56 protein-coding genes, 6 pseudogenes and 1 riboswitch (2 of these 63 only partly in view) are annotated in these 54690 nt (G+C 59.4%); of the genes and pseudogenes, 22 read left to right on the top strand and 40 right to left on the bottom strand.

Going from position 1 to position 54690, the window contains the following annotated elements; translation table 11 throughout:
• Positions 1-1573, top strand: the 3' portion of a protein-coding gene (gene istA, locus HEQ17_RS14210) for an IS21 family transposase (protein WP_296293338.1). Its footprint begins 104 nt before the window's first position; only the last 1573 of its 1677 coding nucleotides appear in the window; its start codon lies off the left edge, out of view; its stop codon occupies positions 1571-1573.
• Positions 1570-2333: pseudogene (istB, locus tag HEQ17_RS14205) on the top strand (IS21-like element helper ATPase IstB). Before istA ends, istB begins: the two are co-directional and overlap by 4 nt.
• A 151-nt stretch (positions 2334-2484) precedes the next feature.
• Here istB and HEQ17_RS14200 read toward each other — a convergent pair.
• The 7 genes and pseudogenes from HEQ17_RS14200 to HEQ17_RS14170 all read right to left on the bottom strand — a co-directional run.
• Positions 2485-2883 (bottom strand): annotated as a pseudogene (locus HEQ17_RS14200) (RidA family protein); the annotation flags it as partial.
• A gap of 279 nt (positions 2884-3162) precedes the next feature.
• Positions 3163-3897, bottom strand: coding sequence for an amino acid ABC transporter ATP-binding protein (locus HEQ17_RS14195; protein WP_296293337.1), 735 nt, complete (start codon positions 3895-3897; stop codon positions 3163-3165).
• Between the two features lie 12 nt (positions 3898-3909).
• On the bottom strand, positions 3910-4575 hold the full coding sequence (locus tag HEQ17_RS14190; protein ID WP_296293336.1) for an amino acid ABC transporter permease: 666 nt from the start codon (positions 4573-4575) through the stop codon (positions 3910-3912).
• Positions 4572-5282, bottom strand: coding sequence for an amino acid ABC transporter permease (locus tag HEQ17_RS14185; protein ID WP_296293335.1), 711 nt, complete (start codon positions 5280-5282; stop codon positions 4572-4574). The genes HEQ17_RS14190 and HEQ17_RS14185 overlap by 4 nt, the downstream gene beginning before the upstream one ends.
• Before the next feature lie 159 nt (positions 5283-5441).
• Complete coding sequence (locus tag HEQ17_RS14180) at positions 5442-6332, bottom strand: amino acid ABC transporter substrate-binding protein (protein WP_296293334.1); 891 nt, start codon at positions 6330-6332, stop codon at positions 5442-5444.
• A 57-nt stretch (positions 6333-6389) separates the two neighbouring features.
• Positions 6390-6524: pseudogene (locus tag HEQ17_RS14175) on the bottom strand (ornithine cyclodeaminase family protein); the annotation flags it as partial.
• Between the two features lie 14 nt (positions 6525-6538).
• Positions 6539-7672 carry a DSD1 family PLP-dependent enzyme gene (locus HEQ17_RS14170; RefSeq protein ID WP_296293333.1) on the bottom strand — a complete coding sequence of 378 codons (1134 nt, stop codon included), beginning with the start codon at positions 7670-7672 and terminating at the stop codon, positions 6539-6541.
• Between the two features lie 91 nt (positions 7673-7763).
• Between HEQ17_RS14170 and HEQ17_RS14165 the strand changes: the two genes are divergently transcribed.
• The gene (locus HEQ17_RS14165; protein WP_296293332.1) at positions 7764-8672 is read left to right on the top strand and encodes a LysR family transcriptional regulator; all 909 of its coding nucleotides are present in this window, start codon (positions 7764-7766) and stop codon (positions 8670-8672) included.
• A gap of 287 nt (positions 8673-8959) precedes the next feature.
• On the opposite strand, the gene HEQ17_RS14160 is transcribed toward HEQ17_RS14165, so the two are convergent.
• Genes HEQ17_RS14160 through HEQ17_RS14150 form a run of 3 tightly spaced genes read right to left on the bottom strand, consistent with a single transcriptional unit; the run spans position 8960 to position 10447 of the window.
• On the bottom strand, positions 8960-9436 hold the full coding sequence (locus tag HEQ17_RS14160; protein ID WP_296293330.1) for an RES family NAD+ phosphorylase: 477 nt from the start codon (positions 9434-9436) through the stop codon (positions 8960-8962).
• On the bottom strand, positions 9433-9948 hold the full coding sequence (locus HEQ17_RS14155) for an antitoxin Xre/MbcA/ParS toxin-binding domain-containing protein (RefSeq protein WP_296293329.1): 516 nt from the start codon (positions 9946-9948) through the stop codon (positions 9433-9435). The genes HEQ17_RS14160 and HEQ17_RS14155 overlap by 4 nt, the downstream gene beginning before the upstream one ends.
• 58 nt (positions 9949-10006) lie before the next feature.
• Complete coding sequence (locus tag HEQ17_RS14150; RefSeq protein WP_296293328.1) at positions 10007-10447, bottom strand: type II toxin-antitoxin system VapC family toxin; 441 nt, start codon at positions 10445-10447, stop codon at positions 10007-10009.
• Between the two features lie 3 nt (positions 10448-10450).
• Here HEQ17_RS14150 and HEQ17_RS14145 point away from each other — a divergent pair, with 3 nt between their 5' ends.
• Positions 10451-11170, top strand: coding sequence for a class I SAM-dependent methyltransferase (locus HEQ17_RS14145; protein ID WP_296293327.1), 720 nt, complete (start codon positions 10451-10453; stop codon positions 11168-11170).
• Positions 11171-11230: 60 nt separating this feature from the next.
• Here HEQ17_RS14145 and HEQ17_RS14140 read toward each other — a convergent pair whose 3' ends face one another.
• From HEQ17_RS14140 to HEQ17_RS14115, 6 genes and pseudogenes are all read right to left on the bottom strand, one after another.
• Entirely contained in the window at positions 11231-11740 is a 510-nt protein-coding gene (locus tag HEQ17_RS14140; RefSeq protein ID WP_296293326.1) for a DUF3047 domain-containing protein, read from the bottom strand.
• Positions 11737-13900: pseudogene (locus tag HEQ17_RS14135) on the bottom strand (FAD-dependent oxidoreductase). The gene HEQ17_RS14140 and the pseudogene HEQ17_RS14135 overlap by 4 nt, the downstream one beginning before the upstream one ends.
• Before the next feature lie 115 nt (positions 13901-14015).
• A complete protein-coding gene (locus HEQ17_RS14130; RefSeq protein WP_296293325.1) occupies positions 14016-15455 on the bottom strand; it encodes a Fic family protein in 1440 nt (479 codons plus the stop codon).
• Positions 15456-15810: 355 nt separating this feature from the next.
• Positions 15811-16008: a DUF2283 domain-containing protein gene (locus HEQ17_RS14125; RefSeq protein ID WP_053173388.1), complete on the bottom strand. Its 198-nt coding sequence runs from the start codon at positions 16006-16008 to the stop codon at positions 15811-15813.
• A gap of 54 nt (positions 16009-16062) precedes the next feature.
• A complete protein-coding gene (locus HEQ17_RS14120; protein ID WP_296293323.1) occupies positions 16063-16269 on the bottom strand; it encodes a DUF4258 domain-containing protein in 207 nt (68 codons plus the stop codon).
• A gap of 30 nt (positions 16270-16299) precedes the next feature.
• The gene (locus HEQ17_RS14115; RefSeq protein WP_296293322.1) at positions 16300-16701 is read right to left on the bottom strand and encodes a type I restriction-modification system subunit M N-terminal domain-containing protein; all 402 of its coding nucleotides are present in this window, start codon (positions 16699-16701) and stop codon (positions 16300-16302) included.
• A 416-nt stretch (positions 16702-17117) separates the two neighbouring features.
• Here HEQ17_RS14115 and HEQ17_RS14110 point away from each other — a divergent pair, with 416 nt between their 5' ends.
• The 6 genes from HEQ17_RS14110 to HEQ17_RS14085 all read left to right on the top strand — a co-directional run bounded on the left by HEQ17_RS14110 (position 17118) and on the right by HEQ17_RS14085 (position 22517).
• On the top strand, positions 17118-17900 hold the full coding sequence (locus HEQ17_RS14110) for a DUF6602 domain-containing protein (RefSeq protein ID WP_296293321.1): 783 nt from the start codon (positions 17118-17120) through the stop codon (positions 17898-17900).
• 97 nt (positions 17901-17997) lie between these two features.
• Positions 17998-18993 carry a hypothetical protein gene (locus tag HEQ17_RS14105; protein WP_296293319.1) on the top strand — a complete coding sequence of 332 codons (996 nt, stop codon included), beginning with the start codon at positions 17998-18000 and terminating at the stop codon, positions 18991-18993.
• 1164 nt (positions 18994-20157) lie between these two features.
• Complete coding sequence (locus HEQ17_RS14100) at positions 20158-20784, top strand: nuclease-related domain-containing protein (RefSeq protein ID WP_296293318.1); 627 nt, start codon at positions 20158-20160, stop codon at positions 20782-20784.
• A 54-nt stretch (positions 20785-20838) separates the two neighbouring features.
• The gene (locus HEQ17_RS14095) at positions 20839-21258 is read left to right on the top strand and encodes a GNAT family N-acetyltransferase (RefSeq protein ID WP_366938048.1); all 420 of its coding nucleotides are present in this window, start codon (positions 20839-20841) and stop codon (positions 21256-21258) included.
• Positions 21259-21453: 195 nt separating this feature from the next.
• Complete coding sequence (locus HEQ17_RS14090) at positions 21454-21774, top strand: hypothetical protein (RefSeq protein ID WP_296293317.1); 321 nt, start codon at positions 21454-21456, stop codon at positions 21772-21774.
• A gap of 14 nt (positions 21775-21788) precedes the next feature.
• Positions 21789-22517, top strand: coding sequence for a hypothetical protein (locus HEQ17_RS14085; RefSeq protein ID WP_296293316.1), 729 nt, complete (start codon positions 21789-21791; stop codon positions 22515-22517).
• A 136-nt stretch (positions 22518-22653) separates the two neighbouring features.
• On the opposite strand, the gene HEQ17_RS14080 is transcribed toward HEQ17_RS14085, so the two are convergent.
• Positions 22654-23130, bottom strand: coding sequence for a CDP-alcohol phosphatidyltransferase family protein (locus HEQ17_RS14080; protein WP_296293315.1), 477 nt, complete (start codon positions 23128-23130; stop codon positions 22654-22656).
• Here HEQ17_RS14080 and HEQ17_RS14075 point away from each other — a divergent pair.
• Positions 23123-23536 (top strand): BrnT family toxin, encoded by a 414-nt coding sequence (locus HEQ17_RS14075; RefSeq protein ID WP_296293314.1) that lies wholly within the window; start codon positions 23123-23125, stop codon positions 23534-23536. The two genes, HEQ17_RS14080 and HEQ17_RS14075, sit on opposite strands and share 8 nt — an antisense overlap.
• Positions 23526-23795 carry a CopG family transcriptional regulator gene (locus HEQ17_RS14070; protein WP_296293313.1) on the top strand — a complete coding sequence of 90 codons (270 nt, stop codon included), beginning with the start codon at positions 23526-23528 and terminating at the stop codon, positions 23793-23795. The genes HEQ17_RS14075 and HEQ17_RS14070 overlap by 11 nt, the downstream gene beginning before the upstream one ends.
• Before the next feature lie 207 nt (positions 23796-24002).
• Here the strand turns inward: HEQ17_RS14070 and HEQ17_RS14065 are convergent, their stop codons facing one another.
• From HEQ17_RS14065 to HEQ17_RS14025, 10 genes and pseudogenes are all read right to left on the bottom strand, one after another.
• Positions 24003-24146 carry a hypothetical protein gene (locus tag HEQ17_RS14065; protein WP_296293312.1) on the bottom strand — a complete coding sequence of 48 codons (144 nt, stop codon included), beginning with the start codon at positions 24144-24146 and terminating at the stop codon, positions 24003-24005.
• Positions 24147-24692: 546 nt separating this feature from the next.
• Positions 24693-25586: a DUF6352 family protein gene (locus tag HEQ17_RS14060; protein WP_366938047.1), complete on the bottom strand. Its 894-nt coding sequence runs from the start codon at positions 25584-25586 to the stop codon at positions 24693-24695.
• Complete coding sequence (locus HEQ17_RS16080; protein WP_366938046.1) at positions 25534-25764, bottom strand: DUF6352 family protein; 231 nt, start codon at positions 25762-25764, stop codon at positions 25534-25536. The genes HEQ17_RS14060 and HEQ17_RS16080 overlap by 53 nt, the downstream gene beginning before the upstream one ends.
• 5 nt (positions 25765-25769) lie before the next feature.
• Positions 25770-28484: pseudogene (gene metH, locus HEQ17_RS14055) on the bottom strand (methionine synthase).
• 55 nt (positions 28485-28539) lie between these two features.
• Positions 28540-28640, bottom strand: a riboswitch (S-adenosyl-L-homocysteine riboswitch).
• Positions 28641-28733: 93 nt separating this feature from the next.
• On the bottom strand, positions 28734-29177 hold the full coding sequence (gene cynS / locus HEQ17_RS14050; RefSeq protein WP_108354158.1) for a cyanase: 444 nt from the start codon (positions 29175-29177) through the stop codon (positions 28734-28736).
• 36 nt (positions 29178-29213) lie between these two features.
• Positions 29214-30089 carry an ABC transporter ATP-binding protein gene (locus HEQ17_RS14045; RefSeq protein ID WP_296293311.1) on the bottom strand — a complete coding sequence of 292 codons (876 nt, stop codon included), beginning with the start codon at positions 30087-30089 and terminating at the stop codon, positions 29214-29216.
• Positions 30079-30945, bottom strand: a complete 867-nt coding sequence (gene ntrB / locus HEQ17_RS14040) for a nitrate ABC transporter permease (RefSeq protein WP_296293310.1) — start codon at positions 30943-30945, stop codon at positions 30079-30081. Before ntrB ends, HEQ17_RS14045 begins: the two co-directional genes overlap by 11 nt.
• Before the next feature lie 5 nt (positions 30946-30950).
• Positions 30951-32357, bottom strand: a complete 1407-nt coding sequence (locus HEQ17_RS14035; RefSeq protein WP_296293309.1) for a CmpA/NrtA family ABC transporter substrate-binding protein — start codon at positions 32355-32357, stop codon at positions 30951-30953.
• Positions 32358-32513: 156 nt separating this feature from the next.
• Positions 32514-33167, bottom strand: a complete 654-nt coding sequence (locus HEQ17_RS14030; protein WP_296293308.1) for a response regulator transcription factor — start codon at positions 33165-33167, stop codon at positions 32514-32516.
• Positions 33164-34411 carry a PAS domain S-box protein gene (locus tag HEQ17_RS14025; RefSeq protein ID WP_296293307.1) on the bottom strand — a complete coding sequence of 416 codons (1248 nt, stop codon included), beginning with the start codon at positions 34409-34411 and terminating at the stop codon, positions 33164-33166. The genes HEQ17_RS14030 and HEQ17_RS14025 overlap by 4 nt, the downstream gene beginning before the upstream one ends.
• 81 nt (positions 34412-34492) lie before the next feature.
• Here HEQ17_RS14025 and HEQ17_RS14020 point away from each other — a divergent pair, with 81 nt between their 5' ends.
• Entirely contained in the window at positions 34493-35257 is a 765-nt protein-coding gene (locus HEQ17_RS14020; protein WP_296293306.1) for a tyrosine-protein phosphatase, read from the top strand.
• Positions 35258-35353: 96 nt separating this feature from the next.
• A complete protein-coding gene (locus HEQ17_RS14015; RefSeq protein ID WP_296293305.1) occupies positions 35354-36013 on the top strand; it encodes an aldolase in 660 nt (219 codons plus the stop codon).
• Positions 36014-36032: 19 nt separating this feature from the next.
• Here the strand turns inward: HEQ17_RS14015 and rsmI are convergent, their stop codons facing one another.
• Positions 36033-36941, bottom strand: coding sequence for a 16S rRNA (cytidine(1402)-2'-O)-methyltransferase (rsmI, locus tag HEQ17_RS14010; protein WP_296293761.1), 909 nt, complete (start codon positions 36939-36941; stop codon positions 36033-36035).
• Between the two features lie 14 nt (positions 36942-36955).
• On the opposite strand from rsmI, the gene HEQ17_RS14005 reads away from it, so the two are divergent.
• The 3 genes from HEQ17_RS14005 to HEQ17_RS13995 all read left to right on the top strand — a co-directional run bounded on the left by HEQ17_RS14005 (position 36956) and on the right by HEQ17_RS13995 (position 38649).
• A complete protein-coding gene (locus HEQ17_RS14005) occupies positions 36956-37342 on the top strand; it encodes a YraN family protein (protein WP_296293304.1) in 387 nt (128 codons plus the stop codon).
• A gap of 95 nt (positions 37343-37437) precedes the next feature.
• Positions 37438-38022, top strand: coding sequence for an SIS domain-containing protein (locus HEQ17_RS14000; protein ID WP_296293303.1), 585 nt, complete (start codon positions 37438-37440; stop codon positions 38020-38022).
• Positions 38023-38649, top strand: a complete 627-nt coding sequence (locus tag HEQ17_RS13995) for a BON domain-containing protein (protein WP_296293302.1) — start codon at positions 38023-38025, stop codon at positions 38647-38649.
• 80 nt (positions 38650-38729) lie between these two features.
• Here the strand turns inward: HEQ17_RS13995 and HEQ17_RS13990 are convergent, their stop codons facing one another.
• Both HEQ17_RS13990 and HEQ17_RS13985 read right to left on the bottom strand, forming a co-directional pair.
• Complete coding sequence (locus HEQ17_RS13990) at positions 38730-39635, bottom strand: NAD(P)-dependent oxidoreductase (RefSeq protein ID WP_296293301.1); 906 nt, start codon at positions 39633-39635, stop codon at positions 38730-38732.
• A gap of 296 nt (positions 39636-39931) precedes the next feature.
• Positions 39932-40969, bottom strand: a complete 1038-nt coding sequence (locus tag HEQ17_RS13985) for an IS481 family transposase (protein WP_296293300.1) — start codon at positions 40967-40969, stop codon at positions 39932-39934.
• 151 nt (positions 40970-41120) lie between these two features.
• Between HEQ17_RS13985 and HEQ17_RS13980 the strand changes: the two genes are divergently transcribed.
• Positions 41121-42191 (top strand): hypothetical protein, encoded by a 1071-nt coding sequence (locus HEQ17_RS13980; RefSeq protein WP_296293299.1) that lies wholly within the window; start codon positions 41121-41123, stop codon positions 42189-42191.
• A 37-nt stretch (positions 42192-42228) separates the two neighbouring features.
• On the opposite strand, the gene HEQ17_RS13975 is transcribed toward HEQ17_RS13980, so the two are convergent.
• The 3 genes and pseudogenes from HEQ17_RS13975 to HEQ17_RS13965 form a co-directional block, all read right to left on the bottom strand.
• Complete coding sequence (locus tag HEQ17_RS13975) at positions 42229-42402, bottom strand: hypothetical protein (protein WP_296293298.1); 174 nt, start codon at positions 42400-42402, stop codon at positions 42229-42231.
• An 18-nt stretch (positions 42403-42420) separates the two neighbouring features.
• A complete protein-coding gene (locus tag HEQ17_RS13970) occupies positions 42421-43017 on the bottom strand; it encodes an ATP-binding cassette domain-containing protein (RefSeq protein ID WP_296293297.1) in 597 nt (198 codons plus the stop codon).
• A gap of 172 nt (positions 43018-43189) precedes the next feature.
• Positions 43190-43656 (bottom strand): annotated as a pseudogene (locus HEQ17_RS13965) (NAD(P)-binding domain-containing protein); the annotation flags it as partial.
• Between the two features lie 120 nt (positions 43657-43776).
• Here HEQ17_RS13965 and HEQ17_RS13960 point away from each other — a divergent pair.
• The gene (locus HEQ17_RS13960; protein WP_296293296.1) at positions 43777-44460 is read left to right on the top strand and encodes a YggS family pyridoxal phosphate-dependent enzyme; all 684 of its coding nucleotides are present in this window, start codon (positions 43777-43779) and stop codon (positions 44458-44460) included.
• Between the two features lie 29 nt (positions 44461-44489).
• Here the strand turns inward: HEQ17_RS13960 and HEQ17_RS13955 are convergent, their stop codons facing one another.
• From HEQ17_RS13955 to purU, 4 genes are all read right to left on the bottom strand, one after another.
• Entirely contained in the window at positions 44490-45506 is a 1017-nt protein-coding gene (locus HEQ17_RS13955; RefSeq protein WP_296293295.1) for an asparaginase, read from the bottom strand.
• Positions 45507-45619: 113 nt separating this feature from the next.
• Entirely contained in the window at positions 45620-47122 is a 1503-nt protein-coding gene (locus tag HEQ17_RS13950) for an FAD-linked oxidase C-terminal domain-containing protein (RefSeq protein WP_296293294.1), read from the bottom strand.
• 75 nt (positions 47123-47197) lie between these two features.
• Positions 47198-48073 (bottom strand): LysR substrate-binding domain-containing protein, encoded by an 876-nt coding sequence (locus tag HEQ17_RS13945; protein WP_296293293.1) that lies wholly within the window; start codon positions 48071-48073, stop codon positions 47198-47200.
• A 47-nt stretch (positions 48074-48120) separates the two neighbouring features.
• Positions 48121-48969, bottom strand: coding sequence for a formyltetrahydrofolate deformylase (purU, locus tag HEQ17_RS13940; RefSeq protein ID WP_296293292.1), 849 nt, complete (start codon positions 48967-48969; stop codon positions 48121-48123).
• A 205-nt stretch (positions 48970-49174) separates the two neighbouring features.
• On the opposite strand from purU, the gene HEQ17_RS13935 reads away from it, so the two are divergent.
• The gene (locus HEQ17_RS13935; protein ID WP_296293291.1) at positions 49175-50509 is read left to right on the top strand and encodes an aminotransferase class III-fold pyridoxal phosphate-dependent enzyme; all 1335 of its coding nucleotides are present in this window, start codon (positions 49175-49177) and stop codon (positions 50507-50509) included.
• The gene (locus tag HEQ17_RS13930; protein WP_296293290.1) at positions 50502-51590 is read left to right on the top strand and encodes an AbrB family transcriptional regulator; all 1089 of its coding nucleotides are present in this window, start codon (positions 50502-50504) and stop codon (positions 51588-51590) included. The genes HEQ17_RS13935 and HEQ17_RS13930 overlap by 8 nt, the downstream gene beginning before the upstream one ends.
• A gap of 15 nt (positions 51591-51605) precedes the next feature.
• Here HEQ17_RS13930 and HEQ17_RS13925 read toward each other — a convergent pair whose 3' ends face one another.
• The 3 genes from HEQ17_RS13925 to HEQ17_RS13915 form a co-directional block, all read right to left on the bottom strand.
• Positions 51606-51887: a DUF3567 domain-containing protein gene (locus tag HEQ17_RS13925; protein WP_296293289.1), complete on the bottom strand. Its 282-nt coding sequence runs from the start codon at positions 51885-51887 to the stop codon at positions 51606-51608.
• Positions 51888-51958: 71 nt separating this feature from the next.
• Positions 51959-53152, bottom strand: a complete 1194-nt coding sequence (locus HEQ17_RS13920) for a DUF3108 domain-containing protein (protein ID WP_296293288.1) — start codon at positions 53150-53152, stop codon at positions 51959-51961.
• A gap of 62 nt (positions 53153-53214) precedes the next feature.
• A complete protein-coding gene (locus tag HEQ17_RS13915; protein WP_296293287.1) occupies positions 53215-54042 on the bottom strand; it encodes an IclR family transcriptional regulator in 828 nt (275 codons plus the stop codon).
• A 113-nt stretch (positions 54043-54155) separates the two neighbouring features.
• Here HEQ17_RS13915 and HEQ17_RS13910 point away from each other — a divergent pair, with 113 nt between their 5' ends.
• On the top strand, positions 54156-54690 hold the 5' portion of the coding sequence (locus HEQ17_RS13910; RefSeq protein WP_296293286.1) for a fumarylacetoacetate hydrolase family protein. It continues 479 nt past the right edge of the window; 535 of the gene's 1014 nt are visible here — the first part of the coding sequence; the start codon lies at positions 54156-54158; its stop codon lies beyond the right edge, outside the window.

Genomic DNA, 54690 nt, shown 5'->3' with positions numbered 1-54690 from the left:
GATTGCCCGCATCACCGGCATCGACCGCAAAACCATTCGCAGCTACCACCAGCGCTGGCTTGCCGATCTTTCAAATTCCCCCGGGGTGGCCACCGGCTCTGAGGCTGTGGCCACTCAAATTCCCCCACCCTGGCCACCGGCTCTCGTTTGCACTTCCTCTAGCCTGTGCGAAGTCCACCGCGACTTCATTGAGGCCCAACTGCGCCTTCGCCGCAACGCCACCGCCATCTTCCAAGACCTGGTCGATGACCACGGCTATTCAGGGGCCTACAACTCCGTCAAACGCTTTGTGCGTGCCTTGCGCAAGAAGGCACCCGAGCAGTTTGACCGCCTGTCCTTTTTGCCCGGCGAGGAGATGCAAGTCGATTACGGCGAAGGCGCACCGACCTTGGTGCCCGGCACCGATCGCTACAAGAAGCCACGTCTGTTTGTGGCCACACTGCGCCACTCCCGGCGCAGTTTCCGCCGGGTGGTCTGGAAGTCCAGCCAGCAGGTATGGGCCCAATTGCACGAGCAAGCGTTTCGCTACTTTGGCGGCTGCCCCCAGTACGTGGTGCTCGACAACCTCAAGGAGGGCGTGCTCAAGCCCGATTTGTACGAGCCTGAACTCAACCTGGTGTATGCGGCCATGCTCGAGTACTACGGCGTGGTGGCCGACCCTGCCCGCGTGCGCGACCCCAACCGCAAGGGCACGGTGGAGCACGCCATCGGCCACACCCAGGCCACCGCCTTGAAGGGCAAACGCTTTGAGTCAATCGAGGCCCAGAACGAGCACCTGGAGCATTGGGAGACGAACTGGGCCTCCAAGCGCATCCACGGCACCGAGCGCCAACAGGTGCAGGCCATGTTCGAGGCCGAACGTGCGCACCTCAAACCCTTGCCCCTGCAGGGCATGCAGTACTTCACCCAAGGGGTGCGCACCGTGTGCGATGACAGCTGCGTGCGGGTCGACCACAGCAGCTACGCGGCCCGCCCTGCGGCCATCGGCTCCATCGTGCTCGTGCGCATCTTTGAGCGACGCATTGAGATTCGGGATCTGCAAGGCGCGTTGCTGCGCACCCACGCCAAGGCCGAGCGGCCCGGCTCGGTGGTGCTGCCCGCAGACGAGCGGGTGTTCAACCCATCGCGAGAGACGCGGTTGATCCTGCGCCAGGCCAAAGAAATCGGTCAGCACGCCAGCCGCCTGTGTGAGCTGATGTTTGCAGCCGAGGGTCGGGTGGGCCAAAGGAAGCTCTGGGGCATCGTGGGATTGACCAAACGCTATCCGGCTGTCTGCATTGACAGCGCCTGCGCCCAGGCCTTGGAGCAAGGGGTCTACAAATACAAACATGTCAAGACTTTGAGCGAGCGTTTGTTTGCCAGCGCGATGGCGAGCATGGACGAGGGGTCAAACCATGGCTCTGATGGTGATGACGGTGACTCCCTCGAAGATGGCCTGCTGGCCCAGCAGCATGAGCTCATTCGCCAGACCGACGAGTATGCGGATTTGTTCACACATGCGGCCATGATGGCCAGTGCGGCGGTGAGCCGGGCCATGGATGCGGCCCAAGGTGAACAAGGCGCTCAATCATGAACATGACCGAAATCGACAACGCTTTACGCCAGTTGCGCCTGTCGGGGATGCAGCAAACGCTGAGCACCCGGGCGATGCAGGCCCAGGCCAGCCAGGAGCCGTTTTTGGAGACCTTTGCCGCCTTGCTGCAAGACGAGATAGAACGGCGCAGCTCCGTCCTGATGGAGCGCCGCTACAAGCGCTCAGGGCTCGATGAGAAGGCCTCATTGGCGGACTTGGACTGGCGCTTTAACCCCAAGATACCCCGCGCTGCGTGCTTTGATTTGCACACCTTGAAGTTCATCACCCAAGGGGCCAATGCACTGATTGTGGGCAAACCGGGCACGGGCAAGAGCCATGTGGCCAAGGCGCTGGCGTACCAGGCCACGCTGCAAGGCTATGACGTGCGGTATTTGGAGGCGGACACCGAGTTTGCGCGGTATGCGCTGGCGAGCAGCCAAGACAGGGCGAACATGCTCAAAGAGTGGGTCAAGCCGGATTTGCTGATCGTGGACGATTTGTTTCTGGCCAGGCGGATCACGGCGGAGGCGGCAGAAGTCTTGCAGGCCATTGTTCACCAGCGCTACAAACTCAGGCGAGCCATGGTGGTGACATCGAACCGGGTGGTGCAGGACTGGGGCAAGTATCTGGGGGATGTGACGATGGCCAGCACGATCCTGGACAGGTTGATGCACCGCTGCGTGATGCTGGAGTTTGAGGGCAAGAGCTACAGGCCAAGGAGGCGGCAGCTCGACTGGCCATCAACCCTGAAGCGTCATAATTTGGCTGCGCTGCCTGGGGGAATTTGGACTGGCCACGGGTGGGGGAATTTGGACTGGCCATCAGGGAGTCCCGAGCTTTGGCTGCGCTGCCTGGGGGAATTTGGGGTGGCCACGGGTGGGGGAATTTGGACTGGCCATCAGGGAGTCCCGAGCCAACGCGACCGATTCAACTTCAACCTCAAGTCCGAAATGTAGTTCGGACACTCCCGCCACAGCTCGCGCTGGCCGATGATTTCCCAGCCATTCCGCATACATCTGATTGAATTGTGGCCAGTTCTTAATGTCAGTGAGGTAGACACGTACTTGGACTAGGCTGTTGGTATCCAGCCCAACACAGGCCAGACAGGAATCGATGTTGGTAAGTACGCGACGTACCTGCATCTCAAATGATTGACCTGTCATTGGCGTCCCATCTGGTTCGATTGGGAGCTGACCTGATATATACACAACTCCGGCTGCTGTGCATACGTGAGCGTAATGCCCGCCAGGTGGACAGATAGATTCGCTGTTGGTGCTATGGATAGCAGACCTCGTCAAGACTCCGTTCATACTAGAAACTCCTCATAAAAAAACTCTTCAGGCACGTTGAGGGAAGGTCTACGCATCACCCGCCGAAACGGGCGCTGACACGCAGCTTTTCAAATGACGGAAATTCCCGCGCTTTGCAAGGTGTTTGAAGGTAGATTTCGACCCTCTTCACATCTCTTTGGCCGTTTGCGGGCGCGTTCATCCCTGGGCCATATCCAAAAGCCGCCTGCGCGCCATCCACATATTGCTCAGCGCTGACAGCGTCACCAGGTTGGCCGTGTTCTTGGTCAGCCACCACACTCAGTGCTGGAGAATCTTCGACAGAAAGTCCTTGGCACGCGGTGTCCGCGCATCGGGATTGCCGAAGAACTCATCGCGTGTGCAGTCCTCGATGATCTTGCCGGCGTCCATGAAGACGACGCGGTGGCTGACCTTGCGCGCGAACCCCATCTCGTGGGTAACGCACATCATCGTCATGCCTTCTTGGGCGAGTTGCACCATCACGTCGAGCACTTCGCCCACCATCTCCGGGTCGAGCGCCGAGGTCGGCTCGTCGAACAACATGACGATCGGGTCCATGCTGAGCGCGCGGGCAATCGCCACGCGCTGCTGCTGGCCGCCGGACAGTTGCCCCGGGTACTTGTCCTTGTGCACCACCAGCCCGACGCGATCGAGCATCTTCAACCCACGCGTCTTGGCCTCTTCGGCGCTGCGGCCCAGCACCTTGATCTGAGCCAGCGTCAGGTTTTCGGTGACGGTGAGGTGGGGAAAGAGCTCGAAGTGCTGGAACACCATGCCCACCCGAGCCCGCAGCTTCGGTAGGTCGGTCTTAGGGTTCGAGACCGAAATGCCGTCGACGATGATATCGCCCATCTGGAACGGTTCGAGCGCGTTGACGGTCTTGATCAGCGTGGACTTGCCGGAGCCCGACGGACCGCAGACCACCACCACGTCACCCTTCTTGATCATGGTGGTGTTGTCGGTCAGCACCTGGAAGCTGCCGTACCACTTGGAAACGTTCTTGATTTCAATCATTTTGCTCTCGACTCAACGGATGATCTGGATCTTCTTCTGCAGACGACGCACCAGCATCGACAGACTGAAACAGATGATGAAGTACACGACCGCAGCCACCAGGTAGGTCTCCACCGGCCGGTTGAAGTTGCGGCCGGCAATCTCCATGCCCTTGAGCAGGTCGTAGGCGCCGATCGCATAGACCAGCGACGTGTCCTGGAACAAAATGATGCTCTGGGTCAGCAGCACCGGCAGCATGTTGCGAAACGCCTGCGGCAACACGATCAGCTGCATGCACTGCGGATAGGTCATGCCCACCGCATAACCCGCATGCACCTGCCCCTTGGGCACCGACTGGATGCCAGCTCGCATGATCTCGGAGAAGTAGGCCGCTTCGAACAGCGTGAAGGTGATTAGCGCCGACACCTCGGCTCCCATCGGGCGACCGATCAGCAACGGAATCAGCAGGAAGAACCACAAGATCACCATCAGCAGCGGAATCGACCGCATGGTGTTGACATAGGCAGCGGCCGGCAGCACCAGGAACGGCTTGCCCGAAAGCCGCATCAGGGCCAGCAAGGTGCCGAGAATGATGCCGCCAATGGTGGCCACGATCGTTAGCTGGAACGAGAACCAAAGACCCTTGAGCACAAAGCTCGAGATCGTGTCCCAGGTGAAGAACGAGAAATCAAGATTCATTTCGCGCCCCCGAGAATGCCGGGCACCTGCACGCGGTTCTCGATGAACAGCGCGAGCCGGTTGATGGTGAACGCGGAGATGAAATACAGGCCGGTGACCGCGAGATAGACCTCAATTCCGCGCGACGTTTCTTCCTGCACCTGCAGTGCGAAGAAGGTCAGCTCCATGATGCTCACGGCAAACGCCACCGATGAGTTCTTAACGATGTTCATCGACTCCGACGTCAGCGGCGGAATGACGATGCGAAACGCCATCGGCAAGAGCACGTAGCGGTAGGTCTGCGGCAAAGTCAGCCCGACGGCCAGACCAGCATAGCGCTGACCTTGGGGTAACGCCTGGATACCGGCGCGGACCTGCTCAGAAATGCGAGCGGACGTGAAGAAGCCGAGCGCGAACACCACCAGGATGAACGACGGCACGCCGCGCAGCGTCAGGAAGATCGACGGCAATACGTGGTACCAGAGAAAGATCTGTACCAGCAGCGGAATGTTGCGGAACAGCTCCGTCCACACTGTGCCGATCGCGACGAACCACCTGTTGGGCGTGGTTCGCAAGATGCCCACCAAGGAACCGAAGAATAGCGCCACGATGAGCGCGAGCGACGCCACCGACAGCGTCCAGCCCCAGGCCGACATCATCCACTGGAGGTAGGTCTGTCCTCCCCCGGTGTCTTGCAGGAACACCTGCCAATCCCACGTGCTGCTCAAGGCGGTCTCCAGTCGTTCTCACGACGCTTGTTGATTGTTGCTGGTTCGACCGTCGGCCAAGGTGCCGACAAAGAAGGAGCGCGGCCCACGCTCTTGGAGAGTGCGAACACCTGGCGGAGCGCGGGTGCGGTCACCCGATCACAATGCGTTCGCGACCGATCACTTCACGACGTACTTTTCCATCGGTTTGTCGTTCGGGCTGGCCAGGGCCTGCTTGGTCGATTCGCTCATGGCGAGGCCTACCTTGGTGTTGCCTGGTGGGATCGGCTGCATGAACCACTTGTCATAGAGCTTATTGATCTCGCCCGAAGAAATCATGCCCTTGATGCTGTCGTCCACAGCCTTCTTTAACGCGGGATCGTCCCGACGCATCATGATGGCGATTGGCTCGACCGACAGCACTTCGCCGACGATCTTGAAGTCGGCCGGCGCCTTGGAGCGAGCGATGTTGCCAGCGAGGGTAGCGCCGTCAATCACGAACGCGTCTGCACGGCCTGATTCGAGCAACAGGAAGCTATCCGAGTGGTCTTTGCCAAACACCTCGATAAAGTTGACGCCGTTGGCGCGCTGGTGTTTGCGCAGCGTCTGCACCGAAGTGGTGCCGGTGGTGGTGGCCACGCGCTTGCCTGCCAGATCACCAATGCCGTTGATGCCAGAGTCCCTGCGCACTGCAATGCGAACTTCGTCGACGAACGTGGTCACCGCGAACGCGACGTCCTTCTGACGCGTCGCATTGTTCGTGGTGGAGCCACACTCGATGTCCACCGTGCCGTTTTGCACCAGGGGAATGCGGTTTTGCGATGTCACAGGCTGGTACTTGACGTCCAGCTTGGCCATGCCGAGCTGCTTTTGGATGTCGCTCAGCGCGCGCTGGCAGATCTCGACATGGTAGCCGGCGTAGCGGTCGTTGCCCAAGGTGTAGCTCAATGCCCCGGATGACTCGCGGACGCCCATGGTCACCGAGCCGGTGTCCTTGATTTTCTTGAGGGTGTCGGCCTGGGCCGCTGTCGCTGCAAAAGCAGCGGCTAGAACAATCATCGACTTCTTCATGAGAAAAACTCCTTATTTGAGGTTGGTGGCGGGACTCGTGTGTTGTCACGTGTTCACTGGGCGATCTAACAGCTGCAGGCTCACGGCACCGGCAGCGTCAGTACGCACAGTGGTTATTGCGTTCCCGTCCATGACGCAAATCGGGCGATCGGTTGTTGGGTTAACAAACATCACGGTGGCTTGATGCGGTTCGCGCGAGATCCGCGTTACCAGCCGAAGAACCGCGACCACTCCTCCGTGCGGCCATCCGGGAGCAGCGCCTGGTAGTGCGGATACTGTGCGCCGGTCGCGCAGGCATGGTTCGGAAGAATGCGCAGCCGTGTCCCAACGGGGAAGCGCCGTGCAATGTCGGCGTCCGGCTCGCCTGATCGAGACACAATGCCGTGCTCCTGGTTCGCGCTGCCAAGGATGAAGCCGGGCAGGAGTTCGCCTTCCTGCATGCAAACCTGGCCATAGCCGAAGTCGCGGCGTTGCTTCTGCGTTCCGCGATCGCGGCTCATGGCCATCCAGCCGGCATCCACGATCGCCCACCCCTTCTCCACTTGGTGGCCGATGACCGTGGTCAGCACGCTCAACGCGAGGTCGTCGGTCGAGCAGACACCGACGTTGTGCATCACGAGATCCTGGAAGACATAGACCCCCGCGCGCACTTCGGTCACACCGTCGAGTCGCTTGGCCTCCAGCGCGGTGGGGGTGGAGCCGATGCTGACGCCCGGACAGGCCAGGCCTGCAGCACGGATACGCTCGGCCGCGCGGACGGCGCCTGCCCGTTCCTGTTCGGCGATGGCGACTAGGCTCGTTCGGTCGCTGCACTCGTAGCTCGACCCCGCATGCGTCATCACGCCCCCCAGTTTTGCGCCTCCGTCGACGAGCGCCCGCGCGATCTCGATCAGCACATCGTCCTCCGGCTTGACACCGGAACGGTGGCCATCAGAATCGATCTCGATCCAGACCTCGAAGATGGCCGCGTGCTGACGCGCGAACGTCGCGATCGTTCGTGCGCCTTCTAGGCTGTCCGTGATCAGCTTGAGTTCGCAGCCCTGTTTGCGGAGGTCATGCGCCGCGCCCAACTTCGTCGCGACGATACCAACGGCGTACAGGATGTCTGTCAACCCGGCTTCGAAGAACTGCTGCGCTTCCTTCAAGGTCGAGACGGTAATGCCCTGGGCGCCTGCGGCGATCTGCGCACGCACCACAGGCAGGCACTTTGTTGTCTTCACGTGAGGACGAAAGCGCACGCCAAGTTCGTCCATACGCCGCTGCATGCGATGAATGTTTCGCTGCATGCGTACCGTGTCGATGATGGCTGCCGGAGTTTGCAGATTGTTAAGTGCGGTCATGGTGGCTGTATGTGTAACGAAGACGTCAGTATGAGTTGTCATATCCCCGTTTTGGTTAACGGTGAGTTTTTCCAGCATTTATAATGGGTGAATGCCTGATCTTGAAGACCTACGTTTATTCCACGCCTTGGGAGGTACAGGATCGCTGGCCGCCACAGCCCGGATCTTGGGCGTGACACCGCCCGCTCTTACCAGCCGCCTGAAACGCCTGGAAGCGGATCTCGGCGTCAGCTTGGCCGTTCGTGGTTCGCGCGGCGTCCGACTTACGGAGGAGGGGGAGCGGTTGCGCGATGAGGCGAGCGCGGTCCTCTTACGCATTGAGGGGCTGGCGGAGGTGGTCGCCGGTGACAAGGGGCCGCTGGCGGGCTCACTGCGCGTGTCGGCGCCTTTCGGCTTTGGACGGGAACATCTCGCGACCATCGTCCGCGACTTCCACCGCGCCAACGGCGGAGTGACCATCAATGTTCGTTTGTCGGACAACCCCTTGCGCGAAGCGACCACAAACGATGTCGTCATTCACATTGGTGGTCTGCGGGACTCGACCTGGGTGCAACACTTGCTGGCGCCGAATCGGAGGGTCCTTTGTGCCAGCCCGGATCTCGCACGCCGTCTTGCAGGGACCTTAACTCACCCCAGCCAACTCGCGCAGTTGCCGTGCCTGCCGATAACCGAGAACGACGAGGACTTGGTGCGGTGGTCGTTTTTTAAGACCGGCCAAAGCAAGCCTGTCAGCGTGCGGATCCTTGGGCCGCTGTCATCAAACGACGGCGCGATGATCACGAGTTGGGCTCTCAACGGCCTCGGGGTCATGGTTCGATCAGAGTGGCAAGTGGGGCCACTGATTGCGAGCGGCAAGCTGGTCGAACTTCTTCCCCAATGGCGAATGCACGATGCGCCGGTGCTTGCGCTTACAAAGACGAGACTCGGCATGCCCAGGCGTGTCCGTGCTTTCCTGGATGCGTGCAGATCGGGGCTCTCGCCAGCCCCGTGGAAGCTCTGAACGCGGTTATCGAAAACTGTGTCGCTCAGAGCGATCAAGCCAACCCATCCAAAGCAGACGTTTGCGGAAAGGCAGCAAGGGGCCTAAGGTGCGATATCGGCAAAACTATCCACCCACACCCAACTCTTGGCGAAAGCCTTGGCATGGCGGCGGAAGTGGCGCATGTTAGCTGCACGGATTTGCCGCCTGGCAAGAAGTAAAACACTTTGCGCTGCAAATGAAGAAGCCTCCAAACATAGAGGGTTGGCGGCTTTGAACTTATTCTTCTTATGCTTTGGACCGCTGCGCTAAAACAAGCGGGGGTCAAACCTGAAGGGGTAGCGCTCAATTTCGAGCAATATTCTGCGGTAATCGGGGTGCGCTGGGTTGATCAACAGATTCATCTCTGACGGCTCAATAAAGGAGGGCACCCAGAGCCCCAGGCTGGCCATCGATTCAAGCCAGGCCAAGCCAAAAGCTTGTGTTGCCGCCTCATTGCTTTGCCAGTCGGCGGGCAGTCCCAAATCGCTCGCTGCCATAAGGAGGCTGTCATCTGGGATTTCCAGTTGCATCAAGGCCTGGTTTTTTGGATGGGCACCGTTGCTGTGAACGCGTTTTTCCAACTGGCAGAGCGCGCGGTTAGAAGCTGCATAAACCACTTGCTGCGCACCCTTGACATGCCATCGGCCATTGCCCAAGGTCGATCCAAAACCCAGCGTGGAGAGGACAGCAGAGGTGGGCAGTGTGGGGTTTTCGCAAAAGCCAATGCGCCAGACCGTGGTCAAACGACACCGCCGTATCGGATGGCAATCAGAATGTCTTTCACGCGCTGTGCACCGTAACTGGTTTTGGCCAACTCCAGCGGGCTGTCGCCATCCAGCATGGGGTGAGGGCGTCGCAGCCAAGCTGAGGCTTCTTCTTCCGTCTCAAAGGTGTCGGTGGCCATTTGCCCAAGTTCCAGTAAACGCAACACGCTTTCAGCCGAATGGATGGGCAGCAGTTGCCCTTTGGCAGCACGGCGGTTGGCGGTGCTGCGGTCCAGATCAAGGTACTCTGCAATCACCCCTTTGCCCAGCCCAAGGTAATCGCCCAGCGGCCCAATGGCTTGACTGGAAATGCCGCGTTTGAGGAGCTTGCAGGCCCCAACGCTGGAAAGACTGGCCAGACGTGCGCCCACCATAACGCGTGTGGAATCTGGCAGCGATTCGTTGGTGTCTGGCGCGTCCAGCATGGCCCACAGGGCCGAGAGCGCAGCGCTGCGGGGGGTGGTGTTGGCAGAGACGATTTGTGTTTTCATGGTGCAATTACACCACGCTAACGAGGCAATTACAACAAATTGAGCTGATTCAGTATTGCTATGGGCGTAAAAAAATCAGGATTTCGGGTAGCCTCGCACCGGATGCCTTTGAAGCCTTTTCGTCAAGGGTGAGGAACGGAAGTGCATTGCCCTTGCGGGCCAGCGCCAGATGCAAACACTCCGCGAAGTCGGCGATGCCGTCCTCGTAACTGGAAAGCGCTTGCTCTATCGCGCCCTCCGATTCAAACTCAAGCTCGAAAGTGTTTAGCAATCCGGACATTGTTCGGATGACATCCGTTTTGGAGAATTTGTACCTTGAGCGCAAAACCCATTCCAGCTCAAGCATGACTGTGACTGGTACCCACAAGCTTTCTGACTTACGAATGTGATGCTCAAAGACTTTTGCGACAACCATCGACTGGCGATCATCGTCCTTGACGATGTAGCGCACCAAAATGTTGGTATCGAGGGAAGCCGCAATGCCCAATGGCGTTGACAATGGTTGCGCCAAAACAGCTTGGGACTGGACCCCGCCCAAAACACCCATGCCCGACGCAGTCTGGACATTGGCTCCAGCAGTGGCGAGTTCGTTTATCTGATGCACACCCTGGGCTTTCAGGCCAAGGGCATTGAACCCCACGCGGGTTATGCCAGCTACGCCCGGCACATGCTGGGTATTGAGGTCAACAACGTCACCTTGCAACAAGGTCTGGCCAGTGAGGCAGCAGGTTCTTTGGACCTGATTTCCATGTTTCATGTGCTTGAGCATTTGCCAGAACCCGTCTCAGCCTTGCGCACCATAGGCGAAAAACTCAAGCCCGCAGGCCTGCTTTACATCGAGGTGCCCAACGCCCTGCGCTTGTGTTCGCCGCATTACATGTTTTTCAGGGCGCACACCTTGTACTTCACTGGCAAGACCTTGCGCAACTTGCTTGAAACCGCTGGTTTCAAGATCGTGGCCCATAACCCCGATGATTCGGACAATCTGAATGTGGTGGCACAGTTTGTCAACGCGCACCGCGCCTGCCCGGCCAGTGCTGCTGGCCACCCTTTGGTGTCTGCGCAGCAAGCACGTCGGTGGTTGCCTTATCTGCTGCAACAATTGCGCGATGGCCAACCCTTGCGCAAATGGCGCATACGTCAGGAAGAAAAGCGCAGCGCCGCCCAATATGCCGACGGCCTGTCGCTGTTGAGCCAGTTGTATGGGCATACGTCGGCTTAAAGCCGAGGCGCGTCTCGCCTGATCGAACGCGCTGACCCTGATGGTGCGCCCCCTGTCACCTCAATGGGTCCAAGTCAATGACTTGAGCCAAGCCACACTTTCTGCCCCGGTGTTGTCACTGTCCGCGCCGATCAACACCGCCCTCACTTGCGGAACCGCAGCACCCGTCGGGATTTCATCTGCAAACAAGCTGGAAAAGTCAGCAGCCACATCGCGGCTCTCGGTTTGCCACTGGCCCAGCAGCGCGCCTTTGCCGCCCGTGAGCGGTTGGTCCAACCGCCAGCGCCATTGCAATCGGCCTGGATTGGCATTGGGCAGATCGTGCACCCAGGTGCCATATGAAGCGCGTGTACTGACCTTCAACGCCCGCTCGCCTTGCACCTCGGCCAACTCGAAGCGGGTGGGCGGGATGTCGGCCTTGGATTTGGGAAAGCCCACAAATCGCCATGGACTGGCGGCTGTGCCATCGACGGGCACCAAGGGCGTGAGGCTTTGCGCCACAGCAGACACAGCAACAAAGGCCAAACCCATCGCCAGCAGTGTGTGGGGGGGTTTAGAAAACGGGTTCATCCACGCCGCCAATCATGGTATTTCTTCACCCAAGCCAGCAACTTTTGCGGCGCATGGGCGCGTTTCCATTCACCTGCGGCGAATTTGTTGGCCTCGCTCATGGTGGGGTAGGTGTGGATGGTGCCCAGAATCTTGGTTAACCCCAGACCATGCTTCATGGCCAGCACGTACTCGGCCAGCACATCTGCCGCGTGTGCGCCCACGATGGTCACGCCTAAAATCTTGTCTTTGCCCGGCACGGTGAGCACTTTCACAAAACCGTGGGCCTCGCTGTCTGCGATGGCGCGGTCCAGATCGTCGATGCCGTACTTGGTGACTTCATACGGGATGTTCTGCTCTTTGGCTTCTTGCTCGTTCAGGCCCACCCGCGCCACCTCGGGGTCGATGAAAGTCGCCCAAGGAATCACCGAATAATCGGCCTTGAACAGCTTCCACTCGCCAAACAGCGCGTTCACGGCGGCGTACCACGCTTGGTGCGCGGCGGTGTGGGTGAACTGGAACGGGCCCGCCACATCGCCTGCGGCGTAGATGTTGGGGTAGAGGGTTTGCAGGTACTCAGTTGGTCTGCACGGTGCGGTGCGTGGGGATGCCCAAGTCCTCAAGGCCATACCCTTGCAAACGCGCCACGCGGCCCACGGCGCACAGCAACTGGTCAAACACGATGCGTTTTTCTGCACCGGCGTGCTCCACCACCAGGGTCTTTTCGCCGTCAACCCTCTCGCCGCGCAGCGCCTTGTGGCCGGTGAGCACTTGCACGCCGTCGGCCTCCAGTGAGGCTTGGGCGAGTTCGCTCACCTCCTCGTCTTCGCGCAGCATGATGCGTGCGCCCATTTCCACTTGGGTGACGTGCGAGCCCAGTCGCGCAAAGCTTTGTGCCAGCTCGCAACCAATCGGCCCACCGCCCAGCACCACCAAACGTTTAGGCACTTCATCAAGCTTCGCAAATTCGTCCCACAGCGTGTCGCTGGTCACGTAACCCACATCGCCCAAGCCGGGCAGGGGCGGCACGAAGGGGCGGGCACCGGCAGCGATCACGATGCTGCGGGCCGTCAAGCGTTGGGTTGTACCGTCGTTCAACGCCACCTCCACCGTCCACGGGTTCACTAATCTGCCGTAACCCTGCAGCACCTCCACACCCAAACCGGTGTAACGCTCAATGCTGTCGTGCGGCTCGATGGCTTTGATCACGTCGTGCACGCGCTGCATCACCGCCTTGAAGCTGAAGCTCGGGGCCGCATCGCTCAGGCCGTAGTTCGACGCGTGGCGCATTTGGTGGGCCAGCTTGGCGCTTTTGATCAGCGCTTTGCTCGGCACACAGCCATAGTTCAAGCAATCGCCGCCCATCTTGTGCGCCTCAATCAACGTGACCTTGGCCTTGACGGCTGCCGCGATGTAGGCGCTGACCAAACCGCCCGCGCCGCCACCGATGACGATCAGATTGCGGTCAAAAGTTGGGGGACGCTGGTCGGCCCAACGGGCATAGACCTTGCGCTTTTGCACCGCAGCCACAATGCGGCGCGCGATCAGCGGGAAGATGCCCAGCAGCACAAAGCTGCCCAAAAGCGCGGGGCTCAAAATGCCCTGCAGCGATTCGAGTTGCGCCAACTGCGTGCCCGCGTTCACATACACCGCCGTGCCCGCCAGCATGCCGATTTGGCTGACCCAGTAATACGTCCACACCTTCATGCGCGTGAGGCCCATGAGCAGGTTGATCAAGAAGAAAGGCACGACCGGGATCAGCCGCAAAGTGAAGAGGTAAAAACCGCCCTCGCGGTTCACACCCGTGTTGATGTCGGCCAGGCGCTGACCAAAGCGCGCCTCCACCCAGTCGCGCAACAAAAAGCGCGATGCCAAAAACGCCAAGGTCGCGCCCACGGTGGACGCAAACGACACGATCAACAAACCCTGCCACAAGCCAAAAATGGCCCCACCGGCCAAGGTGATGATCACGGCCCCCGGAATGGACAGCGCGGTCGCCAGCACATAGACGAGGAAATACACCGCCGCCACCGTGAGCGGCTGCTCGGCATGCAGATAGGCAAAACTGGCTTGGCTGGATTTGAGCTGCTCAAAGCTCAAGTAGCGCCCCAGGTCCAGCGCGACAAAGGCACCGATGGCCAGCGCCAGCAAGAGCAGCAACACAATTTGACGAAGGCGCATGAAAGGGGAACTCCAAAATGGGCAATGGCGTGGCGAGTGGGGCGAAATCGGCGCCATCAACAACAGTGAACCATAACGCCGATCATCTTGCAGTTCGTTGCGGCGCGGCAAAAAGTTACAGGTGATCGCCACCACCCGAGCAAGCCAACTTCCAAGCCAGGTATTCAGAGCGACGCAGCCGGTAGCGGGCCACGCTGCCTTCGTGCAACTGGTGCAGCGCCTCGGCCAGCATGCGGGTGAACGCGTCCTGGTCTGCTGCGGGTACCTGCATGCGCGCCACCACGGTGGCCAGCACCTCTGGGCTGGGCGCTTGCAGGCCCTTGACCACCGCCTGCACGGCCTGAATCAGCGCTTCGCGGTATTTGATTTTGAGGGGGTTCGGCTCCACCATGGTTTGGGTGATGGCCAGATAACGCTGGCAAGAGCGTTCATACGCCCACACAAACACGTCGCGCAACAAATCGACCTCGTTGAATTCATACACGCCCAAAGTGCCTTCGATGTACGCCCGCTCGGGCACGTCGATGAACGACAAGGGGCACAGGTTGTGCTGGATCAGCGGCAAGTTGGCGCCAATGCGCGACACGCGTTTGTTCACATCTTCAAAAGGCTGCAAATACGGCAGCTGCACCATGAGGAAAAACGCCTGCTCAAACGGATCGGGAATGGCGGCGGCTTTGCTCAGCAACAGCTCAAAACAATCTTCAATCACCTGGGGCATGGCGACGGGGTGAAACACCGTGCCCGAAATCTCCACCGAGCGCCGACGCAGACGGCCACTGGCCTGCGGGTCGCGCATCAAGTCTTGCGACAACACGGCATGCAGATTTTTGAACGTGAAGGCATCAAAGCCCACCTCATCGGTGTCCTCGATCAGCATCTCGATGGCGGCTTTGTGGTTCAGGATCATCTGCGTTTCGATGGCGTCCTTGCCCTTCGCGGCCTGTCCATGCTCGATCAGGTTTTGCGTGTCCAGGCGGCTGTAGGTGTTGCCCTCCAGCCGCGATGAAGCCCACGACAAATCCACCAGCAACCGGCTCAAGATGTCGCGGGCGTAGGTGCCTGCGGGTCGTTCGTTGGCGGGCGTGCGGCCCATCTCGTGCAGCTGGCTGCGCAGCGCAGCTGGCAAATAAAACGTGACACGCGGCTGATACGCCTCTAGAAACTCGCGCCGATAACCCACCGGGCGGCGGTGCATCAACGGCTGCCGGACCCGATCACGGATGCTGGCCCCCGCTGGCGAGACCGGCAGATCGGGCTCCGCCTCGGCCACGCCCTCAGGAGTAATGACGCCCCCACCACCGCTACTGCCCGCAAGCTGCGCCCAAGCATGCGCCACCGGCTTGTAAACCAGCGCAATGCTCTGCCCCTCAGACGCGATCCGCTGCGCATCGATGAGTTTGAGCAAGCGGCGTTGCAAAGTGCGACGGTTCAGCGACCCGCCTTGTCGCTGTGCCATGGCCGCCTCGATCTCGGCAATGCCAATCCCACCGGGGTGCGCGGCCACGATGGATTCGATCAGTTGCAATTCGTCGGCGGGGGTGATGCGGGGCATGGGGTGGCCTGTTAAGGGGTCATTTGTCTCACTTAAGTGGGAAAGCGTGACTAAGAGCGACAGTATTTAGGGGCATTATGTCGCTCAAAGTGTCACCCTTGCAAGTCATAGTGTCGTGCAATCCGACTTATCGAGGCGTTGACATCCATCTTTCACCGCAAATATTGCGGTGAATAAGCGGCATATTCACCGCAATCGCCTACATAAAAGCCACATTCCCGTTGAATTGAAACCCGCTTGCCTATGCCCGCAAGCTCTGCTGCCGAATGTGCTGGTAAACCAATTGCGCCACGTCCACTTTGTCTTGCGGCGTGTAGGGTGGCTCGGGCATTGACAGGTATGGGGGGATAGTCAATCAGGCGGCTTGGCCGTGGAGGATTTCTACCGGGAGTGCGCCGTTGGCTCTGGCGTCCAACACGACAACTTCTACGGCTGTGCCATCAGCTGCGTAGCTGACATGCGTGTTCCAGTCCTGCGACACCTCGCGTGCAATGGGTTTATCCGAGAGATGAATCACCAAGATGTCATCTTGGTCGTAGTAGGTGGTTTTCATGGGTTAATCCTCCAATACAAATTCGTGCATGACGGTTTTAACGACCACGGCGTCTTAGAGGACCAGCACCGCACAGACCAAATTATCAGTTCGCCCAGGGAGATTTTTATACGCCCACAGATGGGTTGGGTCTTTGAACCGTGTTTCACCAGTGTCAATCACTTGCATCAGCTCCTCGATGGAAATAGCACGATCAAGCAACCGTTTGCGGGCGTGCATGGTCAATACAACAGGCAAATTGAAACGTGTGCTGAACAACATGGGATCAATGTAGCACGCAGACACTATTTTTCAGATGAAGTGGCTGCTCTGCACGAACATACAACCCGAGACGCAAGCCAAGTCGGCCACGATCGCATGCACGGCCGCGACCAGTGCACCGCCCAGACTGGCCCCCGAAGGCAGGTTGAGCAAGGTGTCGTAGCGTGCGGCCTCGGGCAGCATCAAAGCGCGGCGCTTGATGAAGTCGCCTTTGACCAAGGGACGCTTTGGCATGGTGCCCGCCGCCTGCGCGGCCTCAATGGCTTGCAGCGCGGTCTGGTAACGGTTGGTGGCGTGCCGCAAAAAAATCACGCCCAACACCGGCATGGAATATTCGGTGGCCGTGAGGTTGGAGTTGGCACGGAGCTGATCGGCGGCTTCCCACAGGCTGGTTTCAATTTGCGCGATGTTGTGGAAGGCGTTGGCAGTCATCTGTGCGGGGGCTGATTGTTGTTTTTGGCGGTTTGCCGGAGGGGCGTTTGGGCGGGGTGGCCAGCGGGGGCGTGAATGATTATGCCCAGCTTTGGTTGGGGGTTGGGGTGGGGTTGAGGGGGCGCATGGGGGTTTATGCTCAAAGGTGATTTATAGCTAAATTTTTGTATTTTTTTGGGTATAGTGTGGCGTTTCGGACCTGCTGTGCTGGATGGTGCGGTGTAAGGGGTTAGATGCCGGGTTTGGGCAGTAAATTTATACCTGCATGCACATACAGTGCTTGGCCTTAACCCCATGGCGTGAGCCGCTTGCAACGATTTCAACAAAAAGATGTATCGACACGGGCCGGGTGTATCAACCAGGTTTTGCGATCTACATCACGTTATGCCTAAGGACTCCCGATGCTGAAGTCACACATGGATGCTGTGGAGACATCCCTCATCCACATCTCCCAAATACCGGCCAACGCCGGACATACGCTGCATCGAGGTACTCCAAGAGAAGCCTTCATAAAGAAATTCCTTGAGGGGCACCTCAGCGCAAACGTAGCAATCGGTACAGGTGAAATAATTGACGCCAATTCGCAGCCGCGTGCGTCCCGCAACCAATTCGACATTGTCATTTATAAGACCAACTATCCGAAGCTGGACTTCGGAGGCGGGATCAACGGATTCATGATCGAATCAGTCGTTGCAACCATTGAAGTCAAGTCAGTTCTTGATCAGGCTGCTATCGATCAATCCGTGAAGGCGGCACACGCAGCCAAGAGCCTTACGCCGAATATCAACACTAGCTTTAGCACTGGCTGGATTCCTCCACGCATATTGAATTTCGTTGTGGCCTACACTGGTCCAGCTCAAATGAACACCGTTCATTCATGGTTACAGAATTCGCACACAAGTCAGAACATACCGCTACCGATATGGAACTCAGGCAATCGCGTATCGGTGCCTGGAACGGCGCTGGATGGTGTGTTTCTCTTGCAGAAAGGTTTCGTTAAGCTGGACAACTCGCCGATGACTCTAAACACGCAACAACCGCCAGTTGCGGGCACCCATGTCATTTGCGATTCAAACTCTGGAATCTTGCTTATGTTGTTCTTAGCGCTGCAGGAAGCGTGTGACAACGTTCAGGGGGCATGGCTCAATGCCATACCGTATTTGCAGTCAGTCCGGTTTCAAAATGTACGCATTGCTTAGGCAAGGCATAACCCGGCAGTCCACACGGACGCTACGCGATAAAGCCGCGCAGCGCCGGTGACTTCTACGTTAGGCTTCACAAGGAGACCATTTTGGTATGAGTGAAATCATCGAACACGAAGACGCTGGGAACGGTCGCGCAGTCCGCGTCGGCCAGTCCCACACACAAGTGCCTCTGAAGGTCTATCAGGACATCTACCATCAGGTGACCGGAAGAACAGAGCAGATTCGCAAGCGGTACTCAGAGAACATCCTTGTTGAATTCTCCGACCTCGAGCAACTGCATCACAAGGTTTCGCAGCTCTGCGATGTCCATCACGTAGTGGCACGAAATGAGTCTGTCTCCGTCTTCCACGAGAAAGAGCGAAAGGAAGTCTTCACGTCGTTTGAGCGTTTCCGCCTCTACAACGGAAACGCTACAAGTCCCTCCGTCAATGTCGTCTTCAAGTACAACTTCTCGATCATCCCGGCTGGACTGGAGCGCCCGCAGGAGTATGTAGTAACCGCACGACTTACTTCGCGGGTAGCTGCTATCAAGCAAATGGAAGAGGAAGCGCCGCCCTTCATGCGCGGCCGATTCATCGGCTACATGGCAGGAAGTGCTGCCGAAGTTACTGTTGACTACGCAGACTACGTAGTCGCTCGCGGTTTTCTTGAAGCGTTTGACGAGTGGATTGCAGGGTGCAAGTCCACTCCGAAATCGCAACTACTTCAACTTCTTCGACAACACTCACACCGAATTCCGGAGGTTGCCCGACTTGCAGTATCCGCGATTATCGTCGGGTTCGCGCTACAGGCCATACCGACAGTTCTTGGGCAGAGCGCATCACCGCAAGCCATAGCGCGTTTCATCGTCATACTGGTCGGCGGCTCGTACATCGTCTTGTCACTTACTCGATTCTTTGCTGAGTTCATCGAAGTGGCAATCGACACTTATCCAGTTCTCTCCTACTTAAAGCTGAATAAAGGCGATGAAAAGCTAATCGCTGAGGCATCGTCTGCAAAGCCGCGAGCATGGCTACAACTTACCCTTGGCGCAGTCGGATCAATCATCTTAGGGATCATTTCGGCCAAGCTAGAGAAGCTGATGTGAAGCCTAACGGTCGTTCTACCGGAGCGCCAACGGCTGGCTACCTTGCCCGCGAGGCGCGCTCTGTCTACCCTGCGCCTCGCGGGTAAGGCGTCCACCCGTCGTCGCCCGGTTAACTCTGCGTTAGGCCTCATGGAATTGATGTGGTGCGCCACCACGAAAAAGCAACCACTAAGCCCCGTAGCCCAAATTAATCCACCGCATCAGCGATACTGCACCTTCAATCAACTGATTTTGGGAGTCAACTATGGCTACAAAAGTGACTAGCTCACGTGTTGCTCGAAAGGCTTCGAGCGTTCTTTCCAGTACTTCGACCGGCAAGGCGTCAAAGAGTGCTGCAGGCAGTTCTCTATCTCAGGTTTCTCCACCAAAGGCAACTTCAGCAAGAGCGGCTAAGGCTGCCTCGGCTGTTTTGAGAGATGGGAGAACCGGTGCAGCCTCAAAGTCAGCTGCTGGATCAGCACTCGCACAGACTAAGAAGAAGTAGGCGGAGCGCCAACCATGCAATTGATGCGCTTGAACTCGTCCACGATCTCTGCTGTCGGACATGCCAGTCCGAACGAAATCTGAAAGGGCGCGCCGATCAATGAAGCGTGAACTGATCTTCGTACTTACAACCTCAATCTATGCCAGCCTGCCGGCGTTTTCGAACGAGGCCACCAAGTGCTTTGAGAAGGCATGGAAGCATCCTGATGATGGAGGGCTAGGTCTACCCCGAGGACTGGCGACCGACTTATGCGCCGCAACAACGAATGCTTCTGAGGTTACCCAATGCTTTGAAAAGGCTTGGGAACACCCTGATCGAGGCGGACTTGGCCTGAATCGTGGCCAAGCTGTGAAACTGTGCAAGGGTACAACCAATGCTCTGAATGCTACGAAGTGCTTTGAAAAGGCTTGGGAGCATCCCTCGCGCGGAGGACTCGGACAAACGAAAGGCGGCGCAATCGAGTTATGCGCTTCGCCCTTGAGCCGTTAAGTAAACGAAGAGACAGCATTGAAATGATCCAAGTCCGTAGCGCAGCCGCCCGTTCAATGAGGCCTAACCATTCGTTCAACCGGGAGCAGTGGGGCATGCCGCCGTTTGGGGCTCCATTTCATTCTGCCCCAAACGTCGTCATACCCCACTGCTCCGGTTAACTCGCACGTTAGGCCGCACACAGAACCCACGTGACCACCCTCCTCTACATAGTCCTTGCACTCTCGGTTGGCTACCTACTTGGTCGCTTCCGCGCCGCACGGTTTCAGAACCGAGGTGAAGCGCTATTGGCCAAGGTCATCCGAACCAGCTTTCAGCCTCCGGACTACCACTTGATGAATCATGTGACCCTCCAGCTCAAGGACGGTACAACCCAGATCGATCACATCTTGGTCTCGAGGTTCGGCATCTTTGTCATTGAGACCAAGGACTACAAGGGCTGGATCTTTGCCAATCCGAAGCACGCGCAGTGGACTCAAGTTTTGTTCAAGAGGAAGTTCAGGTTCCAGAACCCAATCTTCCAGAACATTCGCCATGTCCGAGCGGTTCAGGACCTGATCGACTTCCTCCCACCAACAGCGGTGACGTCGGTCGTCGCATTCACTGGCGAAGCTGAGTTCAAGACCGAGATTCCGCCAGGCGTTTTCAGTGTCACCCAACTCGTGGACTTCTTGAAGGAACAGCGCATCGAAGTCATGTCGCTCAACCGCCTTCAGTTCTGCGTCGGCCGCTTGGAGACGGCGAGACTTGCCATCTCAGCCAAAACTGATGTTGAACATGTTCAAAGTCTTCAACGGCGCCACGGCGGTGCGGCCTAACCCCTCGCTCAACCTGACCCGCTACGGCAAGCGCAGAGTTCCGAAGTCGGCGTTGTGGCCGAGCTTGTGCACGCGTTGCTCTCGGAATTGACACCCCCAACTGCGAATCCCCCGACGATTGATAAAGTCCGCGCTTCCACCGTGCTCCTTCTCAATAAGGACCGTGGGGTGTGGGCTTTTGTTGCCGAGGATGAACTGGGTCATGCGGTTGGTGTCCTAACGTTGCATGAGTGCGCATCGATCTATGCTGGTGGGAGATTCGGAGAAATCTCGGAGTTGTTCGTCAGCCCCCCGGCGCGTTCGGAGGGTGTAGGGCCTGAGTTGCTTAAGGAAGCGATGAGATTTGCTCGCGCAAGGGAGTGGCGAAGATTGGAGGTAGGTGCCCCAGCCGGTACACATTGGAATCGTACCGTTTCGTTCTATCTCAGAAACGGCTTCGAAGAAGTCGGTCCAAGGCTGAAGTGTCTGCTGTAGGGCCGGAGGATCGTGCGCAGTGAGGCCTAACCCCTCGTTCAAGCCGACCCGCTACGGCAGGCGCTGTAAGCCTGGTCCGCGGCACCTGGTGTATCATCGCGAACCAGGCTTACAGCGCCCGCCTCCGCGGGCGGCTTAACTCGAACGTTAGGCTTCTCGTAGCACTGACCTTAATCCTCAGCATAAGGAATACATATGGCTAACAAAATTGAGCTGCCTTCCGGATGGGTTTGTGATGGAAGAGAACTCAAGCCAAAGTCCGGCGCGTCACTCTCGAATACGTGGATTTTCGACGGAAAAGAGATAAAGCCGAAATCGGGAGCGAGTCTATCCAATACATGGACTTGGGACGGCAAGGACCTAAAGCCAAAATCCGGGGCTTCGCTTTCGAACACCTGGATCGTGGATGGGCAAAAGGCAAAGCCTAAGTCTGGCGCAAATTTGTCTAATACTTTTGAAATCGGGAACGCTTCAATATTAGTCGTTGCCGGTCAGCTCGTTTTGCGGCTCTGGTAAATGTGGCCTTGTCTATGATTGCTGAATCTTTCGCCGAGGAGGCGCTTAGCAAGTTTGCTGGATGCGATAGCGATGAGGTTGCCGCAGGAAGTCCTGCGACGCCCTCTATTTGGGTCTTAGGCATTGAGCACGGCACCTTCAATAGTAGGCATGAAGAAGCTTCCGGCGTAGGTCCAGAGGACGATAGCTATTCCATCGAAATGCAGCTCCGATGGCCCTACAACAAAAAGGCGTTCAAGCTCCTCGCTTCGATGCATGGTTATATGGTCGATAGATTCTTGGAGTTTGCTACAACCCATCAACCTTTTGTAAAGGGGCGATCTGGGTTCTTTAAGGGCAATCTATATCCCTTTGCTTGCCATGATGTTTCGTCGTGGCCAGAGCGAGCGGTGAAAGCGACCGGCACCCCAGACAAGAACGAATATATTCGGTGGTGCCATGAGCACCGTCTTCCAACGATAAGAAACTGGATTGATGAATATCAACCCAGAGTGATCATCGGCGTTGGAATCAGTTGTCGAAGTGATTTCTCGAAAGCAGTATTTGGCCAAGAAGTTGAGCTTCGTGAAAAGATTCTCGACATCAATGGACATCAAAAGAGATTGTTCCATTTCACGCAGGGCTGGCGAAAATTGGTCGTCATTCCTCACTTCTCTGGTGCATATGGTTTGAATAGCAACGCGTCATTGCAAGAAGCTGGCAAGTTCATCAATGAGATTATGCAGCAAGGCCAGCTGAACTAAAGTGTGCGTTCAGCCTAACAAATTCTTACAGACGGACCAAATCGTACTGTCATGCCTTTTGCAAAAAACGCAAAAGCCACGCCAGCACGCTTTGGCCGCTGAAGAAAGGCGTTAGGGGCTAAGTTACGGCGTAACTTCACCCCAACCTCCGATACCCCCACCAAACCCGCATCCCCGTGGTGATGGCACACAAAGCAGCAAACCCATAAGCCAACACCGCAAAGTTTTCAGGCCAGATGCACATGGCGGCAAACACGGTGATGGTTTCGGTGGCTTCGGTCAGGCCGCCCAAGAAGTAAAAGCTTTTGCCCGGCAAGGCGGTGTCCGTCAGGCCGCGTTTTTCGGCCAGTGCGGCGAAGGCCAAAAAGCTGCTGCCGGTGCCGATGAAGCTGGCCAGCAGGGCTGCGGCGGGCAGGGCGTTGGTGGCGGGGTGGGCCACCGCAAAGGCCAGGGGGATGGCGGCGTAGAACACGAAGTCGAGTGCGATGTCCAGAAAGCCGCCCGCGTCGGTGGGCTGGGTCAGGCGGGCCACGCTGCCGTCCAGGCCGTCGAGCAAGCGCGAGGCCAGCAGCAGCGCCAAGCCCCACCACCACGCTTGCAGCGCAATGGCCACGGCTACGGCCTTGGCCGCACCTGTGCTGTTGGGGATGATGGCTTTCGCCTGCGTATTTCTTGTGGTTCACGCCATAGACACACAGCGCATAGTGCTCAGGCGGCTTCTCGTTGGATGGCAATTAAGGTATATTTTCTATACCATGATGTCCTTTGAGTTTGACGCCGCAAAGAGTGATTCCAATCGCACCAAGCATGGCATTGATTTCGTCCAAGCTCAGGTGCTGTGGAATGACCCAATGCTGTTGGAAATTCCGGCAAAAACAGATGACGAACCGCGTTATTTGGTGATTGGCGTCATGGATGGGAAGCATTGGTCGGCAGTCATCACCTACCGGGGAGCCCATATCCGATTGATATCCGTGCGTCGCGCACGCACAGAAGAGGTGGCACTTTATGAAAGCTAAAAAGTTCGAACAAGCGTTTGAAGATGGGGCCGACATCACGGCTTCTTTGGACTTGTCCAAATCCAGGCGCGTGCTGCAGGAGCAGAAGCGGGTGAATGTTGATTTTCCAACATGGATGATTGACTCGCTGGACCGCGAAGCCAGCAAACTGGGGGTGACGAGGCAGTCCGTGATCAAGGTCTGGCTGGCTGAGCGCCTTGAGGCGACTACGTCTCATGTTCCCTTAAAACGGACGCCCAAAGTTGCGACGCAGCGCTGAACTTTCGCGTCAGCTTCACCCCAACCGCCGATACCCCCACCAAACCCGCATCCCCGTGGTGATGGCACACAAAGCCAGCAAACCCATAAGCCAACACCGCAAAGTGTTCAGGCCACACGCACATGGCGGCAAAGACGGTGATGGTCTCAGTGGCTTCGGTCAGGCCGCCCAAGAAGTAGAAGCTTTTGCCCGGCAAAGCGGTGTCCGTCAGGCCCGTTTTTCGGCCAGTGCGGCGAATGCCAAAAAGCTGCTGCCGGTGCCGATGAAGCTGGCCAGCAGGGCTGCGGCGGGCAGGGCGTTGGTGGCGGGGTGGGCCACCGCAAAGGCCAGGGGGATGGCGGCGTAGAACACGAAGTCGAGCTGCGATGTCCAGGAAGCCGCCCGCGTCGGTGGGCTGGGTCAGGCGGGCCACGCTGCCGTCCAGGCCGTCGAGCAAGCGCGAGGCCAGCAGCAGCGCCAAGCCCCACCACCACGCTTGCAAGCGCAATGGCCACGGCGGCGGCCATGCCGATGGCAAAGCCCAGCCAGGTCAGCGCGTCGGCGCTGATGCCTGCGCGCACCAAGCCGCGTGCGGCGGCGTTCAGCGCGGGGCGCAACAGGGTTTGGGCGTGGCGGTCAAACATGGTGGTCAAACATGGGTGTGGCTTTCTTCGGCGGCGCGCAAGTGGCTCAGTATCGGGTTTCAAAGCCATGGCATTGACCGATTGCAACGATTTCAACAAAAAGATGGATCGACACGGACCGGGTGTACCCACCGGATTTTTCGGTTCACGTCAGATTGGCCGCCTTCATAACAGCGGTTTGCTCTTGATATTTGGCTTCATCTGGTAAAGCTTTTGGCCAACCACTTTCATGCCCTGGGTCGTTTAAAGAGCGCAAAACTTGAGCGAAGCAAGTTCAGGCAGAGAGGGTTAAGGGCAAATTGAGCAACAGGTTTTGCGGCTTGAGCTTGAGTAAACCCTGCTCGTTCATGGCCAGGCCCAGGTAAACCACCTTGCCCCGCACATCAGCGCGCATGTCATCCGGATTGGCAAAACGCAGCTTGAACAGGCTGATGAGTTGCTGCTGGCGCTTGGCGTCCAACTCAACGCCTTGGTAGAGGTCATTGAGCAAAGCAGTAGCCGTCACGTCCAGCCCCACATGCCAGCGCCAAGCCGGATCGTCCACCTTTTGCACCGGCTCGATGCTGACCGACACACCCAAAAAGTGCTGCACCCACAAGGCCAAGACGCTGGACAAGGCTTTCAGGCCCGAGCGGGCGTTGACCATGCTCAAGATCAGGCCGTGCGGCAATTCGTTTTGCAGTTCATGCGTCATGTCGAGCAAAAAGGCGTAACGGCCCAGGCCCTCGCGCTGTGCGAAGTAGCGTTCAGCGTTGTCCGGGTGCAGCACCTTCACATCGACCGCCTTGAGGGGCGCGCCGCCTTCCATCAACAAGCGGCCCATCTCACCCAAACCCCCGGTGGCTTTCAGGCTGTCCAGGGTGTCGCTGTCGCCCGACAGCACACGGCCCCCTTCGATGGTGATGCGCTGGCGGCGAAACAGCAGCTCAGCAGCACGCCATACCCACGCGTCTTGCACCTCGGCCAGCACGTTGCACACAATGGCCTGCACCACCACATCAATGAAGAGCGGCGGCATTTGGATGTTGCCGGATTTTTGCCAAGCCATGTAGGCCGCTTCCAGCGAACCGGCGCTTTTTACGTCATCCCGAAAACGCAAAAACAGCTCGTAGTTTTCACGCGCATCGTCGTCCTTGAAAGCCTTGAGTTGCGCGGGCGTCACCTGCATCAAAGGTGCATCCAGCAGCGCCTGGTGCAATGCGCTTCTCAGCCTTGCAAGACTCCTCCACCAAAGCCAACTCTGGGCGCTCCAACCACAAACGCCAATAGTCGGGCGTGGCGCTCATCCAGCCCCGCTCGTTGCGCGAGAGGTGCTGGTGACCGCAGGACGTCCAAAAATTGAGCATGGTGTTCAGAGGTTAGGGGCCAACAGGCGTTGCAGGTCTTTCACCTCAACCCCGCTGCGCTGCGCGAGGTCTTGCACCTGGTCGTCGCCCACTTTGCCCGACGTTGAAGTACTGCGCCTCGGGGTGCGCGATGTAAAAACCGCTCACGCTGGCCGCAGGCGTCATGGCCAGGCTCTCGGTCAGGCCCATGCCAATGTCTTGGCATTGCAGCACATCGAACATCGCTTGTTTGGCGCTGTGGTCGGGGCAGGCGGGGTAGCCGGGCGCGGGGCGGATGCCTTGGTATTTTTCAGCGATCAACTCTTCGTTGCTCAGCGCCTCGGTTGACACGTAACCCCACAGGTCGGTGCGCACTTTTTTGTGCAGGCATTCGGCCAGCGCTTCGGCCAAGCGGTCGGCCAATGACTTGAGCATGATGGCGCTGTAGTCGTCGTGCGCGGCTTCGAAAGCCTCTGCGCGCTTGTCGGCGCCGATGCCCGCGGTGACGGCGAAAAGGCCCACGTGATCGGGAGCCACGCCCACGGGCGCGACAAAGTCGGCCAAGCAGCGGCTGGGGCGCATGACACCATCGATCATGTGTTTTTCGGTCTGCTGACGCAGGCCGCGCCACGTCATGGCGACCTGGCTGCGCGAGGCGTCTGAATAAAGAGCGATGTCGTCGTCATTGACGCTGTTGGCAGGGAAGAGGCCCAACACAGCATTGGCTGTGACCCAGCGGCCTTCGATGATTTTTTTCAGCATCGCCTGGCCGTCGGCATACACCTTGCGCGCCTGCTCGCCTACGATCTCATCATCCAGGATAGCGGGGAAAGGTCCGGCCAAATCCCAGGTCTGGAAGAAGGGGCCCCAGTCGATGTATTGCGCGATCTCGGCCAGGTCGTAGTTCTTGAACACGCGGCGGCCAATGAACTTCGGGGGAGTGGGCACGCCTTGAGCCCAGTCGATGGGCGTCTTGTTGGCGCGGGCCTGCGCCAGCGTCCACATCGGGGTTTGTTTTTTGTTGGCGTGCTGCTCGCGCACCTTGTCATAGTCGGCATTCAGCTCGGCGATGTAGTTCGCGGCTTGCTCGGACAACAAGCCCTGCGCCACGCTCACGCTGCGCGAGGCGTCGGGCACATAGACCACCGGGCCGCTGTAGTGGGGGGCAATCTTCACGGCGGTGTGCACGCGGCTGCAGGTCGCACCACCGAATCAACAGCGGCATTTGGCGCTCGCGGAAGTAGGGGTCTTTTTCCATCTCGCCCGCCACGTACTGCATCTCTTCCAAGCTCGGCGTGATCAAGCCTGAGAGGCCAATGATGTCGGCGTTCTCGGCTTTCGCTTTGGCCAAAATTTCGTGGCAGGGCACCATCACGCCCATGTTGACCACTTCAAAGTTGTTGCATTGCAAGACCACGGTGACGATGTTCTTGCCGATGTCGTGCACATCACCCTTGACGGTGGCGATCACGATCTTGCCCTTGGCTTTGACGTCTTGACCGGCCGCTTCTTGCGCGAGTTTTTCGGCTTCGATGTAGGGCAGCAAATGCGCCACGGCTTGCTTCATCACGCGCGCGCTCTTGACCACCTGCGGCAAGAACATCTTGCCCTGGCCGAACAAATCGCCCACCACGTTCATGCCGTCCATGAGCGGGCCTTCGATCACGTGCAGCGGACGGCCGCCTTTGGCCAAAATCTCTTGGTACGCCTCTTCGGTGTCGTCGTTGATGAAGTCGGTGATGCCGTGCACCAAGGAATGTGACAGGCGCTGCGCCACGCCGACGGGGGCCTCGGGCGTGCCGCGCCAAGCCAGTTTGGCGCTCTCGTCTTTGGCCGCTCCCTTGGCGCTGTCGGCCACCTCCACCAAACGCTCGCCCGCATCAGGGCGGCGGTTCAGCACCACGTCTTCCACCCGTTCGCGCAGCGTGGGCTCCAGGTCGTCGTATACGCCGACCATGCCTGCGTTGACGATGCCCATGTCCATGCCCGCCTGGATGGCGTGGTACAGGAACACGGTGTGGATGGCTTCGCGCACCGGGTCGTTGCCCCGAAAGCTGAAAGACACGTTGGACACGCCGCCGCTGACCTTGGCGCCGGGCAGGTTCTGTTTGATCCAGCGCGTGGCTTCGATGAAGTCCACGGCGTAGTTGTCGTGCTCTTCGATGCCAGTGGCGATGGCAAAAATGTTCGGGTCGAAGATGATGTCTTCCGGCGGGAAGCCCACCTCGTCCACCAACACGCGGTAAGCGCGCTCGCAAATCTCGATCTTGCGTGCGTAGGTGTCGGCTTGGCCTTTTTCGTCAAACGCCATCACCACCGCAGCAGCGCCGTAGCGCTTGACCAGCTTGGCTTGGCGTTTGAACTCGTCCAAGCCTTCTTTCATGCTGATCGAGTTGACGATGCCCTTGCCCTGGATGCAGCGCAGACCGGCTTCGATCACCGACCATTTGGACGAGTCCACCATCACCGGCACGCGGGCGATGTCGGGCTCACCAGGCCATCAGGTTCAAGAAACGCACCATGGCCGCTTGGCTGTCGAGCATGGCTTCGTCCATGTTCACGTCGATCACCTGCGCGCCGTTTTCGACCTGCTGCCGCGCCACAGCCAAGGCCTCTTCGTACTGGCCGTTCAGGATCATGCGGGCAAAGGCCTTGGAGCCGGTCACGTTGGTGCGTTCGCCCACGTTGACGAACAGCGACCCGGTGCCGATGGAGACAGGCTCCAGACCGGACAACTTCATGGGGGGGACAGACACGATTTCAGACGCGACAACAGACACGGGCTCACCTTGGATCATCAGGTGAGCGTCGTTGTGCAAGATCATTCAGACATTGAACGGCCCCAAGCCTGACCTGCTGCGCCTATTAGGCGGCGGGCTGCAACGCTCCTTGAGGAAGCTGGGATTTTAACCGCGTACAAAGCAAAAAGACCCTTGTTTTTAAGGGGGCAGCCTTGCCGACGCGGTCAAGCTGCACCTACCCGCGCCCTGTCAGTACTGCTTGTAAGGCAAGAACTTGCCCGACAGCACCACGTTCACGCGGTCGCCCTTGGGGTCGGGCTGGCGCACGATGTCCATGCTGAAGTCGATGGCGCTCATGATGCCGTCGCCGAACTCTTCGTGGATGAGTTCTTTGATGGTGGTGCCATACACGCTGACGATTTCGTACCAGCGATAAATCAGCGGGTCGGTGGGCACTTGGCTGGGCAGAGAGCCTTTGTAGGGCACCACTTGCAGCCATTTGATTTCTTCGGCGGTCAGGCCAAAGATTTTTCCGATGATTTTGGCTTGCTTGGCATCAAAGGTCATTTGGCCGAGGCACCCGGCGGTGACCCACTCTTTGGACAAGCCGACCTTGTCGGCGACGTCGCTCCACTTGATGCCCTTGGACACTTTGGCTGTGATGATTTTTTCGGTGATGTCTAAACGGTTCATGAGAGACCTCTTGGGGGGTTGGTGAAAAAGAAAGAATCAATGGGCTTTGGCGCGTGACACCAAAAAATCGACGATGTGGTTGCGCATGTCGTAATAACCGGGCAAGTGGTGCAACTGGGCGCGTGTGCGTTCGCGTGGCAGCGGGTTGACCACCACTTCGGCCAGGCCCCCTGGCACATAGCTGCCGCCCGATTCGTTGCCGTTGCTCATGAGCAAGATGCGGTCCGACAGCAAAATCGCTTCGTCCACGTCGTGGGTGATCATGAAAACGGTTTGCTGTGTTTGGCGCACGATGGCCATCAGTTCGTCCTGAATCGTGCCCCGTGTGAGTGCGTCGAGGGCTCCAAAGGGTTCGTCGAGCAGCAGCATCTTGGGCTGGATGGCGAAGGCTCGGGCAATGCCCACACGCTGCTTCATGCCGCCCGACAGTTGGCTGGGTTTTTTGTCGATGGCGTGCAACAGGCCCACCATGCCGACGTGCTTTTCCACATGCACGTTCACTTGCGGCGTTTTCCATTCGGGCCACTTGGACCGCACAGCAAACGCGATGTTTTGCCGCACTGTGAGCCAAGGCATGAGCGCATGGCTTTGGAAGACCACACCACGCTCCAGGCTCGGGCCTGCGATCTCGCGACCGTCCATGAAGGCGTGGCCCGTGCTGGCCGTGTCCAGACCCGCCAGCACATTCAAGATGGTGGTTTTGCCACAGCCCGAGTGGCCGATGATGCAGACGAACTCGCCTTTGTCGATGGTGAAGGTCACGTCCGAAAACACCGGCTTGTCGCTTTGGTAGGCCTTGCCCAGTTTTTCGATTTTGAGGAAAGCGTTCATGGCTTTGGCCTTGGGTTGGAATGCATGGGTGTCGGATGACAAAGGCGCGATCAGCTCGCGTTCGGTGGCTTCACTCCACATAGGTCACCGCCTTTTGCAATTGGGCAAACGCCAGGTCCAGCAACATGCCCACCACGCCAATCACCAGCACCGCAAAGATCACGTTCACCAGAGACAGGTTGTTCCACTCGTTCCACACAAAGTAGCCCACACCCGTGCCGCCCACCAGCATCTCGGCGGCCACGATCACCAGCCAGGCGATGCCCATGCTGATGCGCATGCCGGTGACGATGGTCGGGGCAGCAGCGGGCAGGATCACCAAGAAGGCTTTGCGCAGCGGACGCACCTCCAGCGTGCTGGCCACGTTGAGCCATTCACGTTTGACGGCGGCCACGCCAAAGGCCGTGTTGATCAGCATGGGCCAGACCGAGCAGATGAAGATGACGAAGATGCCGCTGACTTCCGAGTCTTTCAGGGTGTACAGCGCCAGCGGCATCCAGGCCAAGGGGCTGATGGGTTTGAGCACCTGGATGAAGGGGTCAAACGCCTTGCGCATGAGTGGCGACATGCCGATCATGAAACCCACCGGCAAGGCCACCAACACGGCCAAGAAGAAGCCCAGGGCCACCCGGCCCAGAGAATGCGCGAGTTGGATGCCGATGCCTTTGTCGTTGGGGCCTTTGTCATAAAACGGATCGGCCAGGTGGCCCAGCATGGCCTTGCCCACTTCAAGCGGTGGCGGAAACCCCGTGGTTTTGACCGCCCCCGGGTCTTTGCCCATCATCTTTTGGTATTCGATCTCTTCGGCCGTCATGCCCGCCTTGGAGGCGCCGGCCACCGTTGGGGCAGTGGCCGAGAGCTGCCAGGCCCCCAGAAAGACCAAGAACATGAGCAGCGAGACCATGGCCGCGCGCAAATTGAGGTGCGTGGTTTTCATGTGCCTTAACCCATCTTGTTGATCGCGAAGCTCTTGATGTACTCCTCGGGCTTGGCCGGGTCAAACTCTTTGCCCATGATCTTGTGCTTGGGGTAAGGCGTGGTGGCTGCAAAGCTGTGGCCCAGCTCTTTCATGTGCTTGCGCGCATCGGTGATGAGGAACACTTTCTCGGCGATTTGCTTGTAGTTCACATCGCCTTTGACATAACCCCAGCGCTTCATTTGCGTGAGCATCCACACCGCCATGCTTTGCCAGGGCATGGGGTCAAAGTCCGCGCGACCGGGCACGTTTTGCACCTTGCCCAAACCGTCGGCAAACTTGCCGGTCAGCACTTGGGCAATCACAGCCTCGGGCTGGTTCAGGTACTGCGCGGGTGAAATCACCTTGGCGATCAGTTCCCGGTTTTCGGGCTTGCGGGCCATGGCTGCGGCCGTGAGCACCGCGCGGTAGAGCGCTGCGAAGGTGTTGGGGTTCTTCTGGATGAACTCGGTGCTGGTGCCAAAGGCGCAGCAGGGGTGCCCGTCCCACAGCTCTTTGGTCAGGATGTGGATGAAACCGACTTCGTCGAACACCGCCCGCTGGTTGAAGGGATCGGGTCCGAGGAAACCGTCGATGTTGCCCGAGCGCAAGTTGGCCACCATCTCTGGGGGTGGTACCACGCGAATTTGCACATCGGTGTCGGGGTTGATGCCGTTTTCGGCCAAGTAATAGCGCAGCAAAAAGTTGTGCATCGAATAATCGAAAGGCACTGCAAACTTGAAGCCCTTCCAGTTTTTCGGGTCGCGGTTGTTCTTGTGCTTGACAGCCAGCGTGATGGCTTGGCCGTTGATGTTCTGGATGGTCGCCACATTCATGGGCGTGGCGTTGGCGCCCAAACCCATGCTGATGGCCAAGGGCATGGGCGACAGGAAGTGCGTGGCGTCGTACTCCTTGTTGATCATCTTGTCGCGAATCAGCGCCCAACCGGCGGTCTTGGTCACTTCGACATTCAGGCCCTGCTTTTGGTAAAAGCCCAGCGGATCGGCCATGATGAGTGGCGTGGCGCAGGTGATCGGGATGAAGCCGATCTTGAGGTTGGTTTTTTCCAAAGGGCCTTTGCTTTGCGCCAAGGCCTGCAAGCTGGCCACAGGCAGCACGCTGGCAATGGCGGCCATGGCGGTCTTTTTGCCCACTGCGCGCAAGAACAGGCGGCGCTCTTCGTCGTGTGGAAACAGCGACTTGACCAGTGTGGCCTCGATGAACTCCTGGCTGTAGGCCTCGAACTCGGCGGTCTCTGAACGCGCACGCAACTGGGCTGCAGCCGCATCGGCTGCAACAGCCGCATGGTGGTCGGCGGGTGAATGGTCACGGCCGCAGCTGCACTTGAGCATCAGGGGACGGTCGGCGTTGTACGGGTCGAAATATTCAGACATGGCAACCTCGCTTTGTTGGAGATGCTCAGGTCTATGCAAGCTGCGGGCCAGAAAACCTTGCCCATGCGCCATTGGGGGCGTGCTTCTTCATTTAGCAAGCCGCTTGTCGATGCGGCGTAGGGCTGGCCCTACAAATCCCGGGCAGGTCGAACCAGGTCAATAGCGCCCGACGATGCTTTGCGCATACAAAGCCAACTCCACATCGTTCTTGGTGCCGGTCTTTTCCAGGATGCGTGCACGGTAAGTGCTCACCGTGTTGGGGGCCAGACTCAGTTGTGCACCAATTTCGCTCACGGTGTGTCCCTGGATCAACAAAAGATAGACCTGGTGTTCGCGGTGCGACAGCATGTCGATCCCGGTTTTGGTGCGTCCTTGGCTGACCAAGCTGGCCAAGGCCTCGGCGGTGGCCCGCGTGACGTGCATGCCGCCTGCGGCCACGCGGCGCAGCGCGGCCATCAGTTCATCCGGGTCGGTGCTTTTGTTCAGATAACCCGAGGCTCCGAGCTGAATGCAGCGCACCGCGTATTGTTTTTCGGGGTAGGTACTGAGCATCAGCACGGGCAGACCCGGCCAGTCCCGCCGCAGCGCTTGCAGCACATTCAGACCGTCCATGCCCGGCAAGGCGATGTCGAGCAAGACCACATCGAGGCCCTGCAAGCCCTGCAGCCTGTGCACCTCGTCCAGCACGCCGGGACCGGTGTCGGCCTCGGCCACGACCTGCAGTGCGGGGTCGTCGGCCAGCACCATCTTCAGGCCCTCGCGCACGATCTTGTGGTCGTCGCCCAGCAGCACACGCACGGCGGCGTTCATGCGGCCACCTCGTGGGCAGCCAAGGGCATGGACAAGCGCATGCGCGTGCCCCTGCCGGGTTGGCTGTCGATGTCGATCACGCCACCAAAGTGGCGCGCCCGCTCGCGCATGCCCAGGATGCCGTAAGCCTGCGGCGACTCAAACACCTGTGGCAAAGCACCGCAGCCATCGTCTTCCACCGACAAGTGCAACCAGCCCTCGCGCTCCACGATGTCCACGTCCACCGTGCGCGCCCGGGCGTGGCGGCCCACGTTGCTGAGCATCTCCTGGAAGATGCGAAACACCGCCATGGCCATGGGCTCAGGCAACTCCCGCTGCTCGTTGACTTCCATGCACCACTTGAGTTGCTGTTCTGCCGACTGCACAAACTCCTGCGCCTGCCACTCCAAAGCACCCCACAGGCCCTGGTGGTCCAGGATGCTGGGGCGCAGGTCGGTGATGATGCGGCCCACATTGACCACCGCGTTTTCGATCAAGCGGCTCATGTTCTGGCACTTTTCTCGCATTTTTCCGCGCATGTTGTCGCGCTGGCCTGGGGCCTCCACGGCCGCACGCTGCTCTTGCTCAGACAAGCGCTTGTCCAGCCAGCCCACATCCATCTTCAGGGCCACCAGCAAGCTGCCCAACTCGTCGTGCACTTCACGCGCGATGCGGGTGCGCTCTTCTTCGCGCACCGCCTCGGACCAGGCGGCCAGTTCGCGCAGTTGTTGCAAGGCGGTTTCCAGCGCCTGCGTGCGTTCGGCCACGCGCAGCTCCAGTTCGTTTTTGGCCTGGTGCAAAGCGTGTTCGGCCCGCTTGCGTTCGGTGATGTCGACAAAGGTGACCACCGCACCGCGCACTTGGCCCTGGTCAAACACCGGGTAGCTCGAATACTCCACCGGAAAGCTGCTGCCGTCAGCGCGCCAAAACACCTCGCTGTCGATGCGGCAGGGCTGGCCTTGGCGAAAGGCGTTGTAAATCGGGCAGTCGTCCAAGGGGTAATGCGTGCCATCGGCATGGGCGTGGTGCGTCAGCACATGCATGTTTTGGCCCAGCACCTGCTCGGGCTGCAGGCCGATCATGCGGGCACCGGCCGGGTTGATGAAGACGCACAGGCCGTCCAGATCGACACCAAAAACCCCTTCCCCTGTAGATGCGAGCATCAGGCCCAAAGGGTCGCGCCAGGCCGGGGTCTCGCTGGGGCGCATGGCGGGGAGGGGGTATGCGTCGAAGTCCATGAACACCCCAAGCAAACGGCGTGCCATACCTGCTCTTCGCCTTGCGATGCCGGGGCCATGTCACAGCAGCAACAGCCAATGGCGAGACTGGCCGCGACAATGCTCTGCATGAATTCCACCTTTGAAAGCCCCCTCACTGCGCCCGCTGCCCCCTTGTTGGAAGGGGCCTCCAATTTCCGCGATATCGGCGGTTACCTGAACTCACGAGGTCAGCGCGTTCGACGGGGGCAGGTGTTTCGATCCGACCATCTGGCCGGGCTCACCGGGGGCGATGTGGCCCGCCTGCAGTTGCTGGGCGTAGGTTACAGCCTAGACTTTCGGGGCACGGCCGAATGCGCCGCCACCCCCTACGGAATAGCCGGGGTGCAACGGGTGGCGTTGACGATCGAGCCCACCGTGATTGCCCGCATGCAGAGCCTGATCGCGCAAGGCATCGTGCCCACCACAGACGAGACGGTGGAGCTGATGCGCGAGACCTACCGCGATTTCGTCAATCGCAATGCACCAACTTTCGGGCGCTTCTTGAAGCATTTGGTGGAACAACCCACACCACAAGTCTTTCACTGCACCGCCGGCAAAGACCGCACCGGCTTTGCCGCAGCGCTGCTGCTTTCTGCACTGGGCGTGGACCGAAGCACCATCGAGCATGACTACCTGTTGACCAATCAACTGTACAAAAGAGACGCACGGCTGGAGGGCCAAGGACATGCGCATGTGATGAAAGTGCTGTGGCAAGTGCAGCCCGAGTTTTTGCAGGCAGCCTTTGAAACCGTGGAGTCCCAACATGGGGGCATGCACGAGTATTTGCATGGGGCCATTGGCTTGAGCCCCCAAGAGGTGACTGAGTTACAGCGCCGGTTACTGGAAGCTTGACCCCTGAGGCTCAGTTCAGTGCGGGCTGTCACCGCCCCATCTTCAAGCCAGAACGCTCATCCTTTCTACAATGGCGGCCAGCACCGGAGTCACAGCATGAACGAATCCCAAGCCCGTGAAGAAATATGCCGCATCGGGCGAAGTCTTTTTGAGCGTGGGTATGTGCACGCCACAGCGGGCAACATCAGCGTGCGCCTGGACGATGGCTTTTTGATCACCCCCACCGATGCCTGTTTGGGTTGGCTGGACCCGGCCCGATTGGCCAGAATGGACTTGCAAGGCCAGCAGCTCAGCGGTGACAAGGCCAGCAAGACCATCTCCCTGCACCGTCAAATTTATGCCGCCGCCTGTCTGCACGCCCCCTCAACACGCTGCGTGATTCACACCCACAGCACGCATTGCGTGGCACTGAGCCTGAATGCCCGGGGGCCCGAGTTGTTGCCGCCCATCACGCCTTATTTTGTGATGAAGGTCGGCCATGTCCCGCTCACTGCTTACCACCGCCCGGGCAGTCCGGCTGCAGCGCAGGAAGTGGGCGAGCTCATCGGGCTGTATGCCTCTCGAGGCACGCCCATCCGTGCCGTGATGCTTCCGCGTCTGGGGCCCAATGTGTGGCACGACACCCCGGCAGCCGCCATGGCCACCCTCGAAGAGTTGGAGGAAACAGCCCGATTGATGGTCTTGCAATCACACACGCCGCCTTTGCCCGGACATGAGCTGCACGCCTTGCGCGAGGCTTTTGGGGTGCATTGGTAAAACCATTTGCAGCATCGGCTCAGGAAGCCTCCTTGTTTTTCAGGCTCAGCGCCTGTTCATAGAGCTGATTTTTGGGCTCACCCGAGATCTCGGCGGCCAGCTTGACTGCGGTCTTGAGGGGCAATTCGGGCAACAACAATTGCAACACGCGCAGCCCATTGCCCACAGAAGCGACGATGGGCGCATCATGCAGCACCAGAACAAATTCGCCGCGTTGGTGCGCGGGCTTTTGGGCCAGCCAGGCCGACAAGTCTTGCGCCGTCAATGTTTCAATTTGTTCAAACTGCTTGGTGAGTTCGCGCCCCACGGTGACAAGGCGCGAACCCAGCACCGCCAAATCCTGAGCCAAAGCCTCCATGCGGTGGGGCGCCTCCAGCAACACAACGGCCCGGGTCTCTTGCAAAAAACCCTGGACTGCATGCTGCCGCTCGGCCGTTTTACTGGACAAAAAGCCCGCAAACACAAAGCCTTGATCACCCGTCATGCCCGAGGCACTGAGGGCAGTGGTCACACTGCTGGGCCCCGGTAAAGGCAGCACACGGAAACCGGCTTGCCGCACGACGGCCACCAGACGGGCCCCCGGGTCGCTGATGGCCGGGGTGCCCGCATCGCTGACGTAGGCCACCCGCTCGCCTTGGGCCAGCCGGACCAGGACGTGTTGTGCGGCTTCGGCTTCGTTGTGCTGGTGCACCGCCAAAAGCTGTGAACCCGGACGGTCCAAGCCATAGGCGCGTAACAACTGCTGGGTATGGCGGGTGTCTTCACAGGCCACGACATCCACTAGGGTCAGCAAGTGTAAGGCTCGCAAACTGATGTCAGCGAGGTTGCCAATGGGGGTGGCAACGACATACAGTGTGCCCACCGGATGGTTTTGCGATCCGGCAGCCTCGTGTGCCGCCTCCAGGGCTTTGGCAAACGAAGCAGACAAAGGAGACGGCGTCAATGCAATTCCTCAAAAAAGACAAGCTGAACCAGACCACAAAATCCCGGGGTGATGCGGGCGAAGACGAAGCATTAGCGTATTTGCAAATGCGCGGCTTGCGGCTGTTGCAGCGCAATTATCGGACGCCCGGGCGCGGGGGCGGCGAAATTGACCTGATCATGCAGTCTACCGATGGCACGGTGGTGTTCGTCGAGGTTCGTCAACGCAGCCGCAGCGACCATGGCGGCGCGGCTGCCAGCATCGGCTATCAAAAACAGCGGCGCATCATTCTTGCAGCCCAGCACTATTTGCTGCGCTGGCGTCAATTGCCACCGGCGCGTTTTGATGTGGTTACCATCGAAGCCAATGGCCCGCAATGGCTACAAGGGGCTTTTGACGCGGGCTGACCTCCAGCAAAAGTGGCAAAACAAGCCCTCTTGGTGCGGGATTTGCCATCTTCTTGGCCAGTGCGGGGAGATGTCGCGGTTATCATCGCCAGCGCATGCTAGATCTTCGAATCCAACAACACTTCATTGACAGTGCAGATTTGCACTACCAGGTGGCCGAAACCTTGGCCAAGCCTGTGGATGCGGCCGTGCAGGCAGTTTTGGCTTCGGTCACGGGCGGCGGCAAGGTGCTGGTGGGCGCGATGGGGCCTTCCACCGCCCTGGCCCAATATCTGGTGAATCTTCTGGTGGGCGGCTTTGAGCGGGACCGTCCGGGTCTGGCTGCCCTGTGCCTGTCATCCGATGCCTTGATGGCCACCCGCTGGAGCGATGGGCTGGCCCTGACCAAACAAGTGCTGGCGCTGGGCCAAGCTGGGGATGTACTGGTGTTGATCAGCAGTGATGGCAGCGAACCCGACTTGGTTCAAGCGGTACAGGCTGCACACGAGCGGGAAATGAGCGTCCTGGCGCTGACCGGAAACCTGGGTGGTGCCTTGGCTCGCCAATTGCGCGAGACCGATGTGCATGTGTGTGTGCCTCACGAGCGGGCTGCACGAATTTCTGAGGTGCAGCACTTGGTGCTGCACTGTATGTGTGATGGAATTGACACCCAGTTGCTGGGTGAAGAGGAGCCTATTTAAATGAAACGCAATCTTCAATCCCTGATGGTCTCTGGTGCTGTCCTGGCCGTGGCGCTGACCAGCCTCTCTGGCTGTGCGCCCCTGGTTTTGGGCGGTGCCGTCGCCACGGGCATCATGATCACCGATCGCCGCACCTCGGGTGCCCAGGTCGAAGACCAGGCCATCGAGATCAAGATCGCCACGGTCGTTCGGCAAGAAATGGGGGATCGGGTGCATTTGAATGTCACGAGTTTCAACCGCAAGGTCTTGCTCACCGGCGAGGTGACCACGGGCAGCGAAAAAGAGCGCATCGAAAAGATAGCTCAAAGCCAGGAAAACGTTCAGTCGGTGGTGAATGATTTGGCCCTGATGCCTGCCAGCTCACTGACCCAGCGCTCCAAAGACGTGGTGCTCACCAGCCGCGTCAAGGCCGCTTTCATTGACGCCAAAGACCTGCAGGCCAACGCCGTGAAAGTGGTCACCGAGCGCGGCATCGTGTACCTGATGGGCCGCGTGACCAGCCGCGAAGCCAAGCGGGCGAGCGACATCGTGCGCTCCATGGGAGGGGTGGTCAAAGTGGTTCGGGTATTTGACGAAATCACCGAAGAAGAACTCAAGCGCTTGAGCCAGCCGACCACCACGCGCTGAAGCGGGTAAGGCCCATCAAAAACGGCCCGAGGTTCGTTTTTTGTTGCCGCCCCCTGCGCTGTGAGGGGTGCCATCACCGATCAGCGCAAACGGCGGATCAAGCTGGACGTGTCCCAGCGGCCGCCGCCCATTTTCTGTACATCGGCATAAAACTGGTCCACCAGCGCGGTCACGGGCAGGCGAGCGCCGTTGCGTTTGGCCTCGTCCAGCACCAGGCCCAAATCCTTGCGCATCCAATCGACGGCAAAACCGAATTCAAATTTGTCGTCGGCCATGGTCTTGCCCCGGTTGTCGAGTTGCCAGCTTTGCGCAGCGCCCTTGCCAATCACATCCAGCACCTGGTGCATGTTGAGGCCCGCTTGCTGGCCAAAGGCGATGGCTTCGGACAAGCCTTGCACCAAGCCCGCAATGCAGATCTGGTTGACCATCTTGGCCAACTGGCCCGAGCCCGATGCGCCCAGCAAGGTGAAGGCACGCGCAAACGCCATGGCCGCAGGTTTGACGTTGTCAAACGCCGCTGTATCGCCGCCACACATCACGGTGAGCATGCCGTTTTGCGCACCCGCCTGACCGCCAGAGACCGGTGCATCGACAAAATGCAGGCCCATTTTCCGGGCTTGGGCATACAACTCACGGGCCACTTCGGCCGAGGCCGTGGTGTGGTCCACAAAGATCGCACCGGGCTTCATGCCAGCAAATGCACCGTCCTGACCCAGCACCACACTGCGCAGATCGGCGTCGTTGCCCACGCAGGCAAACACGATGTCAGCCCCGGCAGCCGCTTCGCGCGGGGAGGGGGCAGTGGCGTTGCCGGGACATTCGGCCAGCCAGGCCACGGCTTTGGCGGCGCTGCGGTTGTACACCGTGACAGTGTGGCCAGCACGGGCCAGGTGGCCTGCCATGGGGTAGCCCATGACGCCCAGACCCAAAAAGGCAACTTTTCGGGCAGGCGTGGCTTCGTAGGTTTTGGCGGCAATCTGGCTCATGGCTACGGATAGGAAATTACGGATACGGATAGGAAATTCAACCGCATGAGCACAAGTATGCCACGGGGTTGGGGCATCACAAGCCTGCGCACTTGGGTCTACTTGGGAGCTTGCTCTGGGCCTGTCGCCCGAGATTTTTCGGTTTGCGCATTTTTGGGCACCCGAGTTCGACACCAACTGACGTAAGTTGTTGATTCATATAGGGCCAGCTTCAAACTTGCCACTACAAAAGGGTCATCTGGGCGTCTTGCGTCGGTTTTTTGATCTTCAAACTCTCCAGCACCTGCGCTTGCAGGTCATTGATGCTCGATATCCCCTCTATCGGCTGCGCGTTGTTGATTCGCACCTTGTGCCGCTGAATTCGGCTTGTCGCATCCCGGATGATCGTAAGGCCGTTTTATAAACAAATGAGGATGAGAAGCGTACCAGTCTTTCATGGCCCTCATCGGTGTTTTGCTTTTGAGCGCTGACTGGGGTAACTGATGGTTGTACAGAGCCACGTAACGCATGAGCGTTTGCTCCAAATCTTCACCGCTGGTGAATCGGTGTGTCTTGAGCACATCAGCGATACGCCCGTTGAAGCGCTCGACCATGCCATTGGTGCGCGGCGTGCGTGGTTTGGTCAGGCGGTGTTCAATGTTCAAGGCTTGGCACAGTTGATCAAACTCATGGTTGCCCGTGGCCTGGCGCTCACGGCTGGCAAACAACCTGTCAGTGAACTCCTTGCCGTTGTCGGTCAGAATTTTCTGCATCTTGATCGGGCACGCCTTGTGCAGGGCATTGAGAAACGCTCGGGCTGCCGCTGCCGTCTTGTGGCTCTTGATCTGCACAAACACCCAGCGTGTGGCGCGGTCGATGGCCACAAACAGATAGCGCCTGCTGGTCTCGTCGGGCATCTGGGGCAGGTATTTGACATCGATGTGGATGAACCCCGGCTCATAGCTTTTGAAGGCTTTATGAGGCTCAGTGGGCTCTTTGGGCCTGAGCGCGTTGAGGTTGCCAACGCCGTGGCGACGCAAGCAACGGTCCAGACCCGAGCGTGTGGCCTGGGGGCAAAGAAACTCGCGGGTGACGGCCAGCAAATCATCCAGGGGCAACAGCAGCGTCTTTCTGAGTTCGACCACGATCTGTTCTTGCGCCGGTGTGAGCGTGGTTTGAAGCTTGTGCGGGGTGTGGGACGCGTCATGAAAGCTGTCTCGACCCTTCCACTTGTAAACAGTGCCTTCACTCACGCCGAAGCGCAACGCCAAAGTGGCAGCAGTCTCCGTGCTGGCCGCCATCTCCGCACGGGTGGCGGGCGTAGTACGTGCGTTTTTGTGCAAGGCTATCATCATGACAAGGCTCCCGGGTGGACTGCTGAGGTGACGCAAAGATTGTCTATCAACTGCCGCATGACCTCTCTGGCCATGAACAGCGGATACCGTTTTGAGTCAATGCAATCATCCGGGATGCGACAGCTAATAATTAAGGTATTAAGCATTGTCCATGTTGAAATTTATTTTTTTTCGAAAGAACGGAAAACCCAGATCTTGGCTGCAGTCTTTATTGTTCGGTGGTGATTATCGATTGAGAAAATTCTTCTATTTTTTTAAAATCGATGATTTGAAGTTATTCCGAGCGTATTTTCAGCCTTGGTACGATGGAGTTTTGAACAACCCGTACCCCTTGTCTGATTGGGTGAGCGCCAGGGCCGCTTTCATTGAGGGTTTTGATTTTTCCAAAACCCGTTCCATCGTCATCATCAGCCCTGAGGCCACGTATTTTGTGGCTTGCTACCTCAAGTCGCTGCTGGAGACTAACCCGTCGGTCGTGGTTTCTATCAGCAAGCAATCGCCCCCCGACTTTGATGCCGACCTGTATTTCGTCATTTGCCCTCAAGTGTTTTCGGTTCTTCCGCCGCCCAAGAAAAGGATCGCGGTCCAAATGGAACAAACCGTATCCCAGCGCTGGTTCACCCGGGAGTATCTGGGGGGGTTGTACAACTCATTGGCAGTGATTGAGTATTCCAAAGTCAATATTGAATACCTCTCGTCGCTGCGGTTCCCCATGGCCAACCTGGTACATGTGCCCATTCGGCCGATCGAGTCCCCGATTTACAAGTCCCATGTCGGGCGATCCAAGGCCTACGATGTGGTTTTTTATGGGGATGACAAAGTCAAAAGGCGGCAGGGTTTTTTGAACGCGATTGCACAGCGTTTCAAGCTAAAAGTTGTGAATGGTTTGTACGGCGAAGACCTGTGGCCTATTCTGTCTTCAGCCAAAGTGGTGGTCAACATTCACTACTACGAAAACGCACTTCTAGAGACCACCAGGATCTCTGAGTGCCTGTCGTTGGGCTTGAGGGTGGTTTCGGAAGAGGGTTCCGATCAAGGCCATTACGCGGGTGAATTCCACGGCGTCATGTTCACGCCCATCAATGACGTAACGGCCATGATCGAAGCCATCCAAAACCAATTGGACGATACCGAGCCCGTTTCTCTGCGGGGAAGAACTCCAACATCACACAATCCATTGATTAATGGGCTCTCGAACATCGGCATTCATTTGCCCAGTTGATCTGAGCCGGCATGCTTGGACCGGCAAGCTCATGCGCTCAATGCGACTCGAACTGCAACCGGTGCAAAGCCGCGTAGTGCCCACCCCGGGCCAGCAGTTGGTCGTGGCGGCCGCGCTCCAGCACTTGGCCTTGTTCCATCACCACGATCTCGTCGGCGTTTTCGATGGTCGACAAGCGGTGCGCGATGATCAGGGTGGTTCGGTTCTTCATCAGGTGGTCCAAGGCGCGCTAGATGTGCCGCTCCGACTCGGTGTCCAGCGCTGAGGTGGCCTCGTCCAGAATCAAAATCGGCGCGTCTTTGAGGATGGCCCGTGCGATCGCGATGCGCTGGCGCTGGCCGCCCGAGAGCAACAAACCGTTTTCGCCCACCAGGGTGTTCAGCCCATCGGGCAGGTGACGGGTGAATTCGCTCACTTGGGCGGCATCGGCCGCTTGGGCGATGGCCTCTGGGCTGGCGTTGGCCAAAGCGCCGTAGGCGATGTTGTCGGCGATCGTGCCGTCAAACAGCACCACGTGCTGGTTCACCAGCGCAATCTGCTCGCGCAGGCTGCTCAGGGTGTACCGGTCAATGCCCTGGCCGTCCAAACGAATCTGACCCGCAGTGACGTCAAAAAACCGAGGAATCAGGCTGGAGAGCGTGGACTTGCCGCTGCCCGATCGGCCCACCAGCGCCACCGTCTTGCCCGCGGGGATGTGCAAGCTGACGTTTTTCAGGGCAGGGCCTTGGGCATTAGGGTAGGTGAAGCTGACCGCGTCAAATTCGATGTTGCCTTTGGCTTGGGTCAACACGTCGGTGCCTGTGACGGATAGGAAATTCAACCGCATGAGCACAAGTATGCCACGGGGTTGGGGCATCACAAACCTGCGCACTTGGGTCTACTTGGGAGCTTGCTCTGGGCCTGTCGCCCGAGATTTTTCGGTTTGCGCATTTTTGGGCAGCACCAGGCGCAGCCCTGCCCCGCAGCGTTGGCCAAACCGCTGTTGCCTTCCCTCACCAACTATCGCCGCCACACATCACGGTGAGCATGCCGTTTTGCGCACCCGCCTGACCGCCAGAGACCGGTGCATCGACAAAATGCAGGCCCATTTTCCGGGCTTGGGCATACAACTCACGGGCCACTTCGGCCGAGGCCGTGGTGTGGTCCACAAAGATCGCACCGGGCTTCATGCCGGCAAAAGCACCGTCTTTGCCCAGCACCACGCTGCGCAAATCGGCGTCGTTGCCTACGCAGGCATGCACGATATCGGCACCCGCTGCCGCTTCACGCGGGGTCGGGGCGGTGGCGTTGCCGGGGCATTCGGCGGCCCAAGCCGCGGCCTTGGCCGCACTGCGGTTGTACACGGTGACGTGGTGACCGGCACGGGCCAAATGGCCCGCCATGGGGTAGCCCATCACGCCCCTGCCAAAAAAGCAACTTTTTTGGCAGGGGCGGCATCGTAGGTTTTGGCGGCAATTTGGCTCATGGCTGTCTCTATTTGCAGTGAATAGAAAGGCTAATTTAGCAGTCTGTCGGTGTTCTGGCGTTCACCGGGTGCTTTAGGCTGAGCACTGGGTAACACAGGGGGTTTGGTACGCTTGAGGCCATGAAGACTTCAATTGCCGACAACATCGCCCAGGTACGCGCCGAAATCACCTCGGCTTGCCAATCCGCCGCACGCGCACCGGGCAGTGTGCAGTTGGTGGCTGTGTCCAAAACCTGGGGTGCCGAGGCTGTGCGAGCGGCCCATGCAGTCGGACAAAACGACTTTGGCGAAAACTACATCCAGGAAGCGGTGGACAAGATCACGGCATTGCGCGATTTGCCGCTGGTGTGGCACTGCATCGGCCCGATCCAGAGCAACAAAACGCGCCTGGTGGCCGAGCGCTTTGACTGGGTACACAGCATCGACCGCCTCAAAATCGCCCAGCGCCTGTCGGAGCAGCGCCCGACCGAGTTGCCGCCTTTGCAGGTGTGCATCCAGGTCAATGTGGATGGGGGCGACACCAAGTCGGGGGTGAGCCCGCAAGAGCTGCCTGCGCTGGCGCAGGCCGTGGCGGTTTTGCCGCGTTTGCGGCTGCGCGGCCTGATGACCATTCCCGAGCCGGCTCAAAACGATGCACAGATGCGCGCCGTGCACCGTCAGACCAAAGACCTGTTCGAGCAATTGCGCGCGCAGGGCCTGCCGCTGGACACCTTGTCGATGGGCATGAGCGCCGACATGCGCGCTGCCATTGCCGAGGGCAGTACGCTGGTGCGGGTAGGCACGGCGATTTTTGGCCAACGCTGAGCACCCCGAAGCGCTGCGCATGCATCGCCTCAGCTACGCTGTGCGGTTTGCAACTTGAACACGCTGCGCCGCTCGCCCACCGGCGCACCCGCCACATTCAGCAGCACCTGCGCACGCCACGGGTTCAGTGCGGAGCGCTGCGCATCGTCTAACCAACCCAGTTGGTCCAAGGCCTCCACGGTGGCGGCAAACAACGCGGCTTTGTTACCGTCCATGATCTTGATGGCCAGAGCCTGGCCCCGAGAGCGGCTGCCCACCACCTGCACGCCGTCGGCGCCCACCTTGGTGACCCAGTCGCCCCGGCCAGCGCGCATGAAGTCGGCGTCGTTGCGGCCCGTGCCTGAGACCAATTCGGGGTGGGTGCTCATGGCTTGGCCCAACTGTTGCAGGCTCTCGCCGTACAGGCCGTCCGACTCGGGCTGCGCCAATCGGGCATAGCTGCGGGCCAAGCGCGACAAGGGCATGGCGTAGTTGGGGGCCGAGCAACCGTCAATGCCCAGCGCCAGCTCTTCTTCGCTCAACCCCGCCAAGTGCGCCACGGCTTGGCGCACTTGCTGCTGCAATGGGTGGTCCACCTCGGTGTAGCTGTCGGTGGGCAGGCCGTGCTGCACGCAATAGGCCAAAAAGCCGCTGTGCTTGCCGCTGCAGTTGTGGTGCCGCTCGTCGTAAGCAAAGCCTTCGGGCATGGGTTGGTCAAAAAACGTGAAGCGATAAGGCACATGGCAGCCGCAGCGCATCTGGCGCGTGCTGCTGCCGCTTTTGCGCAAGATGGACGACACCTGCTCGACATGCATCTCTTGCCCGTTGTGGCTGGCGCACATCATGGCGAGTTCTGAAGGGGTGAAGCCAAAATGCGCCACCCCGCCCGACTGGATCAGCGGCAAGGCCTGCATGGCTTTGAGGGTGGAGCGGGTGAAGCACAGCCAAAGCGGGTTGCCCACTTGCGCCAGCACGCGGCCCTCGGTATCGGTCACGGCCAGTGCACCCATGTGCACGCATTCCTGGGTGCCGTTGCGGGTCAGCTCGATCAGGGGTTCGAAGTTCATGACCGGGTCTCTCTGTGTCTGAAGTCAAACCAGTTTAAATGGTCCCGGACTTGACCGGTTACCCCTCAGGAAAGCGCCGCTGCCCACGCACAAATGGCGCAGACCTTGCCCACTTAAAACCTGGGCAGATCCGCGTGCTTGATCGCCCCCGCCCGCACCAGCATGCGGCCGTATTCGGCGCAGCGGTTGAGCGTGGGGATGACCTTGCCGGGGTTGAGCAGGCCTTGCGGGTCGAAGGCGCGTTTGACGGCGAACATCTGTTCGTTTTCTTCCGGGCTGAATTGCACACACATGCTGTTGACCTTCTCGATGCCCACGCCATGCTCGCCGGTCACCGTGCCACCCATGGCCACGCTGGTTTCCAGGATGTCGGCACCAAACAGCTCGCAGCGGCGCAGTTGGTCGGCGTCGTTCGCATCAAACAGGATCAGCGGGTGCAGGTTGCCGTCGCCTGCATGGAACACGTTCAGACATTTCAGGCCGTATTTGACTTCCATCTCGGAGATGGCTTGCAGGATGTCGGCCAAGCGCTTGCGCGGGATGGTCGAGTCCATGCACATGTAATCGGGGCTGATGCGGCCCGAGGCCGGGAAAGCGTTTTTGCGGCCGCTCCAGAATTTGAGGCGCTGGGCTTCGTCGCGGCTGACCGAAATGGCCGTGGCCCCGCAGTCGCGCAGCACCGCGCTCATGCGGCCGACTTCCTCTTCGACCTCTTCGGGAGTGCCGTCGCTCTCGCACAGCAAAATGGCCGCCGCGCTCAGGTCGTAGCCTGCATGCACAAAGTCTTCGACCGCGATCGTCATGGGTCCGTCCATCATCTCCAGCCCCGCCGGGATGATGCCTGCTGCAATGACGGCCGCCACCGCGTCGCCGGCTTTGCGCACGTCGTCAAAGCTGGCCATGATGCAGCGCGCCAGTTGCGGCTTGGGCACCAGCTTGACGGTGACTTCGGTCGTCACCGCCAGCATGCCCTCGCTGCCCACCAGCACGGCCAGCAGGTCGTAGCCCGACGTATCCAGCGCATCGCTGCCAAATTCAATCGGGTCACCTTCGACCGTGAAACCGCGCACTTTGAGCACGTTGTGCACCGTCAGGCCGTATTTGAGGCAGTGCACCCCGCCTGAGTTTTCGGCCACGTTGCCGCCGATCGTGCAGGCGATTTGGCTGGATGGGTCGGGTGCGTAGTACAGGCCGTAGGGTGCAGCCGCTTCGCTGATGGCCAGGTTGCGCACGCCGCACTGCACCAGCGCCGTGCGGCTCACAGGGTCCACGGTTTTGATCTGGTTGAAGCGCGCCATTGACAGCGTCACGCCCATGCGGTGCGGCATGGCGCCACCCGAAAGACCGGTGCCTGCGCCGCGTGCCACCACCGGCACTTTCAGTGCATGGCAGGCTTTGAGCACGGCCTGCACCTGCACCTCGGTCTCGGGCAAAGCCACCACCAGCGGTCGCTCGCGGTAGGCGGTCAGGCCGTCGCATTCATAGGGCGTGGTGTCTTCGGGGGTGTAAAGGATGCAGTCGGCGGGCAGCACGCGGCCCAGGGACTGCACCACCCGCTGCTGCAAGGCGGCGCGCTCGGCGGCAGCGGCGGTGTCAAAAGGGATAGGACTGTTCATGGGGCCTTACTGTACGCGTACCCGCTACCCTGTGCATCGAATCAGGTTTGATTGCGGCGTGAAAGACGGCACGGATCAGTTCAGGGCGCTCTTGAGCCAGGCGGCAAAGGTGGCGCATTCCCAGCGCTCCATGGCGCCTGCGCGCCAGCACAGGTAGTGGGCGTGCGGGCTGGGCACGCTGCGCGCGTAAAGGCGAACCAACTGGCCAGACTCCAGCCAGGGTGAGGCCAGCTTGAGCCGAACCAGGCCCACGCCCAGGCCCTGGGAGGCCGCATCGCACATCAGGCCCATATCGTTGAAGGAGGAGCCTTCGGTAGGCTCGGGCCAGTCCTGGTCGTGGGCGGCAAACCAGGTGCGCCAGGGCTCCAGCGGGCTGCGCAGCAGCGGCAGCCCATCGAGGTCTTCGGGGGAGTTGAACGGGCCGTTTTCCCGAACCCAACTGGGCGAGGCCATGAGGGTGACCTCATCCTTGATCAGGCACGTGTGCTCCACGTCGGCATAACGCCCGGTGCCAAAACGCACGGTCAGGTCGGCGTCTTCGGCCACCACGTCCAGCAGCGGAATGCTGACCTGGAGCGTGATATCGATCTCCGGGTAGGCTTCGAAGAAATGCTTCAGGCGCGGCATCAGGATGGCGCGCGAGAAGGTCGGCGGCACGGCCAGCCGCAGCTTGCGCCGCCCGGGTGTTGCCCCGGTCAACGGAAAGCGCTGCAACGACACCAGGCCTTCACGCACATGGGAGAGGTATTCGATGCCTTCGGAGGTGAGCGAAAAATCGGTCCGGCCAAACATCTTGGTGCCGATGATCTGTTCCAGTTGCTTGACCCGGTGGCTCACGGCGCTGGGCGTGACGCACAGCTCTTCTGCCGCCTGAGACACGCTGCGCAAGCGCGCAAGTGCCTCAAAAGTCAAGAGGCACTGGATGGGTGGGATGCGGGAGTTGACGGTCATGGTCTGTCGATTGAGGGCGTTGCAAATGATTTGGCCTGCGCAGACGTTTATTTGAAAATCACGGTTTTGTGGCCGTTGATCAGCACGCGGTGCTCACTGTGCCACTTGACGGCGCGCGCCAGCACTTGGCTTTCGGTGTCACGGCCCATGGCCGTCAGGTCTTCCACCGTCTTGCTGTGGTCCACGCGGGCCACGTCCTGCTCGATGATCGGTCCCTCGTCCAGATCGGCCGTCACGTAATGGGCAGTCGCACCGATCAGTTTAACGCCCCGGTCGTGCGCTTGGTAGTAGGGTTTAGCCCCTTTGAAACTGGGTAAAAACGAGTGGTGGATGTTGATGGCACGACCAGCCAATTTGCGGCACAGGTCGTCTGACAAGATTTGCATGTAACGCGCCAGCACCACCAGCTCGGCCCCCTCGGCCTGGATGATCTCGTACTGCTTGGCTTCGGTCTGCGCCTTGTTGTCCTTGGTCACCGGGATGTGGTGAAACGGTACGTTGTAGCTGGCGGCCAGTTGGTAGAACTCGCGGTGGTTGCTCACGATGGCGCGGACGTCGAGCGGCAGCAGGCCACTCTTCCAGCGGAACAGAAGGTCGTTCAGGCAGTGGCCTTCCTTGCTGACCATGATCACGGTGCGCATGGGCTGGGCGGTGGCGTGCAGGTCCCACTTCATGTCAAAGGTCTGTGCAAATGCGGCCCATTGGGCGTTCAGTGCCGCGCCGTCTGCCTGAGTGCAGGCGAATTGCACCCGCATGAAAAACAGACCCGTGTCGTGGTCGTTGTACTGGGCTGCTTCTTCGATGTTGCCCCCGCGCCCCAGCAAAAAACCCGACACGGCATGCACGATGCCATTGCGGTCGGGGCAAGAGAGGGTCAGGGTGTAGGTGGAGGTCATGTTGTGGAGGCAGACAAGGCTCGCTGCGGCGCTTTTCCGGGCAAAAGCCCCGGAAAGTGGCTTATTGTAAAGAAAACGTCTTCTTGCACATCAAGGGCGCAAGTTATCGGTCACTGAACAGCAAGCCAGACGCCAAGGGATAACCAGGCGGTGACAGGCTTAAACTGCACCCCAGACAGATGCCAACAATCAGGAGTTTTTTCCCATGGCCACAACCGACCTGAACATGGACAACCAGTGGTTGCCCTTCACGCCCAACCGCACTTTCAAACAGGACCCCCGCGTGTTCGTGGGTGCCGAGGGCATGCACTTCACCACGCACGACGGCAAAAAAATCATTGACGGCATCTCCAGCCTCTGGTGCGTAGGCGCGGGGCACAACCGCCGCCCGATCAATGAGGCCATCAAAAAGCAGTTGGACACGCTGGACTACGCCACGGCGTTTCAGGCCAGCAACGACAAGGCTTTCAAGGCGGCGCAGATGATTGCCGACATGGCCCCCGGCGACCTGAACAAGGTGCTGTTTTGCAACTCAGGCTCTGAGGCGGCCGACACCGCCCTGAAAGTGGCACTGGCCTACCACCGCGCCCGGGGCGAAGGCCACCGCAACGTGTTCATTGGCCGCGAAAAGGGTTACCACGGCGTCAACTTTGGCGGCATGAGCGTGGGGGGCTTGCCCGCCAACCGCAAGGTGTACGGCGCGCAGTTGCTGCCGCGTGTGGACCACATGCGCTTCATCCACGACCCGGTGAACCACGCCTACATCCACCACGAAGAACCCGTGTGGGCCGAAGACCCGCTGCTTGAGCTGGAAAACCGCATCTTGGTGCTGCACGACCCGAGCAACGTGGCGGCCGTGATCGTGGAGCCGATTGCGGGCAGCGCGGGCTGGTACATCCCGCCCCAAGGTTATGTGAAGCGCCTGCGCGAGATTTGCGACAAGCATGGCATCTTGCTGATTTTTGACGAGGTGATCACCGGCTTTGGCCGCTTGGGCGTGAACTTTGGCGCCGACTACTACGGCGTGGTACCTGACATGCTGAACTTTGCCAAAGCGGTGACCAATGGCGTGATCCCGCTGGGCGGGGTGATCTGCCGCGACTTTATTTACGACGCGATGATGAACGCCAACGCGCCAGACCACGCCATCGAGTTCTTCCACGGTTACACCTATTCCGGCCACCCCGTGGCCTGTGCGGCGGCCATTGCCACCCTGGACCTGATGAAGGAAGAAAACCTGTTTGCCCGTGCGGGCCAGCAAGGCCAGAAGCTGGGCGACGCGATGCACAGCGCCATGAAGGGCTTGCCCAATGTGATCGGCATCCGCACACTGGGCCTGGCCGGGGCCGTTGAGTTGGCCAGCATCGCGGGCTCGCCTGGCAAGCGGGCTTACAACATCTTCATGGACTGCTTCCACCACGGTGTGTGGGTGCGTCCGGCCGGCGAAAACATCGTCATTTGCCCACCCTACATCGTGGAAGACGCGCACATCGACCAGATCGTGCAGACGGTCGCTGACAGCATCCGGCGGCATGCATAAAGGCGGCCTGGCAGGGCTTCGGACAGCGCTGACCTTGCTGTTGGCGCTGGCGGCGGCCCATCTGTGCGTTTGGCTGGACACGCCTATTCCCTGGATGCTGGGGCCTTTGCTGGTGACGGCCTTGGCCTCGATGGCAGGCGGCCCCACGCACAGCTCCAATCTGCTGCGCAATACAGGGCAATGGGTGATCGGGACTGCGCTGGGGCTGTATTTCACCCCACAAGTCAGTGCATTGATCCTGGCGCAATGGTGGGCCATTGTGTTGGCGGTGCTGTGGGCCTTGGCGCTGGGGGCCTTGTTTGGCCTGTGGTTGCAGCGACGACACCGCGCTGAATTGGCCCATTTGCCATCCCGCGCCTTGTTGGCCACGACGTATTTCTCCGGCTCTATCGGTGGCGCGTCCGAGATGACTTTGCTGTCCGAGCGCTATGGGGCACGCACCGATCTGGTGGCGGCCGCACACAGCATGCGCTTGGTGATGGTGGTGCTGGCCGTGCCTTTTGGCATGCAATGGGCGCAACACCAGTGGGGCTTGACGGTCGACGCCTCCCTGTTGCCCGGCCCTCGTCTGGCGCAATGGCCAGGGCTCTTCTGGCTGGGCTTGGTGTCGGCTGCGGGGGGCTGGGTGATGGTGAAGATGGGCCGCACCAACCCGTGGTTCATGGGTTCACTGCTGGCCTCGATGGCGCTGACATTGGCGGGTCAGGAGTGGTCTGCCGTACCCAATGAGCTGACCAATGCCGCTCAACTGGTCATCGGGGTGAGCTTGGGCATCCGGTTCAGGCGTGATTTCGTGACCACCGCCCCACGCTGGCTGGCCTCTGTTGCCTGGGGCTCCACGCTGATGATGGCGGTCTCGGTGTTGTTTGGGGCCGCCTTGGCCTGGGGCACGGGGCTGCATCCGGCCACCATGATCCTGGGCACGGCGCCGGGTGGCATCACCGAAATGGCCATCACAGCCAAGGTGTTGCAATTGGGTGTGCCCGTGGTCACGGCATTTCAGGTCTGTCGTTTGGTCGCGGTGCTGCTGATCGTCGGGCCGCTGTTCGGCTGGATGGCAAAAGCGGAGAAAGCCGCCTGAGCGAGCAGGCGCTTTTCAGTGCACCAAGACCGGCTGCTGGGCCAAACCGGTATAGCCCTCAAGGGTGTCTTCGACTTCTTCCTGGGTGGGTGTGTGCTGCTGCCAAGCCTGGATTTGTTGCTGGAACATTTCGGCCCAAGAGCCGTCCAGGTAAACCTCTTTGCCCGAACGCTTGTCCACGATTTCGAAACCATGTCGCTCCAGCACGGGTTGGCTGCAGGGGGGTGCAGCTTGGCACGGTGCATTGACCAAAACGTGCATAACCGCAAAGGTATCGGATTCGTACAGCAAGTTCATGGTCTCATTCTCTCTTATTTTGTGTTCTGCAAATGGGACTGTCTGCAACAACTTCAAGAGGGTGTGGTTTTTCACCCGGGGTTAGCGACGGTCGGCAATGCGGGTAAGGCCTCGCGCGTCGTCAGCTCCAGATCAATGAAATTGCCACTGACCTGGGTGATGCGTATGCGAACCGGTAACCAGTCATTTGCCGCTGCGACCCAAAACTCCACTTGAGCATCAAAGCGGTTGCGCGGCTGACACACCCACTTGGTGGTCAACATGGTGTGTCCATCCAACTGCAATGGCTCTTGCTTTTCGAATGTCAATAGCCAAGGCAAGGCATCGCGCACGGTCGCGGTTTGTACTTGCAAACGCGCCCCGGGCAGCAACCGTCCACCCTCTTGGGCCATGACGGCCGCCAATTGCGGATACAAGCTGATCTGGTCCTGGGCACCGGGCTGCAAAGGGGCAGAGGGTGCGTTGCTGCTGAACACAATCTGGTTCTGGGCGCGGTCAAAGTGCGCGGCTCGCTCGCTGCGCCAACTGTCAGAGAACCGCAACGGGGCCAAACCCCGGGCCGTGATCTGACCCCGGCTTCGCCAATGCCTAGAGCCCAGCAAGAAAGCCTTGATCGATAAGCTCATGGCGTATGCATCCATATTGTGCTGCCAGCGCAACTCGCCTGTGGCCTGGTAGGGAATGCCTTTTTCCTGTCCGGTTAAACGGTAGTTGAGCAAGGCCGATGCAGGCAAGGACGCCAAACCCAACTGCGGCAAAGTCAGGGTCGCCTCAGCGGTCCCCGCCGCTTTTTCGGGTGCAGGTGCATGAACTTGCGGCACCTGCGCCACCGTTTCATCTTGGGCGTTCTCGCTGGCTTGAATTGGGACAGCATCTGTCGCAGACGATTCAATTCCTGGGGTATGGGCCTTGGAGACATGCTTGTCCAAGTTCTCGGCGTCTTGGCTAGCCCCTTCTGGCCCCAAGCCAACTTTAGCCAAAGACGCGGGCTCGGCCACAGCGGTTTTTGCCACCGTGGCCAGACGCGGTTGAGGACTTGCAGGTGAGGGCAGTGGTGCCCATGCTGCCTGTTGAGCCACGGGCTGGGGGGCCAGCCACCGGGTTTGCAATGGGCTTACACGCAAAGACTGAGGCCCGCCCCACTGCCAGACCGAACTGCCCGCCATCGTCATCCACAAAGCCACGTGCAGCGCCAGCACAAGCAGGCCCCACCGCCACAATGCCCCCGCAGTTGGTCCGCTGGTATCGCTTGCAAAAAAGAGCATGGTGGGCGCCGGCATGAGCGGACTTTGTGCGGAATTGGGTGCTGTGCGTGGTCAGGCCTGTCTCAGGCCGGGGACCACCCCAGATCCCGCGACAGTTGGTGGGCAAAGCCCCGCAAGGCCTGGGCCACCTCGCCCGTCCAGTCTGCGTCGAAAATGGCAGACGAGCCCAGCGAGACCACCCCCAAAGCCAAATGGCCATCCGCATCGAAGACAGGCGCACAAAAGCCAGAAATACCGGGCAACAAGACATTGACAACACGGCCCAAGCCTTGTGCGCGAGTTTCGGTCAACACCTGCTGCACTTGGGCTGGCGTAGTGGGCAAGTCGCTGCGCCCGAGTTTGCGGGCCAGCGCCAGCTCGGCCTCAATCATCGGCTGGGCCTTGTCAACCGAGTTGTCCCGGCCAATGAAAGCCGCAAAACACCGACCAGTGGCCGATGACAACAAGGGCATCACATCGCCCAAGCGCAAACTGACAGGCATGGCCGACGGGCTTTCTTGCCAATGCACCAAGGTCGGCCCCCGATTACCCCAGACCGCGAGCGCCAAGGTGTGACCCGTTTGATCCATCAAGGCTGGCAAGCGCTGACGCGCCAGTTTGACCGCATCCATGCGCGACAAAGTGGCCAAACCCAGACGCAAAGTGGCTGGGCCGAGTTCGTAGCGGGCGGTGGCATCCTGCACCACCAAATTCAGACGCTGAAAGCTCACGAGGTAACGGTGTGCTTTGGCAGCACTCATGCCTGCAGCGCTGGCAAGATCGCGCAACATCAGGGGCCCCAAAGCCTGAGCCAGCACGTCCAGCAAGGCAAAACCCACCTCCACCGACTGGATGCCTGCACGTGCTTTGTCACCTTCCGGGGTCATTTCGGTGGTGCTGGAATAGGCCATATGCTCTAGAATCAGGTTTCGTTTAGTTAAACGAGTTTAACAATGCGTAATTTAACGCGCAATTCGGCCTTGCTGCGCACGGCTTTGGATCACGGTACAAACAGGCACACATCATGAAATTGGCGACCTACAAAGACGGCTCACGCGACGGACAACTGGTGGTGGTTTCGCGCGACCTGAACACCGCACATTATGCGACCGGCATCGCCAGCAAGTTGCAGCAAGTGCTGGACGACTGGAACTTTTTGGCCCCACAGCTCGAAGACCTGTACACCACAGTCAACCAGGGCAAAGCCCGCCATGCTTTCCCGTTTGACCCGGCGCAATGCATGGCCCCCCTGCCCCGCGCCTACCAATGGGCTGATGGCTCAGCTTACATCAACCATGTGGAACTGGTCCGTGCGGCGCGCAACTCTGAAGTGCCCGCCAGTTTTTACACCGACCCCTTGATGTACCAGGGCGGCAGCGATGACTTCATCGGCCCTCGCGACCCGGTGGTGTGCGCCAGCGAAGCGTTTGGCATCGACTTTGAAGCCGAGATCGCTGTCATCACCGGCGATGTGCCGATGCAAGCCGACGCAGACGAAGCCATCGAAGGCGTGCGCCTGATCATGCTGGCCAACGATGTGAGCCTGCGCAACCTGATCC

Origin of the sequence: Limnohabitans sp. (assembly GCF_023910625.1) — a bacterium.
Lineage (GTDB): Bacteria > Pseudomonadota > Gammaproteobacteria > Burkholderiales > Burkholderiaceae_C > Limnohabitans_A.
The sequence above is the reverse complement of the archived record's forward strand: the minus strand, read 5'-3'. Positions and strand labels throughout refer to the sequence as shown.

Excerpts from the sequence above, each read along its gene's own strand:
- HEQ17_RS14195 (WP_296293337.1), bottom strand. The coding sequence starts at position 3,897 with ATGATTGAAATCAAGAACGTTTCCAAGTGGTACGGCAGCTTCCAGGTG.
- HEQ17_RS14190 (WP_296293336.1), bottom strand. The coding sequence starts at position 4,575 with ATGAATCTTGATTTCTCGTTCTTCACCTGGGACACGATCTCGAGCTTT.
- HEQ17_RS14180 (WP_296293334.1), bottom strand. The coding sequence starts at position 6,332 with ATGAAGAAGTCGATGATTGTTCTAGCCGCTGCTTTTGCAGCGACAGCG.
- HEQ17_RS14170 (WP_296293333.1), bottom strand. The coding sequence starts at position 7,672 with ATGACCGCACTTAACAATCTGCAAACTCCGGCAGCCATCATCGACACG.
- HEQ17_RS14165 (WP_296293332.1), top strand. The coding sequence starts at position 7,764 with ATGCCTGATCTTGAAGACCTACGTTTATTCCACGCCTTGGGAGGTACA.
- HEQ17_RS14155 (WP_296293329.1), bottom strand. The coding sequence starts at position 9,948 with ATGAAAACACAAATCGTCTCTGCCAACACCACCCCCCGCAGCGCTGCG.
- HEQ17_RS14140 (WP_296293326.1), bottom strand. The coding sequence starts at position 11,740 with ATGAACCCGTTTTCTAAACCCCCCCACACACTGCTGGCGATGGGTTTG.
- HEQ17_RS14130 (WP_296293325.1), bottom strand. The coding sequence starts at position 15,455 with ATGCCCCGCATCACCCCCGCCGACGAATTGCAACTGATCGAATCCATC.
- HEQ17_RS14125 (WP_053173388.1), bottom strand. The coding sequence starts at position 16,008 with ATGAAAACCACCTACTACGACCAAGATGACATCTTGGTGATTCATCTC.
- HEQ17_RS14120 (WP_296293323.1), bottom strand. The coding sequence starts at position 16,269 with ATGTTGTTCAGCACACGTTTCAATTTGCCTGTTGTATTGACCATGCAC.
- HEQ17_RS14115 (WP_296293322.1), bottom strand. The coding sequence starts at position 16,701 with ATGACTGCCAACGCCTTCCACAACATCGCGCAAATTGAAACCAGCCTG.
- HEQ17_RS14110 (WP_296293321.1), top strand. The coding sequence starts at position 17,118 with ATGGATGCTGTGGAGACATCCCTCATCCACATCTCCCAAATACCGGCC.
- HEQ17_RS14105 (WP_296293319.1), top strand. The coding sequence starts at position 17,998 with ATGAGTGAAATCATCGAACACGAAGACGCTGGGAACGGTCGCGCAGTC.
- HEQ17_RS14090 (WP_296293317.1), top strand. The coding sequence starts at position 21,454 with ATGGCTAACAAAATTGAGCTGCCTTCCGGATGGGTTTGTGATGGAAGA.
- HEQ17_RS14085 (WP_296293316.1), top strand. The coding sequence starts at position 21,789 with ATGATTGCTGAATCTTTCGCCGAGGAGGCGCTTAGCAAGTTTGCTGGA.
- HEQ17_RS14075 (WP_296293314.1), top strand. The coding sequence starts at position 23,123 with ATGGCCACGGCTACGGCCTTGGCCGCACCTGTGCTGTTGGGGATGATG.
- HEQ17_RS14070 (WP_296293313.1), top strand. The coding sequence starts at position 23,526 with ATGAAAGCTAAAAAGTTCGAACAAGCGTTTGAAGATGGGGCCGACATC.
- HEQ17_RS14060 (WP_366938047.1), bottom strand. The coding sequence starts at position 25,586 with ATGCAGGTGACGCCCGCGCAACTCAAGGCTTTCAAGGACGACGATGCG.
- HEQ17_RS16080 (WP_366938046.1), bottom strand. The coding sequence starts at position 25,764 with ATGCTCAATTTTTGGACGTCCTGCGGTCACCAGCACCTCTCGCGCAAC.
- cynS (WP_108354158.1), bottom strand. The coding sequence starts at position 29,177 with ATGAACCGTTTAGACATCACCGAAAAAATCATCACAGCCAAAGTGTCC.
- HEQ17_RS14045 (WP_296293311.1), bottom strand. The coding sequence starts at position 30,089 with ATGTGGAGTGAAGCCACCGAACGCGAGCTGATCGCGCCTTTGTCATCC.
- ntrB (WP_296293310.1), bottom strand. The coding sequence starts at position 30,945 with ATGAAAACCACGCACCTCAATTTGCGCGCGGCCATGGTCTCGCTGCTC.
- HEQ17_RS14035 (WP_296293309.1), bottom strand. The coding sequence starts at position 32,357 with ATGTCTGAATATTTCGACCCGTACAACGCCGACCGTCCCCTGATGCTC.
- HEQ17_RS14030 (WP_296293308.1), bottom strand. The coding sequence starts at position 33,167 with ATGAACGCCGCCGTGCGTGTGCTGCTGGGCGACGACCACAAGATCGTG.
- HEQ17_RS14025 (WP_296293307.1), bottom strand. The coding sequence starts at position 34,411 with ATGGCACGCCGTTTGCTTGGGGTGTTCATGGACTTCGACGCATACCCC.
- HEQ17_RS14020 (WP_296293306.1), top strand. The coding sequence starts at position 34,493 with ATGAATTCCACCTTTGAAAGCCCCCTCACTGCGCCCGCTGCCCCCTTG.
- HEQ17_RS14015 (WP_296293305.1), top strand. The coding sequence starts at position 35,354 with ATGAACGAATCCCAAGCCCGTGAAGAAATATGCCGCATCGGGCGAAGT.
- HEQ17_RS14005 (WP_296293304.1), top strand. The coding sequence starts at position 36,956 with ATGCAATTCCTCAAAAAAGACAAGCTGAACCAGACCACAAAATCCCGG.
- HEQ17_RS14000 (WP_296293303.1), top strand. The coding sequence starts at position 37,438 with ATGCTAGATCTTCGAATCCAACAACACTTCATTGACAGTGCAGATTTG.
- HEQ17_RS13995 (WP_296293302.1), top strand. The coding sequence starts at position 38,023 with ATGAAACGCAATCTTCAATCCCTGATGGTCTCTGGTGCTGTCCTGGCC.
- HEQ17_RS13990 (WP_296293301.1), bottom strand. The coding sequence starts at position 39,635 with ATGAGCCAGATTGCCGCCAAAACCTACGAAGCCACGCCTGCCCGAAAA.
- HEQ17_RS13985 (WP_296293300.1), bottom strand. The coding sequence starts at position 40,969 with ATGATGATAGCCTTGCACAAAAACGCACGTACTACGCCCGCCACCCGT.
- HEQ17_RS13980 (WP_296293299.1), top strand. The coding sequence starts at position 41,121 with ATGTTGAAATTTATTTTTTTTCGAAAGAACGGAAAACCCAGATCTTGG.
- HEQ17_RS13975 (WP_296293298.1), bottom strand. The coding sequence starts at position 42,402 with ATGAAGAACCGAACCACCCTGATCATCGCGCACCGCTTGTCGACCATC.
- HEQ17_RS13970 (WP_296293297.1), bottom strand. The coding sequence starts at position 43,017 with ATGCGGTTGAATTTCCTATCCGTCACAGGCACCGACGTGTTGACCCAA.
- HEQ17_RS13960 (WP_296293296.1), top strand. The coding sequence starts at position 43,777 with ATGAAGACTTCAATTGCCGACAACATCGCCCAGGTACGCGCCGAAATC.
- HEQ17_RS13955 (WP_296293295.1), bottom strand. The coding sequence starts at position 45,506 with ATGAACTTCGAACCCCTGATCGAGCTGACCCGCAACGGCACCCAGGAA.
- HEQ17_RS13950 (WP_296293294.1), bottom strand. The coding sequence starts at position 47,122 with ATGAACAGTCCTATCCCTTTTGACACCGCCGCTGCCGCCGAGCGCGCC.
- HEQ17_RS13945 (WP_296293293.1), bottom strand. The coding sequence starts at position 48,073 with ATGACCGTCAACTCCCGCATCCCACCCATCCAGTGCCTCTTGACTTTT.
- purU (WP_296293292.1), bottom strand. The coding sequence starts at position 48,969 with ATGACCTCCACCTACACCCTGACCCTCTCTTGCCCCGACCGCAATGGC.
- HEQ17_RS13935 (WP_296293291.1), top strand. The coding sequence starts at position 49,175 with ATGGCCACAACCGACCTGAACATGGACAACCAGTGGTTGCCCTTCACG.
- HEQ17_RS13930 (WP_296293290.1), top strand. The coding sequence starts at position 50,502 with ATGCATAAAGGCGGCCTGGCAGGGCTTCGGACAGCGCTGACCTTGCTG.
- HEQ17_RS13925 (WP_296293289.1), bottom strand. The coding sequence starts at position 51,887 with ATGAACTTGCTGTACGAATCCGATACCTTTGCGGTTATGCACGTTTTG.
- HEQ17_RS13920 (WP_296293288.1), bottom strand. The coding sequence starts at position 53,152 with ATGCTCTTTTTTGCAAGCGATACCAGCGGACCAACTGCGGGGGCATTG.
- HEQ17_RS13915 (WP_296293287.1), bottom strand. The coding sequence starts at position 54,042 with ATGGCCTATTCCAGCACCACCGAAATGACCCCGGAAGGTGACAAAGCA.